A 50,876-nucleotide genomic window follows, 5' to 3' on the forward strand; every position below is an offset into this window, starting at 1 on the left:
CCGCCGCCGGCGGTTTCATCCTGCCCGGCGACCGCGTCGATGTCCTGCTGACCCGGGAGACGACGCTCGGCAATATGGGAGCCCAGGAGAGCGACCGGTCCAAATTCGCTTCCTCGACGGTGATGCAGAACATCAAGGTTCTGGCCATCGACCAGTCGACGCGGGCCGACGACGACGAGCAGGCTGTGGTGGGTGCAACCGCGACCCTTGAGGTGGGTCCCCGCGACGCCGAGGCGCTCGCCCTGGCCAAGTCGGAAGGCGAGCTGAGCCTGGTGCTTCGCTCCTACGCCGACACCGGCGGCCCATCAGGCCGAGCTGCGCCGGCCACGCGTCAGGCCTCTGCCATCCGCATCTATCGCGGCGGCGCCCCCGAAGTGGTGGTGGTCCAATGAGGCCCCTGATCGCTCTCGCTCTCGCAAGCCTGACCATCGCATCCGTCGCGCTGGCGGTGCCGACCGAGGCCCGGGCCCAGTCGCGCGCCGCCGTGCCCATGGGGCCCGGTGCCCAGCTGATCAATCTGCCGCGCGGCTCCTCGATGGCCGTCGACCTGCCGTCCGACGCCCGCGACGTTATCGTGCCGAACCCGCTGGTGGCCGAGGCCATGCTGCACTCGCCCCGGCGCATCACCATCATCGGACTTCAGCCGGGTGAAACTGACGCTGTGGTTCTGGACAGCTCGGGCCGCACCATCCTGTCGCTGCGGATCCGCGTCGATGCCGGTGTCTCTGCGCTGCAGGATACTCTGAGCCGGGTCATGCCGGGTTCCCAGGTCCGTGCCGAGGCGGTCAATGACAGTATCATCCTCACCGGCCCGGTGAGCAGCCCGGGCGAGGCCGACCGCGCGGCCCAGGTCGCCCGGGCCTTCGTTGAGGCCCCTGAAAAGGTCATCAACATGATGACCATCGCCGGGTCGGATCAGGTCATGGTCCGGGCCCGGGTAATCGAAGTTCAGAGAACGGCGATCAAACAGCTGGGGCTGGACGTCAACGGCGTGCTGAACAGCGTCGCTGACGGGATGTCCTTTACCCAGGGCGCAACCTTCGGCGTTTCGGGCAGCCAGCTGGGCGGCGGTGTCCTGAACTATGTCGACCGGGCCGGCAACGGCGACCGTCTCAGCTCCAGTATCCGTGCCTTTGAGCGCGCCGGTCTTGTCCGTATCCTGGCTGAACCGAATGTGACCTCGGTCAACGGCGAGAACGCCGAGTTCCTGGCCGGCGGCGAGTTTCCGGTCCCGGTCGGTCGCAGCGTCGATTCCACGACCGGCCAGGTCACGATCGGTGTCGAGTTCAAACCGTTTGGCGTGCGCCTGGCCTTCCGGCCGATCGTGCTTTCGGAAGGCCGCATCTCGCTGCAGCTCTCCACCGAGGTGTCCGAGCTGACGACCGCCGGTGCCTTCACTCTCGGTGGTACGGCCGATGACGCCCTTGTCATTCCGGCCCTGAACGTGCGGCGCGCTTCCTCCACTGTGGAACTCCCCTCGGGCGGGTCGATGATGATCGCCGGCCTGTTGCGCGAGGATACCCGCCAGAACATCGACCAACTGCCGGGCATCGGCACCCTGCCGGTCCTCGGGGCCCTGTTCCGCTCCCGGGACTATCTGTCCGGCGAGACCGAACTGGTGATCATCATTGAGGCCTATATCGTCTCGCCGACCTCGCCGGGCCGGCTGCAGACCCCGTCTGACGGCCTGATTATCGCCAATGACGCCCAGACCCTGTTGTTCGGTCAGCTGAACCAGCAGTTCGGTCGCCCCGGTGATCCGGCCGCTGCCGACAACGGATGGAGCGGCCCTGTGGGCTATGTCATCGAATGAGGATCCTCGTGAACCGCGCCCTCACTTCCGCTGCCCTCGCTTTCGCGGCGGGGCTTGCTGTTTCCGGCTGCGCCTCGGTCGCGGACGCTCCGGTGACGCCACTGTCGCGCTACGCCCTGCAGGTGGAACCCGGCCTCGATCGCATCGCCCTGGCCGTGCACGATCAGGGCCTGTCGACGAACCAGCGCAACGCCTTGAACGGCCTGGTGGCGCGCTACGGCACCTCCGGGGCCGGGCATGTCAGGATTGAATCGCCTGCCGGCGACGATCCGGTCGCGCTCCAGCAGGCCTACGCTGTCCGCACCTTCCTGCAGGACGCCGGGGTTCCGGGGGATCGTATCCAGATGGCCGCCTATGTCGCACCCGATCCGCGCGCGCCGGTGCTGGCCGGGTTCGAGACCATAAGGGCCTCCACGCCCGATTGTTCGGCAGAAGCCCGGAGCATGGGCGCGAGGTTCTCCAACCAGAGCTCCGGCGGCTTCGGCTGTGCCATCACGGCCAATATGGCGGCACAGATTGCAGATCCGCGCGACATTCTCGGTGCCCGGCCGATGACCCCGGCCGATTCCGGCCGCGCGGCTGTGGTCTTCGACAACTATCGAAAGGGTGAGGTCAGCTCGACTCCCCAGGAGCCCCTGGTAAGCGGCCGGATATCCGGGGCTGTGGAATAGCGTGACATGAGCAACGCCTTCGCACCCCGGCCGTTTGAAGAGTTTGACGACGAGTTTGAGCTCGACGCCGGTCCTGCCGCGCCGAATGCCTATATGCCGGATGGAGACGATGGCAGCCTCGATGCCTTCGAGGACGCCGTCGTCGATCACCACCAGGCCTCGCCATTCATGGGGCCGACGGGAGGGGTCCCGGCGATCGCGCCGCCGCCTGGACATCGGTCGAACACGGCGGGCACCCGGTCCGACGGGTTCAACCCGGTGGGCGATCTGCAGGCGAGCGCAACGACCGCCATGTCGCCCATGAGCATGAGCGGCAGCCAAACGGCCGAGGTATCGGTCCCCCGGATCGCCATCCACGTCTTTGCCGAGCGTCAGGACACCCTGGCTGCGGCTGAGCGCGCCGGTCAGGACCGTCGCCTGTCGCGGGCAACCACCCAGATCCGCGTCGGCGGCGTCGCCGCTGCGGTCGAGGCCTATCGTCACGAGCCGACCCCGCCCCTGATCGTGGTCGAATGCATGCAGGACCCACAGACGCTGCTGCAGGAAGTCGACCAACTGGCCGAGGTCTGCGATGCCGGGACCAAGGTCGTCGTGATCGGTGCCGCCAACGACATCCTGCTGTTCCGCGAACTGATGCGCCGCGGTGTCAGTGAATATCTGGTCGCGCCCCTGCAACCGCTGCAACTGATCTCGGCCATCGGGGGCCTGTTCGCCGATCCGGCCCAGCCCTTCGTCGGTCGCACGATTGCCTTCGTCGGTGCGCGCGGTGGCACCGGTGCCAGCTCCGTTGCCCACAACACCGCCTTTGCCATGAGCGAGCGGATCGGGGCCAACACCGTCATCGTCGACTACGATCTGCCGTTCGGCACCGCCGGGCTGGACTTCAACCAGGATCCGCTCAGCGGCGTCGCCGATGCCTTGAGCCAGCCTGACCGCCTCGATCCTGTTCTGCTCGACCGGATGATGGTCCGCTGCACCGACAAGCTCAGCCTGTTCGCCGCCCCGGCGACCCTTGACGTTGACTGGGACATTTCCCCGGAAGCCTTCGAGGAGGTGACCACACAGATCCGCTCGACGGCGCCCTTCGTTGTCCTGGACTTGCCGCACCTGTGGTCCGGCTGGATGCGTCGCACCCTGATCGCCGCTGATGAGGTGGTGATCGTGGCAACCCCGGATCTGGCCAGCCTGCGCAATGCCAAGAACATGATCGACCTGATCCGTCAGGGCCGTCCCAATGATGCGCCGCCCCGGCTGGTGCTGAACCAGGTTGGTGTCCCCGGGCGTCCCGAGATCCCGGCCAAGGACTTTGGGACCGCCCTCGGTGTGCACCCCAGTCTGATCATTCCGTTCGATCCCAAGGTCTTCGGAGTCGCAGCGAACAACGGTCAGATGATCCTCGACGCGGGCGGCAAGTCCAAGGTGGCCGATGCGTTCCAGACCCTGGCCCAGATCGTCTCGCGCCGTGAGCTTCCCGTGATCGCCGGGACCCGGGGCAAGCCCGGCAAGGGCGAGGGCAAATCCATCTTCTCCGGCCTGTTCAAGAAGAAGACCTGACCCGTGTTCGGCAAGCGCACAAGTCAGCCCGGTTCCGCGGCCGCCGCTCCCGGGCTGACCACCGAAGCCGCGCCGGTCGTGCAGCCTTCACCGGGGGTGGCGACCGAGGCCTTCGCCGTCGGCGGCGAAGCCGATGCACCCCAGTTGCAGGCCGCCGCGCGCAGGGCGGAATCCTATGCGAGCCGGCCTTCCTCGGCGGCCGCAGACCGGCTTGACGCCCTGGCCTCGCGGCCACGGCCCGACGCGGCGGCCGTGCCCGCCAAAGCGGTGCCCGGTCCCAAGGCCACGCCGGGCTTCGAACAGCTCAAGAAGGCCCAGGCGGTCGCGGAGATCGTCCGCGAGCAGTCCGACTATTATCACGCCACCAAGACGACGATCTTCAACGCCCTGATGAACACCATCGACCTGGCCCAGCTGGCCCAGCTCGATACCAAGGCGGCGTCCGAAGAAATCCGCGACATCGTCGCCGAACTGGTAGCGATCAAGAACGTCTCCATGTCGGTGGCGGAGCAGGAGCATCTGGTCCAGGACATCGTCAATGACGTCCTCGGCTATGGCCCGCTCGAGCCGTTGCTGGCTCGTGACGACATCGCCGACATCATGGTCAACGGGGCCGGCCGGGTCTTCATCGAGGTCGGTGGCAAGGTTCAGCTGACCAATGTCCGTTTCCGCGACAACACCCAGCTGATGAACATCTGTCAGCGGATCGTGTCGCAGGTCGGCCGCCGCGTCGATGAGAGCTCCCCGATCTGTGACGCCCGCCTGCCCGACGGCAGCCGTGTCAACGTCATCGCCCCGCCGCTGGCCATCGACGGCGCGACGCTGACCATCCGGAAGTTCAAGAAAGACAAGCTGACGATGAAAAATCTGGTGGAGTTCGCCTCCATCAGTCCCGAGGGCGCGCGCGTGCTCGGCGTTATCGGGGCCTCGCGCTGCAACCTCGTGATCTCGGGGGGCACGGGTTCCGGCAAGACGACCCTGCTCAACACCCTGACAGCCTTCATTGACCCGACGGAGCGGGTCATCACCTGCGAGGACGCGGCGGAACTGCAGCTCCAGCAGCCGCATGTCGTTCGCCTGGAGACAAGACCGCCCAACCTCGAGGGCCAGGGCATGATCACCATGCGGGACCTGGTCAAGAACTGTCTGCGCATGCGTCCGGAGCGGATCATCGTCGGCGAGGTCCGCGGCCCAGAGGCCTTCGACCTGCTGCAGGCCATGAACACCGGCCACGACGGCTCCATGGGCACGCTGCACGCCAACAGTCCGCGCGAGGCCATCAGCCGGATGGAGTCGATGATCACCATGGGCGGTTACGGCCTGCCCTCGAAGACCATACGTGAGATGATCGTCGGATCGGTCGACGTCATCATCCAGGCCGCCCGCCTGCGCGACGGTTCGCGCCGTATCACCCACATCACGGAGGTGGTCGGGCTGGAGGGCGACGTCATCGTCACCCAGGACCTGTTCGTCTACGAGATCACCGGCGAGGACGAGAACGGCAAGATCATCGGGCGCCACCGCTCGACCGGTATCGCCCGTCCCCGCTTCTGGGACCGCGCCCGATACTACGGGCTGGAGCGCGAACTGGCCGAAGCTCTCGACGCGGCGGAGTAGGGCAGATGCTTCCCGTCCTTGTGGCCGTCCTGGCTTTCATCACCATCGGCGGACTGGGCTGGGTGTTCGTCGGCAACGGTGACTCCCGCGGAACGGCGGTCAAGCGCGCCCGGGGCCTGGGCGGGCCCAAACAGACCAACTCGGCAGCCCGCAAGGCAGCGGCGGCCAACTCGCCGGAGGCGCGCCGCAAACAGATCATGCAGCAACTGCAGGAATCGGAGCGGGCCGAGCGCAAGGCAAGGATCAGTCTCGCCGCCCAGTTGCAACAGGCGGGTCTGAGCACAAAGGTCTCGACCTTCTGGATCATCAGCACCGTTCTGGGTGTCATCGCCTTCCTGATGCCGCTGCTGTTCGGCCTGAATATCCTGATCTGCATCGGGGTCGCCGTCGTCCTCGGCCTCGGCCTTCCCCGCTGGGTCGTCGGCTTCCTGGGCAATGGACGCCGCAAGAAGTTTTCCAGCCATTTTGCCGACGCCGTTGATGTGATCGTGCGCGGTATCAAGTCCGGCCTTCCCGTCCACGACTGCTTCAAGATCATCGCCCGGGAGAGCCCGGCACCCCTGGGCCCCGAGTTCCAGAAGCTGGTTGAGGGCGTCGCAGCAGGCCTGACCCTCGCCCAGGCCCTGGACAAGATGTACGAGCGGATGCCGACGCCGGAGCTGAAATTCTTTTCCATCGTCATCGCCATCCAGCAGAAGACCGGCGGCAATCTGGCCGAGGCGCTGAACAATCTTTCGGTCGTGCTGCGGGCCCGCAAGATGATGGGCGAGAAGATCAAGGCCCTGTCGTCGGAGGCCACCGCCTCCGCCGGGATCATCGGCTCCCTCCCGCCCGCGGTGATGATCCTCGTCAGCCTCACGACGCCCGCCTACATGGCCCGGCTGTTCACCGACCCGCGCGGCCAGTTCATGCTGCTGGTCGCCGTGGCGATGATGGCCCTCGGCGTGTTCGTGATGAAGAAGATGATCTCGTTCAAATTCTAGGAAATGCCCGGCTCAAATGGTCGAGTTCTTCACCAACGTTCAGAACCTTATGAGCCTCGGCGTGGGGCTGCTGGTGTTTGCCACGCTGGTCACCCTGCTGGGCTCGTTCGGCGGCGGCCCCAGGCTTGAGGGCCGGATGAAGGCCGTGGCGGCGCGGCGAGAGGAACTGAAGCGGCGCTCGCGTCAGGCCATTGCTGCCGAGAACTCCGGGTCCCAGAACCTCCGCCACTCGGACGATGGCTTCAAGAAGAGGGTCGTCGAGCAGCTGAACCTGACCAAGTTGCTGGAAGATCCCAAGGTCGCGGACAAGATGGCCCAGGCCGGCTATCGCGGGCCCAAGCCGCTGACGACCTTCTACTTCTTCCGCTTCTCCATGCCGTTTGTATTCCTGTTAGCCGCGGCAATTTATCTGTTCGTTTTCAACATCTTCGATCTACCCGTGATGACGCGCGTCACGGCCTGTATGGCCGCCGCGGTGTTCGGATTCTATGCGCCGAACCTCTACCTCTCGAACCGCATTGCGAAGCGGAGGACGTCGATCATGCAGGCGTTTCCCGATGCGCTCGACCTGCTGCTGATCTGCGTCGAGGCGGGGATGTCGATCGAGGCGGCGATCCAGAAAGTCAGCCAGGAGATCGGCGGGTCTTCCATCGACCTGGCCGAGGAACTGACCCTCTTGTCCGCAGAGCTCAGCTATCTGCCTGATCGCCGCATGGCCTATGAGGGTCTGGCGAGGCGTACCAACCATCCCGGTGTCAAATCCGTGGCCTTGGCCATGACCCAGGCCGAGACCTATGGCACCCCGCTGGGCACTGCGCTGCGGACCATGGCGAAGGAAAACCGGGAGATGCGCCTCGCGGCCGCCGAGAAGAAGGCCGCGGCCCTGCCGGCCAAATTGACCGTACCGATGATCCTGTTTTTCCTGCCGGTTCTGTTCATTGTCATCCTGACCCCGGCCATCCTCAACATCCAGGACACGATGGCCGCCGGTGCGGTTGGCGGCTGATTTCAGGCCTCGGCGGCGGCTTTCCAGGCCTCGGCGACTGCATCGACCGCATGCCGCAGGTGTTTGCGGTGCCGGTCGAAGAACATCTCCCCGCGCAGGCCCGAAAAGATGAAGCCATTGGCGACGATGCAGCTACCCGGCTGCTCCAGCGGCTCAATCTCGAAATAGCGCATCGAGCGGAACCACAGGCCGCGTTTTTCGGCCCAGACCAGTTGGGAATAGGGCTGCCACTCGCCAACCCGCATGGCCGCCCTGCGCTCGGGAAGGTCCCCGATCCGCTCGGTAAGGGCAATTTCGGCCCCGAAGGCGATCGCTCCTTCAAGCCTCGTCTCGACCGGATTCCATCGGTCCCAGCCGGGAAGGTCCGCGATCAGGTCCCAGATCTGGTCGGGCGTGGCGCGCACGCCGATGCGGCGCTCGATACGGGCGATGTCCATGGGCCCGATCTGCCACGGCTTTGGGCCCGGGAAAAGGCCCGGAGAGCCAGGGCGGCGATCAGCGGTTGCCTTCGGGTCCCGGCTGGGAGGCGGGCGGGGTCTCGGGCGAGGGCGTCTCGTCCCGGTCGGGGAGGTCCGGTGGACCGGCGCGCAGCCGCGGATCGATGAAGCAAAGGCCGGTCGCGGCGGCCAGCAGGATGGCATTGGCGATGAAAGGGGCCGGTTCGGCCAGCTCGTAAAGGGCGACCCCGATCACCGGCGGGGCAAGGAAGCTGAGCCCGGCCAGTGACATCATCAGACCGGCGATCGCCCCCTGTTCGTGCGGCTCGACCGACAATGAGGATCCGGCGATGAAGCCCGGCCGGGCGAAGCCGATCCCCATGGAAACAACGGCATAGCCGACGACGACCCCGTAAAGGCCCGGGGACGCGATGCTCATCAGGTTTCCGACCAGGGCCAGGGCCGCGCCCCAGCGCATGAGGTCCGCCGGCTGGAGCCTGAGCAGCGGGATCAAACCCCATTGGGCCATCAGGGTGGCGGCGGCTCCCGCCAGCATGGCGATGCCGATAAAGGGCTGGGCCTCGCGCGCGGCGATGCCGGCGACCGAAAGCTCATCAATGATGTGAAAGCCCAGCACCGAGATGTTGGCCGCCTGCGCCCCGGTGACGAACAGGCCGTAGAGCAGATAGCCGCGGATGCGCGGGTCCTTCCACAGCCCCTTGCCCGCGTCGCCGCGATGGCCGCTGGGCGAAGGGATCCGGACGACCTCGCCGCTGGGCAGTCTGCGCCAGACCACGACCAGCGCCAGCAGGCCGAACAGGGCGAAGGCGTACATCGGTCCTGCCAGGCCGACCCCGGGAATCACGAGCCCCGCGCCGCCCATGCCGACGCCGATCGCGGGCAGGACGAAGAAGGGAGCCAGCGCCGGGCCGATCACTGTGCCCAGCCCTTGTGCCGAAGCCAGTAGCGACATGGCCTGGGTGCGCTGCTCCGGCGTCGTTCGATCAGCGACATAGGCCTGGGATGCGATCGGCGCGGCCGAGCCGAAGACGCCGTAGACGGTGCGCGCCACCCCCATCATGATGAAGGCTAGGCCCGCGCCGAGCCACTGTTCCAGCCCCGAGGTGGCGGCCAGGCCGAAGCCGGACATGGAGACGACGAACCCCGCAAGGCCGATCATCATGACCCGCTTGCGTCCAAGGGTGTCGGACAGCCGTGCCCAGAAGGGCGAGGCGACCGTCCACATCAGGGCCGAGATGGCGAAGGCGCCGGCGACGAGGGTGTCGGACAGCCGGAACTCGCGGCCGATGGCCGGAAGGACGGACTGCAGCGCCATGTTGCCCGCCGCCGCAATCAGGCTGACGGCGAACAGGATGGCAAAGGCAGGGGAGCGCAGGTTCACCGGCGCAGCCTAGGCCTGCTGACGCGCGCCGTCACCCGGCTGACGTCATCTCCTTGCTTCAAGACTTGCGCCCGACCCCCTGCTCCGCGCACCTTGTCGGCTCCCGGATACTGGACACCGCCATGACCCTTCGCCGCCTCCTCGCCGTCTCCACCCTGTCGCTGGCCTTGTCTGCGGGCCTGGCCCAGGCACGGGAGAATGGCACCGCGCCGGTCGCCCTTGACCGGATCGAGGCGGCGGTGACCGCCGGGACGCCGCGCGTCATCGCCTGGCGGCGCGACCTGCACGCCAACCCCGAACTGGGTTTTGCCGAGACCCGCACCGCCGCCATGGTCGCCGCGCATCTGCGGGCTCTGGGGATGGAGGTCCGCACGGAAGTGGGCAAGACCGGTGTCGTCGGCGTGCTGCGCGGCGGACGGCCGGGCAGGGTGGTGGCCCTGAGGGCCGACATGGATGCCCTGCCGGTGCTTGAGGCGACGGGGCTGCCCTTCGCCTCGACCGCGACCGGAACCTATATGGGCAGCACGGTGCCGGTGGCCCATGCCTGTGGCCACGACGCCCATGTCGCCATGCTGATGGGTGCCGCCGAGGTGCTGGCCGGCATGCGCGAGGACATTCCCGGCACCATCGTCTTCATTTTCCAGCCTGCCGAGGAGGGTGCCCCTCCGGGCGAGCCGCTGGGCGGTGCCCGTCTGATGATCCAGGAGGGGGCGCTGTCAAACCCCCGCCCCGATGCCATCTTCGGCCTGCATGTCGTGCCGGGGCGGCCGGGAACGGTCTTCTATCGCCCGCGAGGATTCATGGCGGCCTCGGATCGGGTCGACATCACCCTGCATGGTCGTCAGACCCACGGCGCCTGGCCGTGGAAGGGCGTCGATGTCATCGCCACCTCGGCCCAGGTCGTCCAGACGATCAATACCCTGACGGCGCGGACCATCGACCCGACCACGACGCCGACCGTCTTCACCATCGCCACCCTCGACGCCGGCGTCCGCTACAACATCATTCCGGACCGCGCCGTCCTGTCCGGCACCCTGCGGACCTTTGACATTGCCCAGCGCGACGACCTCGTCGCCCGCACCCGCGTTGCCATCGACAATGTCGCCGAGACCTATGGCGCGACGGCCGAGTTCACGGTGCGCCAGAACGCGGCGCTGGTGTTCAACAATGAGGAACTGTCGGCCTGGCTGGCCCCGGTGCTGACCGAGGCGGCCGGGGCGGGCAACGTCAATCCGGCCACGCCGCCGACGACGGTGGCCGAGGATTTCAGCTATCTGTCGCAGGAAGTGCCGGGGGTCTTCTACCACCTCGGCGGTTCGAAGGACGGGGTTGATCCCTCGACCTCGCCGCCGAACCATTCGCCGGAGTTCGACGTCAATGAGGCCGTGCTGCCGCTCGGCGTCCGCACCCATGTTCTGAGCGCCATCCGGTTTCTGGAGCGCGATTGACCCGTGGCCGACGAACTGGAGCGGCTGAAGGCGCGCCGGGTGACGGCCCTCTATCGCCTCGACCTGATCGGCAAGGGGGCGCAGCTCTCCTATGATGACGGCACGCTGGTCGACATGAGGTCCGAACAGGCGCGGCTGGAGGAGATGGTGGCGGACCTCGACCGGCGGATCGCGCGACTGGAGGCGACGCTGCACTGATCTCCCGGAGCTGCCTTGTCATCCCGGACGCCGCGAAGCGGCGATCCGGGACGGCGCGAGCCTCATTTTGCTCACCCCCGGAAATCGCCTTCGATTGTCCGGGGGACGGGTGGCCATAGCGCCATGCCCCCACCCGTGTCCCGGATAGCTGCTTCGCATCTTCCGGGACGCGAGGTTCTGGCGACCGTGCGTCCCGGCTCTTCGCTTCGCTTCGGCCGGGATGACAAGGAGCGGTCAGGCTCGCGCGAAATACCTGCCGATCACCGCGCGATAGACCTCGGCCAGGGCCTCGATCTCCGCCACGGGCGCGCGCTCGTCGATCTGGTGCATGGTCTGGCCGACGAGACCCAGTTCCAGCACCGGACACATGGCGCGGATGAAACGGGCGTCCGAGGTGCCGCCGGTGGTCGAGGCCTCCGGACGGCGGCCGGTGGAAGCCTCCACAGCGTCCTGCACGGCGGTGACGAACGGCCCGGTCTGGGTCAGGAAGGCATCGCCCGAATGCAGGTGTTCGAGCTCGATGCGCAGTCCGCTTTCGGCCTGGGCCTTGCCCGCCTCGGCATTGAGCCAGGCCATCAGGCTCTCGCCGGTGTGGTTCGGGTTGAAGCGGATGTTCAGCCGCCCACGTGCCTCGGCCGGGATCAGATTGGTCGCCGTATTGCCGACGTCGAGCGTGGTCAGCTCCAGATTGGACGGCTGGAAGGCCTCATAGCCGTCGTCCAGACGGTGGTCGGCCAGCCGGGCGACCAGCCGGGCCAGCACCGGGACCGGATTGGCCGCACGGTCCGGATAGGCGACATGGCCCTGTTTGCCGTGCACCGTGATCCAGGTGTTCAGCGAGCCGCGCCGCCCGATCTTGATCATGTCGCCCAGGGCGTGTTGCGACGACGGCTCGCCGACCACGCAGGCGTCGATGACCTCGCCCTCGGCCATCAGGGCCTGGACCACCCGCTTGGTGCCGTGCAGGGCCGGGCCCTCCTCGTCGCCGGTGATCAGGAAGGACAGGCTGCCGGGGACCTCGCCCTCTGCCAGGACCTGTGAAACCGCCGCGACCCAGGCCGCGATGCCGCCCTTCATGTCTACGGCACCCCGGCCGTAGAGGATGCCGTCCTTCACCTCGGCTTCGAAGGGGGCAGAGGACCAGGCTTCGGTCGACCCGGTCGGCACGACATCGGTGTGGCCCGCGAAACAGAGATTCGGTGAGGCCGTCCCACGCCGGGCGTAGAGGTTCTCGATATCCTCGAACTTCATCCGGCGGCAGTGGAAACCGAGCCCCGTCAGGGCACGTTCCAGCACATCCATCGCCCCCTCGTCGGCGGGGGTCACGGAAGGCCTGCGGATCAGGTCGCGGGTGAGGGCGACAGGATCGATAACGTGAGTTGATGCGGTGCTCATAAGGCTGTGCTTTACGGGGTTCGGACGACTGCGAGAAGACGCCATCCCATGCCGAAGATCGACATAGACGCCGCACCCACGGGACACGGCACCGGCTATCCGGAGGAATTCGCCGGACCGTGCAAGCCACGCCGTCGCTGGCGGCTGGGCGATGCGGTCGGGCTGGACCAGTTCGGGGTCAATCTGCTGCGCCTGCCGGCCGGGGCCTGGTCCAGCCAGCGCCACTGGCACGAGGGCGAGGACGAGTTCGTCTGGGTCGTATCGGGCGAGGTCGTGCTGGTCGAGGATGAAGGCGAAACCGTCTTGCGCGCCGGCGACTGCGCGGGCTGGAAGGCGGGTGTGCCCAATGGCCATATGCTGCAGAACCGCTCGGGCGGCGAGGCCGTTCTGCTGGAGGTCGGCACGCGCACCCCGGGCGGGGACACCGGCCACTATCCGGACATCGACATGCAGTTCCGGCAGGGCGGCTTTTTCCACCGCGATGGGACCCCTTATCCGAAAGTCGACCGGCGCACGTGACCGGATCTGTCGAGACGCCCGGCCCGGCCCAGCCCGCGGAGCAACCCGAGGGCCCGGCCAGTCCGTGGGCCATCCGCGACTTCCGCCTGCTGTGGGTCGGGCGGGTGGCGGCGGTGCTGGGGATCCAGATCCAGTCCTCGGCCCTGCTGTGGCAGGTCTATGAGATCGCCCGACGCGACCATCCGATCGCCGAGGCCAGCCTGTATCTGGGCCTCGTCGGCCTGTGTCAGTTCCTGCCGTTGCTGGCCCTGACCCTGCCCGCCGGTGCCCTGGCAGACCGGCGCGACCGCAAGAACACCGTCACCCTGTCGGTCATGGTCGAGGGCGGCTGTGCGCTCGCCTTCCTGTTCATGGCGCTGCACGGATCGCCGCCGCTGTGGGGCCTGCTGGCCGTCGCCTCCGTGTTCGGGGCGGCGCGCGCCTTCCTCGCCCCGGCCAGCCAGGCCTTCCTGCCGATGGTGGTCGGGCGTCGCGCCCTGCCACCGGCCATCGCGGCCCAGTCCATCGCCTTCCAGACCGGGGCCATCGCCGGCCCGGCGCTGGGCGGGGTGATCGTCGGCTTCTCGGTGCCCGGGGCCTATGCCGTGGCGATGGTCATGTTCGCCATCGGCTTCATCAGCCTTGTCCTGATCCGCACCAGCGGCAAGCCGGCCCCGTCCCCGACCCATGTCTCGCCGGTCGATCAGGTCAAGGAGGGGCTGGCCTATGTCTGGAATACAAAGATCGTGCTCGGGGCCATTTCGCTGGATCTGATCGTCGTCCTGCTGGCCGGGGTCGCTCTGCTGACCCCGATCTTTGCGGCCGACATCCTGCACGTCGGGGCGGTCGGTTTCGGCCTGCTGCGGGCGTCGTTCGGAGCCGGGGCCCTGCTGGTGGCCCTGTATCTGAGCCGCTTCCCGATCGTGCAGCACGCGGGCCGCTGGATGTTCGCCTCGGTCGCGGTGTTCGGCGTCTGCACCCTGACCTTCGGCCTGTCGACCAGTGTCTGGCTGTCCGGCGCGGTCCTGTTCCTGGGCGGTGCGGCGGACATGATCAGCGTCAACATCCGCCAGACCCTGATCCAGCTGGCCACCCCCGATCACATGCGCGGCCGGGTCAGTTCGGTGTCCATGCTGTTCATCGGTGCCTCCAACGAACTGGGCGAGGCCTATTCCGGCGTGGCGGTGCGCTTCCTCGGCCCCATCGGGGCGGCGGTGTATGGCGGCATTGGAGCCCTGACGGCGACCGGGCTGTGGGCGCGGTGGTTCCCGGACCTGAGGAAGGCGGATCGGCTGGAGTGATGGGGAGTGGCTAGTGGTTAGTGGCTGGCCACCGCTTGCGGGGTCGCGCAGTCAGCGCCGCCCTTCCGCTGGCAGGGAAGGTGCAGTCGATGGCCACTAGCCACTAGCCACTAATCACTTCCCTCACCCCCACGGCCGGAAATGCTTCGACAGCTTCAGCCCCTGCCGCTGGTAGTGGCTGCCGCCCTCGCCGTAGAGGCGGGCGGGGCGTTCGATGAGGGGCTCATAGACCAGCCGGGCGACGATCTGGCCGTGCTCCAGCAGGAAGGGGGTGTCGTGGGTGCGGACCTCGAGCACGCCCTTGGAGCCTGCGCCGTGCGCCTCGTCGGTGCCGAAGCCGGGGTCGAAGAAGCCGGCGTAGTGGACGCGGAACTCGCCGACCGACGGGTCGATCGGGGTCATCTCGGCGGCCTGGTCGACGGGGATTTCGACGTCGTCGGATGAGGCGAGGATGTAGAACTCGCCCGGGTCCAGCAGCAGTTCGCCGCGGCGCAGGGTCAGGGGCTCCCAGAAGTCGCGCGGGTCATGGCCGGCGATGTTGTCGAGGTCGACGACGCCGGCGTGGCGGCGGCCCCGGAAGCCGACGATCGAGCCCTCGCCGCCCTGCAGTTCCACCCCGACGCTGCGGGTTTCCAGTTTGGGCGGTGCGCCGGCCTTGAGCCGCAGCTGGTTCAGCCGCGTGCCGGGACGGACCAGGATGGGGAAGGTCTGGGGCGAGATCTCCAGATACAGCGCCCCCTCATAACCTTCCGCCACATCGTCGAAACGCCCCCCGCGATCGGTCAGCAGGCGGACGAAGACGTCGACCCGGCCGGTCGAGCTCTTGGGATTGGCGCGGGCGATCAGGCCCTTCGGCAGGCTCAGCCGCTCCTGCAGCCGGACGATGTAGACGCAGCCGCGCTCCAGCACGACGCCGGGCGAAAGGTCGATGGTGTGCATCGAGACATCGGCGATCCGGTCCTCGACCGTGCGCTGGCCCGGCAGGAAGGAGGCCCGGACGCGCCAGGCCTGGTCGGACAGGCGCAGGTCCAGACTGGCCGGCTGCACCTGATCGGCGTCGAAAGGCGTTTCCGAGGTGATGGCACCGCCGGCGATCAGGGCCTCGATGGACTGGCAGGGCAGGATGCCGGGGGTGGGGAATTCGATGGACTGCATGGCTATGGCTTACACGATTCCGCCATCCGTCTCCCCTTCCCGGTGCCGTGCGCTTGACGCAGGCCCGCGTTGCACGACCATGGGCGGATGCACGACACGCCCGCGTATGAAGCCGAAACCGACGGCATCCTGATCCGTGTCCGCCCCAGCTATCTGGCGGGCCAGTCCGATCCGGAGGGGGGCCGCTGGGTCTGGGCCTACCAGATCGAGATCGTCAACCTGACCGGCGTTCCGGTGCAGCTGATGGCTCGCCACTGGTTGATCACCGATGCCCGCGGCCATGTTGAGGAGGTGCGCGGTCCCGGCGTCATCGGTGAACAGCCGACCATCCTGCCGGGTGAAAGCTATGCCTACGCCTCGGGCTGCCCGCTGGGCACGGCCTCGGGTTCGATGGTGGGCGGCTATTCCATGACCGACGCAACGGGCCGCATCTTCGAGGCGGCCATCCCCGCCTTCAGCCTCGATGTGCCGGGGGAGCGGCGGGTGCTGAACTGAGTGGTTGGTGCCCAGTGACGGATGGTTGGCCGGAACCCGTGTGAAGGCGCTGCCAGCGCCGCGCTTCCGCTAACGATGAGCGGCCTGCGCCAGCCACAGATCACGCTTGCCCGCGCAGCGGGCGGGTGAGGGGCTGCGTCAACCCGGAAAAGCGCAGCCCCGCCCCAGTCTCACGGTCCCGTGCGGGTGGGCCGTGAGGCGGACGGCGGCTCTCCAGGAGCCGTTCATGACAGCCGCAGGGGCTGAAAGGGGTCAGATGTAACGCCGCAGCGAACGGGCCAGATCCGTCGCGCCGCGCTTGACCTGCGGCTGGTAGGCGACGCGGGCGTGTTCAACGCAATAGACGCTTTCCGAAGCGCGGCGGCCGCAGAAGCTGAACTCGTTCGAGGACGGGTCGCCGATCGGCCATTTGCACATGTGGGCACCGAGGGTCATCACGGTCGCGGTGCCGGGCAGATCGGGCATGGTAGAGGCGACCGAAGGCACGGCCGCTGCGCGCGGCTGGACGGCCTCGATACGGCGCGGGGCCGACGGCGTCTGGGTCGGCTGCGCGGCAGGACGGGGGCGCGAGGGGCGAAAGGTGGCGCGGGCCGGCTGCGAGGGGGCGGCCCGACCGGACAGGCCGAGGCGGTGCACCTTGCCGATCACGGCGTTGCGGGTCACGCCGCCGCCCAGCTGTTTGGCGATCTGGCTGGCCGACTGGCCTTCCAGCCAGAGCTTCTTCAGCGCGCCGACGCGGTCTTCAGTCCAGCCTGCGGTCATAGCCAACCCTCCGGGTCTCAGATTCAACATATGGGGTCCAAGCTTCCCTCCCGGGGCCTCGACCTACCACTAATCGTAAACGAGCCCTTAACGGACGCAAGATGTGCGAATCGGTCCGTCCACAGGAACCAGATGTAGGGGGTGGTTAACGGGCGTGGGGTGTTGGGGGTGGGGTGGGGGGTTTGGGGTACCCGGGCCACAAGGTCGCTGCTTGATGTGCCGCCAGCCTTCATCCCCCACACCCCACACCCCACACCCCACACCCCATCCCCCTTGCGCCGCAGCGTCCGTCAGCGCATTTCCGCCCCCATGACCGAACAGAGCACCGCCTCCACTACCCCCCAGCCGCGCAGCTATCCCGGGATCAACTGGATCGGCGTCCAGACCCTGTACCTGCGCGAGGTGCGGCGGTTCTGGAAGGTGGGGGCCCAGACGGTGGCCGGCCCGGTGGTGACCACCCTGCTGTATATGCTGGTCTTTGTCGTGGCCCTGCAGGGGGCCCGCCCGCCGCTGCACGGCACACCCTTTCCGGAGTTCGTCGCGCCGGGCCTCGTCATGATGGCCATGCTCAACAACGCTTTCGCCAATGCCTCCTCCAGCCTGATCCAGGCCAAGGTGATGAATACGGCGACCGATTTCCTGACCCCGCCGCTCAGCCCGCTGGAGCTGACGATCGGCTTTTCGCTCGGTGCCGCCACGCGCGGTCTGGTGGTCGGGATCGTGACCGCGGTCTGCGTCCTGCCGTTTGCGCGGCTGGAGGTGGCCAACCCGGGCCTGATCCTGTGGTTCGGCCTGCTGGCCTGTCTGACGATGGGAATGCTGGGCGTGCTGGCCGGCCTGTGGGCGCAGAAATTCGACCAGCTGGCCGCTGTGCAGAATTTCGTCATCATGCCGATGACCTTCCTGAGCGGCACCTTCTACCTCGTCGAAAACCTGCCCGAGCCGTTCGCGACGATCAGCCATTTCAACCCCTTCTTCTATCTGATCGACGGCTTCCGGGCCGGCTTCATCGGGACCGGCAACGCCGAGGGAAACCTGATGATCGGCATGGTGCTGAGCGGTGTGCTGACGCTGGTCATGGCCGTGACCTGCTGGCTCGTGTTCCGCTCGGGCTGGCGGCTGAAGACCTGACGCAGTTGTAAGGTGCGCCGGGCACCGCGCCGCGCTAGCCATGGCGTCTTGTCTCAAGGGGGTTCCATGCTGTTCCGTTCGCTCGCCGCCGTCGCGGCCCTGCTCGTTGCCTCGACGCCCGTCGCGGCCCAGGAGCTTGACCTCCGCGCCCAGGTTGCCGCCTTCGTCCAGCCTTCCAATGAAGCGCGCACGGCGGTCGTGGTCGCCCAGCTGCGGGCCGCGGGGTTCGAACCGACCATCGAGACCTTCGCCGGCGGCAATGGCCGGACCGGTGAGATGGAGGGCCGCAATGTGGTCGTGACCCTCGGCGACGGCCCGCGCGAAATCCTGCTGACCGCCCACTATGACGCCGTGAAGCTGCGCGACGGGACGATGTCGCATGGCGTCGTCGACAATGCGGCCTCCGTGGTCGGGCTCATCGAGGCCGCGAAGATCCTGCGTGGCAAGGCGCTGAACCACCGCATCCGCATCATCCTGTTTGACCAGGAGGAGCTGGGCCTGATCGGCGCACGCAAATGGATCGAGGCGCACGGCCTGGCCAATGTCGCCGCCGTGGTGAACTCGGACGTCGCCGGCTATGGCGACACGATGATGTACGGCCAGAACAATGGCCCCCAGTCCGCCTTCGTCACGCGCGCGGTGCAGGAACTGTGCGCCGAGCGGGCGATGCAGTGCGTCGGCTTTCCGGTCTATCCGCCGTCCGATGACCGCGCCTTCTCCGCCGCCGGCGCCCCGGTGGTGTCGCTGGGCTTCCAGGACGAGATCGGTGCCCATCAGATGTGGCTGGCCTTCAACGGCGGCGAGGCCAACGGCCTGGCCGAGGGCTTCATCCCCCAGGTCTTCCGTCTGATCCACTCGAACGAGGATACGATGGACAAGGTCGATCCGGCGACGGTGGCCCTCGCCGGCGCGACCTATGCGGCGTTGGTCGAGCGGCTGGACGCACAGCTCGACGGTGTTGACTAACACCGTCCTCCGGCCGACAAGGCCTGACCCTTGTTCCAGCGGTCCCGGCGCTCTTCAGCGGCGGGGCCGTCTCGCTTTTGGAGGCTTGTCCCGTGTCCAACGAACATCTGATGGGTGTCTACAACCGCGCGCCGCTGGCGGTGGATCGCGGTCAGGGCGCACGTCTGTGGAGCACCGACGGGACCGAATACCTCGACTGCGTCATGGGCATTTCGACCAATGCCCTCGGCCACGCCCATCCGGCCCTCGTCCAGGCGGTCAAGGACCAGGCTGAAAAGCTGTGGCACGTCTCCAACATCTTCAAGATTCCGGGGCAGGAAGCCCTCGCTGACGCCCTGTGCGAAAAGTCGTTCGCCGATGTGGTCTTCTTCACCAACTCGGGCACCGAGGCGGTCGAATGCGCGCTGAAGACGGCGCGGAAATTTCATGCGGCCAACGGCCAGCCCGAGCGGATCGACATCTACGGCTTCGACGGCTCGTTCCACGGCCGCACCTACGGTGCCATCAATGCGGCGGCCAACCCCAGCTATACCGACGGCTTCGGCCCGCCGATGCAGGGTTTCCACCAGCTGGTGTTCGGCGACCATGAGGCCCTCAAGGCTGCGATCGCCAACCCGAACACCGCCGCCATCATCGTTGAGCCGGTGCAGGGCGAGGGCGGCTGCCGGGCCATTCCCGAGGTCTGCCTGCGCGGTCTGCGCGAGCTGTGCGATGAACACGGCGTCCTGATCATCTTCGACGAGGTCCAGTGCGGCATGGGCCGGACCGGCAAGCTCTGGGCCCATGAATGGGGCGGGATGACCCCGGACATCATGGCCATCGCCAAGGCGCTGGGCGGCGGTTTCCCGGTCGGGGCCTGCCTGGCCACGGCCGAGGCCGCCAGGGGAATGACCGTGGGGGCCCATGGCTCGACCTTTGGCGGCAATCCGCTGGCCATGGCCGTCGGCGGCGCAGCCTTCGCCGAGATCTCGAAGCCCGAGACCCTGGCCCACGTCAATGAGATCGCCGGCTATCTGAAGCAGCAGCTGCACGGGCTGAAGGAGCGCTTCCCCGATGTGATCGTGGACGTGCGCGGCAAGGGCCTGTTGCTCGGCGTCAAACTGGTGCCCAACAACCGCGAATTCATGGGCTGGGCGCGGGACGAGAACCACCTTCTGATCGCCGGGGGTGGTGACAACTGCTGCCGTATCCTGCCGCCGCTGAACCTGACCCTGGATGAGGCGCGCGAGGCGATCGAACGGTTCGAACGGACGTGTGAATTCGCGCGCAGCAAGATGGCGGCGGCCTGACCGGAGCGCTGACGATGGTCCGCCACTTCCTCGACATCCACCGGCTTGAAGCCGCCGACCTGCGCGCCATCCTCGATGACGCCCATGCCCGCAAGGCGGCCCGCAAGGGCTGGCCGAAGGGCCGCCCCGACGCCGACGCTCCGGCGAAGGACCGCGTGCTGGCCATGATCTTCGAAAAGAATTCGACGCGTACCCGGTTCAGCTTCGACGCCGCGATCCGCCAGCTGGGCGGGGCCTCGATCATCGCCAATGCCGGCGACATGCAGCTGGGTCGCGGCGAGCCGGTCGAGGATACGGCCCGGGTCCTGTCGCGCATGGTCGACGCCGTGATGATCCGCGCCAATGATCACGAGGACGTCGAACGCTTCGCCCGCGTCGCAACCGTGCCGGTGATCAACGGCCTGACCGATCGCTCGCATCCGTGCCAGATCCTGGCCGACATCATGACCATCGAGGCGCATCGCGGGCCGATCGCGGGCAAGACGATCGCCTGGGTCGGGGACGGCAACAATGTCTGCCACAGCTTCATGCATGCGGCCCCGAAGCTGGGTTTCCACCTGAATGTGGCCTGTCCGGCGGACTATCATCCCGACCTGCACGACCTCGCCAGAGGCGGCAATCACGTCACCCTGACCAGCGATCCGCGCGAGGCTGTCGTCGGTGCCGATGTGGTGGTCACCGACACCTGGGTGTCGATGGGGGACGGCGACTATGAGGCGCGGCTCGAAGCCTTCGAAGGCTATGGTGTCGACGACGCCCTGATGAATCTGGCCGCAAGCGACGCCGTCTTCCTCCACTGCCTGCCCGCCCACCGTGGCGAGGAGGTGACGGATGCGGTCATCGACGGTCCGCAGTCGCTGGTCTGGGACGAGGCGGAGAACCGCATCCATGCCCAGAAGGCCGTGCTGGCCTGGTGTTTCGCGGAGACATCCGGGGGCTAGGTTCCCGGGACCGGTCAGTAAGGCCGCTGCGGAACGCCCAGCAGGGCACCGAGATGGACGGCGAGGACGAGGATCACCGCGCCCGACAGCAGCATGATGAACCGCCAGGGGATCATGCGCACACCCCGCGTCAGGTCCCAGGGTCGCGATCCCCGCCAGCCGGCGAAGACGGCCAGGGCCAGGGTGGCGAAGAGCAGGACGATCGTCAGGGTCAGACTCATCCGCGCGAGGTGGTCCGTCGGGACCCCGAACGCAAGGGCGAAAGCCTTGCCGGAAGGTTAATCCTCATGCCTCGTTAACCATGTCCGCGCGAGATATTCATCGGGGCACGACGCTTTCCACAGGAACATCGGGCACCGCTACATCTTGGGGTTAACGACACGTTTACACGCTTCATCTTGGCGTCTAGCGTTTGTGAACAGGTCGGGAGTCGAATCAGTGAGGGCAGCCGCGGCACCCTGGAGCGTGAAGGGCATAGAGCCCAAGGCGCGAGAGATCGCCAAGGACCTTGCGCGTCGTTCGGGCATGACTCTGGGTGAGTGGCTGAACACCATCATCCTGGAAGACAGTGACGATGACGAGGGCGGGTTCACGCCGCTGTCGCGTCGCTCGCATGCTGCCGACAGCATCGACCGTCGCGGCCGCAGCCGCCGCATGGACGATGCCTACGGTTCGGGCGTGAGCGAAGACCAGTTGCATCGGCTCGGTGCCTCGATCGATGCCATCGCCGCCCGGCTCGAGGCGGCCGAGCGCCGTTCCACCGTCGCCATCCAGGGAGTCGACCAGGCTGTCACCGGCCTTGTGCGCCGGCTGGAGGGGCAGGACGAGACCGGCAGGGCCAGCAGTCGCCGCATCGACGATATCGCCGAGGAGCTGCGCGAGGGGCATCGGCGTCTGCGCCGTTTCGAGCAGGAGGTGGGACCGCAAACCGCCGAAACCTTCGGTAAGGTAGAGACCACCCTGGGGGTCCTCGCCAGTCGTCTCTACGACATCGAGGAGCGCCAGCGTTCGAGCGTGAACGAGCTGCGCCAACGGATGGACGGGGTCGAGAAGGTGGCCGGGCCCGGTATCGGGCCGGAGTTGCTGGCCCAGGTCGGCCAGCGGCTGGATCAGGCCCAGGGGCGCACGTCCGAGGCCCTGCGCAATCTGCAGGCCTCATTCGCCGGGCTGGACCAGCGCCTGCGCGCTGCCGAGTCCCGCGCCGAGCCGGAGAGCTTCCGCGAGGCGGCCCGGTTTGAAAAACTGGCCGAGACGCTGAGCCGTCAGGTCGAGGGAAACCGCGTCGAGATGATGCGGCGGCTCGACACGGCCGAGTCCGAAGGTCGGATGGACCGCATCGAACGCGCCGTCCTGGCCATCGGCGACCAGGTCAAGGCGTCCGAGGAGCGGTCGGCCAAGGCGGTCGAGGCCATGGGCCACGAGGTTCTGCGCATCGCCCAGAACCTGAACGGCCGGGTCGGGTCGATCGAGGCCGAGGCCCCGGTCCGTTTCGAGCAGCTGAGCCGCAAGGTCGAGCTCGACATGGGCCGGCTTGCCCAGGGCTTCGAGCAGCGACTGACCGCTACCGACGACCGTCACGCCCTCGCGCTGGAGAAGCTGGGCGGTGAGATTACCCGTATTTCAGACCGGCTGAGCGAGCGGATTGCCCAGTCCGAGCGGCGCTCCCAACAGGCACTGGACGACATCGGTCGCCGACTGGCGGACAGTTCTGCCCGCATCGAACAGAGCTATGACCGGGCCTCCGGCGAGCTGGCCGAGCGCATGCGGATGTCGGAGGAGCGCACCGCGGCCCTGATCGCCGAGGCGCGGAACAATATCGAGCGCCGGGCCGAGCCGGTGGTCCCTGTCCCTGACACTGCAACGGATTCCGACTGGCGGGCTGCGGCCTTCCCGGATGCGGCCTTCCCGGGCGCGCCCTTCACTGACGCGGTCTTTGACGACCCGATCTACGCCGAGCAGCAGGCCTGGTCCGCCGGGCTCGCCCCTCCTGAGCCGGACCCTGTGCCCGCCGGCTATCGGGCCCCGGTCGACCAGGTGCTCAGCGCCGAGGCCAGCCTTGACGCTGTCTTGCGCGGCCCGCGCGTGGAGGATGCGTCGCTGGTCGGATCGCCCCCGTTCGGCAGCCGGCCCGCCACGACATCGCTGCATGAAGAGTTCGGGTCCGCACCCGAGGCGCCTCTGGCATCGGAGAGCGTCGGCCATGGGTTCGGCGGTGCCGACGTCGCGGACGCCCTCGAAGCGACGGCCCCGGCCGGTCTTGCCCCCGCCTTTGACGGGGAAGATGTCGGGTTCGGCGGTGAGACGGATTTCGTCGACCGTCACGCCTTGCGTGCCGCAGCGGCACAGGGGCGCGCCTCATCGACCCGCCAGACCATCGACGCGGCTCGCGCCGCCATGGCGACTCCTGTTGTCGAGGCACCGGTCCGTTCGGGTTTCGGCATCAAGCGTGGCGGCAAGTCCCGCCTGCAGGAGCGGCTGGACAAACAGGCTTCCAAAGGTGGCGGCACGGTCCGCAAAGCGCTGGGGGCTTCGGCCGTCGCGATCTTTCTGACCGCCGGCGTCACCTATGCGACGGGCCAGTTGACCGGCACCGGTGTGGCCATCTCCGGCTTGCCGGGGGTGGATCCGGCGAAACCGCTCGCGGCGCTAGCCGTCGTGCCGGCGGTGGCGTCACCCGCTGATCTGGCCCGCGGCGAGGACCTCTACGGCCAGGCGACGGCCCTGCTCGATGCCGACGAGGCCGGTGGGATCGATCTGCTCAAGCAGGCTGCCGCCACGGGCTATACGCCGGCCCAGCTGCATCTGGCCGGCCTCTATCAGGACGGCGTCAAGGGCTTGCCGCTCAATCTGGCGGAAGCCCGGGCCTGGGCGCGCCGGGCGGCGGATGGTGGCGACGCAAGAGGGATGCATGCCTATGGCATGTATCTGTTCGATGGTGCCGGCGGCGACCAGAACCGGGCCGAGGCGCTGGACTGGCTCAAGCGGGCAGCGGTGCTGGGTCTGGTCGACAGCCAGTTCAATGTCGCCAAACTCTATGAGACCGGCGACCAGGGCATCGAGGCCGACCTGACCGAAGCCTACAAGTGGTATCTGATCGCGGCGCGCGCGGGCGACACCGACGCCCGGGCGGCGGTCGAGCGCCTGCGCGCCTCGCTGCCGGCCGCGGACCAGGCCAAGGCCCGGACAGAGGCCGAGAGTTTCTCGATCGAGCCACTCGCCTGACGCGGGAGGGGCGAGCTTTTCTGGCGCATCGGGTGGCGGGAGCCGCCCGGTGGGTCTAGGACACCAGCAGTTCCGTCGTCGCCTTTCCGGCGCCTAGCCTCAGTTCCAGCCGAAGGCGCGTCCTTTGGATATCTATCTGCCGATCGCCGAGGTTTCGGTGAACTGGCCGCTCCTGGTTCTGCTGGGCGCGACGGTCGGATTCGTGTCCGGTCTGTTCGGCGTCGGCGGCGGCTTCCTGATGGCCCCGATCCTGATCTTTCTGGGCATTCCCCCGTCGGTAGCGGTGGCCAGCCAGGCCAGCCATGTGGTGGCCTCCTCGACCTCGGGCGTGATCGCCTACACCAGCCAGAAGGCGGTCGACTATCGCATCGGCGGAGTCATGGCGCTGGGCGGGGTCCTCGGGGCGTTGGCGGGCGTCGAGCTGTTCCGCTATCTGCGTCTGCTGGGTCAGGCGGACATGGTGGTGGCCCTGTCCTACCTGCTCTTCCTCGGCACCATCGGCACCCTGATGCTCTACGAGAGCCTCGGCCAGATCCTGCGCCGGGTGCGCGGCGAGGTCCTGCCGCATCGGGAGCGCCGCCGGCCGCTGTGGCTGTATGGCCTGCCGCTGAAGATGCGCTTCCCCCGCTCGGGTCTCTATATCAGCGCCATTCCACCCTTGGTGCTCGGCGGCTTCGCGGGCATCCTGTCGGCCATCATGGGCGTCGGCGGCGGCTTCATCCTCGTACCGGCCATGCTCTATGTGCTGCGCATGAAGGCCGGGGTGGTGGTGGGCACCAGCCTGTTTCAGATCATCATCGTCACCGCCGTGACCACCATCCTCCAGGCAGGACGCAACCAGACCGTCGACATTGTCCTGTCGACCCTCTTGCTGGTCGGCGGCGTGGTCGGGGCCCAGTACGGGGCGCGGCTGTCGGGACGGTTCCGGCCGGATGTGCTGCGGGCGCTGCTGGCCCTGATCGTCCTGCTGGTCGGCATCCAGATCGGGTTGGACCTGTTCGTGCGGCCGTCGGACCTGTTCGCCTTTGCGCCCGGAGTTCCCGAATGAAGGTGCCCGGGTGATACAGGTCCTTCCACCCCCGCCGCCGGCGATCGTCGCCCCTGCGCCGGAACGCTCGACCGGCACGATCGGCCAGGTCCGGGTCGCTGCCGCGATGACCGACGCGCGGGTCATGATCGACTCCCGGTTCAGCGGAGCCTCGATCGTCCTCTACGGGGCTGTCTTCAATCCGACGGACCGACCGGCCGATGTGGTGGTCGTGGTCCGCGGCCCGGACGGTCCCGTGCGTCTGGTCAAGAAGACCCGCAACATGGGCTTCTGGCTCAACAGCCGTCCGGTGCTGTTCGAGGGTGCGCCCGGCTTCTACATGACCGCCTCGACCCGGCCCCTGTCCGACATCGCCGACTTCGGCCAGTTGCGCCGTCTGGGCGTCGGCGTCGACCATCTGAGAATCGCCGCCCCGCAGGAAAGCCGCACCGTCACCCGCTATGGCGTGCGCGATGTGGTCGTCAGCCGGCTGGGTGAGGACTATCTCGACTATCGTCGCGCCGTGATCCGGCTGCGCGAGGCGGCGGCGCTCTACAATACCGATCCGGACGGGGTGGAGTTCGTCGATACCGGCCTGTTCCGGGCGGAGCTGGACCTGCCCGCCGTGGCCCCCACCGGCCAGTATTTCGCCGAGGTCTGGCTGTTCCAGGACGGCGAGCCGGTCTCCGTCTCCAACCTGACCATGACCGTCGAAAAGGTCGGCATAGAGCGCGACATCTATGAGTTCGCCCATCGGCGGCCTTGGAGCTACGGCGTGCTGACCGTGCTGCTGGCGGCCCTTATGGGATGGGCGGCGAGCCGGGTGTTCAGGCGGACGTGAGCGCATCCCCGGCGGGTATTGGTTTGCGCGCTTGACGCGAGCGGCGGGCCGGGGAAGGTTGCAGACCGACAGCGGATCAGCGTTCGCCGACCGAACCTTGGGGAAGTTTGATGAAATATCGCGTGGGTGTTCTTGGACTCGTGGGCTGCGCACTGGCCGCTTGCGGCTCTGATCCGGAGGCCCAGGCCGCAAGACGCGAGCACCAGCGCGCCGCGGTTGCTGAGGCGGGTGCCGGCGACGAGGTGCTGGCGGTCTGCGGTCCCTTTCTTCCCCGCGTGGGAACCAGCTCGGCGATCGCCTTGCCCGCGGGGGGAAAATTCATCGCTTTCATCGAGCGTGCAGACGAGACGCTGGTTGTCCGCGAGCCGTTCGCGATACCGTCCAATCCGCCAATCACCCAGGATCCGACCCTTGTCGCGGTCGATGCAGAAGGGCGTCCGATAACCGCCGGACCGACGGCCAGAAACGCCATCCTTCGTCGACGGACCATCACGCCGTGGAGTTCCAGCTTCAACGCCGGCCTCTGGCGCGCCGATGCCCAGGGCGGGCCTTCGGGCAATGATAGCGAGACCTACAACGTCTCGAAATCGTGGTCCGGCCACAAGGCGGAGGCTGTGGTCTCCATCAACGGCCAGGCCTCCGAGTTCACCGCTGACTGCAGCTAGGGACCCGAGCCGGCTCGCTTCCTCGCCGACATCCTGACGGCGGCGCCGGACAGTTGTGGTTGCTCGCGGGCTAACCACCTTGCCCAGGAACCGGACCGTCACCGCTACGCTAATGGTCAAGCATGGAGGGCTTTCACAATGCGCAGACTGTTCAGCACCGCCGCCCTGACCGCCGGCCTCTTCCTGGCCGCCGCCTCGTCCGCCCAGACGCCGTCGCCGGATCAGCGCAACGACTTCTGTTATCTGGAGTGCCAGTACCGCTGCTACATCATCTATCCCGGCGGCGGGCCGGCCTGGACGCGGTGCTACCTGCAATGCGCCGCCGAGCGATGCGGCTACGTCGGTTGACTACGCCTGGGCCGCGAACTCGCTGAGCGCGTCGATCACCGCCCGGTTCTGGTCTTCCGTGCCCACCGTGATCCGCAGGCAGTCGGGCAGGCCGTAGCCGCCGACGGGACGGACGATGATGCCCCTGGAGTTCAGATAGTCATTGGCCGCCGCGGCGTTGCGGGTCGCATCGGGGAAGCGGACGAGGACGAAGTTTCCGGCCGAGGGGAAGACGTCGAAGCCGAAGCCCTTGATGGCCTGGGTCAGGCGCGGCCGCCAGGCGTGGACGAGGTCGCGCGACGCCTTCTGGTGCGCCGCGTCGCCGAGGGCGGCGACGGCCGCCTCAATGCCGGGGACCGAGACGTTGAACGGCAGGCGGATGCGGTCGACCGCCTCGCAGACCGGCAGCGGCGCATAGCCGAAGCCGATCCGAAGGCCGCCGAGGCCGTGGATCTTGGAGAAGGTGCGGGTGACGATGATGTTGTCGCTGTTGCGGGCCAGCGGGAAGCTGGTCTCCCAGTCGGGCTCGGCGACGAATTCGGCATAGGCCTCGTCGATGACCAGCAGGATGTGCGGCGGCAGGGCCGCGTGCAGCCGGCGGATTTCCTCGGCCGTATTGTAGCTGCCGGTCGGGTTGGACGGGCTGGAGACATAGACGATCCGGGTGCGGTCATCGACCTCGGCCAGGATGGCCTCGGGCGTCAGCCGGAAGTCGGGCTCGGGGGCCAGTTTGACCGAGGCCTGGTTGGCCAAGGCGCTGATACGATAGGCCAGAAAGCCGTATTTGCCGCTGACGATATTGTCGCCGGCGGTCAGATAGGTCTGGTTCAGCAGGGCGAAGACCTCGTCCGAGCCATTGCCGAAGATCAGCCGCCCGGGCTCCAGTCCATGGTGTTCCGCCACGGCGTCGCGCAGCTTCATCGCCCGGCCGTCGGGGTACATGTGGATATTGCCGATGGCGGCGGCATAGGCCTCGCGCGCCTTCTGGCCCGCACCCAGGGCATTCTCGTTGGACGACAGCTTCATCGGCTCGGCCACGCCCTCGATGCGCGACTTGCCGCCGACATAGGGGGCGATGTCGAGGATGCCGGGCTTGGCCACGGGAGCGTTTTGCGGGGCGTCGGTCATGGGCGCTTTCAGAACTGGGGGGCGGCGCCGATGACGCCGGAGAGGCTGCCGGGCGCGGATGCAAGCCGTCCGTCCTCAGCCTGCACATAGCCCGCGAGCACGAACAGCTTCAAGCCGCCCGCCGCGATCAAGGGGCTGGCGACCAGGCCGGCGGCGCCCAGGGTCTCGACGATCCGGGCATCGGGAGCCTGGCTGTCGGTAGCCCAGAAGGTCCGGTCGTCGCCGGTCGGGCCGGGTTCGGCTCGTTGGATCATCAGGGCGCGGGGCAGGCCGTGGCGGTCATCGGGCAGGGCGGCGACGACGCGCAGCGCGGGCTCGGCCAGCAGCCGTCCCCACCAGGCCCTGCCCGGCGTCAGGTCCAGCAGGGCGCGTGAGCCATCGCGCACGGCGCCCAGGGCCTGCTCCGGCTCGGCGGCCATCCGGGCGGTCAGGCCGAAGCGATCGGCGGCGAGGGTCTGGCTGGTGGCTCCCCAGACAACCAGCGGCGCGCCGATCGCCGAATCGATACGCCCGAGAACCGCACGCACCCCGGCAGTCGCCGCGGGCGGCAGATCCTTCAGCAGGTCTCGCAGGGCGATGGCGTCGGCGTCCTGCGAGGGACGGGGGCCGGCGGTGATCCGCAGACGCACCGCCTCCGCCACTGCCCGATCGAGCGCCAGCCGTTCGGTGTCGGCCTGTGGTTCTTCCAGGGGTTTGGCGGGCATCAGAACAGCCGCGGCGCCGGGGCCAGAGGGAAGGGCCCCAGCCAGGTGCGGCCGTCGCGGAACTGGATCACCAGATCGACGGGCCGCTCGCCCGCCGCAGCTGTGGCGGCTACGGCACCTGCCGCGCCAAGGCGGTTGACCGCACCGGATTGCGCGCGGGCCAGGCCGGCGATGACGGCCACCGGTTTCTCGGCGGTCAAGGCGAGCGACCCTTGCAGCCGCCCGTCGGCCCGGGCCGAGAGGGTTTCGCTGGAAATCAGGGCGGTGCTGTCCCCGGCCTTCAACCGGCCCCGCACGGCGGTGAACCGTCCGCCCGCCGCGGTCCAGGCGGCGAAGACGCCCGCTGAATCCATGCCCTGCAGGCGGCTGGCCCCGACGATCGTGCCCTCGACATCGGCGCTGAGCCGGCCTTGTCCGGTCGCACTCTCGACCGGCCCGCCGGGCCGGCCGCGTGCGTCGACCAGGCGGAACAGCACATCCAGTTCGTCGGTCGAGGCGACGCCGTCGGTCAGATGCGGTCGGGTCTCCAGCTGGATCCGTTCGGCCGAGGCGATGGGAAAGGGCTCGGCCCCCTCAAGCGCGGTGAAGGTCGGGCGGATCATCTCGGTCCTGAGGTCGGGGAAGCGGTCGCGCAGATGGCTGATGCTGAAGCGCAGACCGTCGCCGGCGATCGCGATCCGGCCCTTGCTCACCCGGGTCAGGGTCAGGCCGTCGGGAGCGACGACGACCCAGTGGTCGGGGTTCCAGCTGCTGGCCTCGGCCACCAGTTCGGGGGCCGACACGCCGTGGCCGGAGGGGGCAAGGATATCGGCCTGCGGCATCGACACCCGGGTTCGGAAGGGCCAGCCGGTGATGCGCACGGGGGCATGGGTGATGGTCCAGCCGTCCTGTTTCAGGGTCTCGACCTGGGCCGTCAGCCGGGTCTCGACCTGTGCGGTCAGCCAGAACCACCAGCCGGTCCAGCCGGCCAGCAGCAGTCCGACGATCACGAAGGGCACGGCGAGGCCGCGGCGGGAGTGGCGGGGGGCGGTGTCGGTCATCGGGGCACCGTCTAGTCCGGCTTGAGGAAACCGCCAACCAGTTCCACCGCTTCGGCCAGCCCCATGCGCTGGACCTCGGTGCCGGGCGGCAGGCCGGCGAACAGCCGGGTCGGGGCGGCGGCATCGAGCATGACGAAGACGCCCTTGTCGTCGGCACGGCGGATCAGCCGGCCGAAGGCCTGGGCCATCTTCGCCCGGGCCAGGGCATCGTCGAAATTGCGCCCTCCGGAGCCTTCGCCGCCGAAACGCAGGCGGCGCGCCTTGTGCAACAGGTCCGGGCGCGGCCAGGGCACGCGGTCGAAGGCGAGGATGCGCAGGGATCGTCCCGGGACATCAACGCCGTCCCGCACCGCATCGGTGCCCAGCAGGCAGGAATCCTGTTCGGCCCGGAAGACATCGACCAGGGCACCGACTTCCAGTGGATCGATGTGCTGTGCGTAGAGGGGAAGACCTGCCCTGGCCAGGTCCGGACCAAGCCGCTCATAGACCGCCTTCAGCCGGCGGATGGCCGTGAACAGGCCGAGGCCCCCGCCGCCGGCGGCGAGGAACAGCTCGCGCATGGCCGCCGCAGTCTGGCGGGTGTCGTCCTTGACCAGATCGTTGACGACGATGACCCGGGCGTTGGCGGCATAGTCGAACGGGCTTTCGACCTTGAGGGTCCGGGCCGGCTCGATCAGCCGCGCCGAGCCGGTGCGCAGCCGGGCCATGTCGAAGGGATCGCCCCCGTTGTTTGGCGCATTCGGATCAGACAGGGTGGCGCTGGTGACCAGTACGCCATGGGCCGGCATGATCACCGCCGCCTCCAGCGGCACGGTCGGATCGATCCAGTGGCGGCGCAGGGCCACATCCATGATCCGGCCGAAGGCGGCCTCGGCTGACAGCCAGTCGAGGAAGTCGGGATCCGGCTCGTCCGAAGACACCTCCAGCGCCGCCAGCATGGAGCGCCAGCCGGGCAGGGTCATGCGGGCGCGGCGGTCGAGACCGCGCAGGGCCCCCTCGATCCGGGCACGTGACGCCCCGTCCAGATCGGCGGCCTCGTCGTCGAGGATGTCCTCCAGATGGCGGGACAGGGCCAGCAGCGGCGCCTCGACGGCGGCCAGGGCCTGGGCGGCCTCGCGGGCGGCCTCCAGCACCGGCTCGGTGACCGGGCGCAGGGCGCATTCCATGCCGAATTCGACACCGCTGCCCGACGCATTCTCCGACGTCCGGGCCCGGAGCTGCTCCAGCGCGGCGAGCAGGAAGCGTTCGATCGGCCCGACCGGATTGACCTCGCCCGAGGCCGGGGCGATGCGGCCGGACACGCCCTCGCCGGGCAGCTGGGCGGCGGCGCGAACGGCGTCCTGCAGCGCCTTGGTCGCCGCCGCGTTGTCGGCGCAGAGGTCGCCGAGCCGCTGTTCCAGCCCGCGCCCACGCCGGCCGCGACCCTCGGGCCCGCGTAGCCAGCGCCGCAGCTCGGCGGCCTCCTGACCGGACAGGCAGGCCGAGAAGGCGCTGTCTGCGGCGTCGAACAGATGGTGGCCCTCGTCGAAGACGATCCGCTTCAGGGCCGCTGTCTCGCCGTCCTGTTTCAGGCCGCGCGCCGACCGGGCCCCGTCGAAGGCGGCCTGGGTCATGACGAGGGCGTGGTTGGCGACGACGAGGTCCGCGCGGCGGCTGGCGCGGATGGTCTTTTCGACGAAACAGGTGCGGTAGTGGGGGCAGGCGGCGTGGACGCATTCGCCGCGCCGGTCGACGAGGTTGGCCGCGCTGGCCTGATGGCTCGGCCCCGTGGCGAACAGGCCCGGCAACCAGCCTGGATAGTCGCCGCCGGTCATGTCGCCGTCGCGGCTGTGCATGGCCCAGCGGCTGACGAGGGCCATGCCGATCAGATCGCCGTTCCCCAGCTGGGCGGCCTGGACCATGTCCTGCAGGTTCAGCAGGCAGAGGTAGTTTTCGCGGCCCTTGCGGACCACGGTCTTCTTCCTGCGCTCGACGGGGTCGGGCCAGAGGGCGGCGCTCTCGCGGTCGATCTGGCGCTGCAGGGCGCGGGTGTAGGTCGAGACCCAGGCCGCCCCCTGATTGCGCTCGGCCCACAGGCTGGCGGGGGCGAGGTAGCCCAGGGTCTTGCCGGTGCCGGTGCCGGCCTCGGCCAGCAGGACGCGCGGGCGGCCCTCCTCGTTGCGCGGCGAGAAGGCATAGGCGGCCTCGGCGGCATAGTCGGACTGGGTCGGCCGGGTCTCGTCGAGCCCGGACGCCTGAAGCAGTTTCTCCAGCCGGATGCGGGCGCTCTCGCTGTCGACCGGGGCCGAGCCCGCCTCGCCACGCGGGGCCTCGTCCTCCCACTCTGGCAGGCGCGACCAGACGTCGAGGCCGCTGCCGCGATGGTTGCGGTCGCGAACGGGTTGATGCTGCAGGGCCCCCGTGACCCGCCAGGCCCATGCCCAGCCGGCCCGCCCGAGGGTTTCGGCCAGGGTGAAGGCGGCCTCGCGGTCGGGATAGGCCGGGTCGGCCAGTTCGCGCAGCAGGCCGTCGGCGGCGCGGCGCAGGGCCTCCGCCTGGGCCTCTGCCCCCCGGGGCTCGCTCATCCCCATGGCCAGGGCCAGACCGCTGGGTGAGGGTGCGCAGAAGCGGGCGGGCCGAACGAAGGCGAACAGCTCCAGTACATCCAGCAGCTCGGCCGAGCGCGGCGGCGGGACGATGCCGAGGCGGCGCGCGGTCAGGCTGGCGTGGGCGACCATGACCGGGGCGGTGGTGAAGGCCCCCTCCGCCGCGCCGCGTCCGATCCTGCGCGCACCTTCGCCATCGCAGATCGCCCCCGCGCCCGGCGGAATGGCGAGCGCCGGCGGCAGGGCCAGCCATGGCTCGGCGCCGGTGAGGGCGGAGACGGAGGTGAGGGAGTCGGTGGACACCCCGAAACATAGCAACTAGCCATGTGAAACGGAACGGGAACATTTCCTTGACGCGAGCGTGAACGCAAGATATGGCTATATACTATAGCCATATAGGAGATCGTCGTGGTTTGGAGTGTCGCCAAAGCCAAGGACAACCTCTCAGAGGTCATCCGCCGGTCGCGGACGGAAGGGCCGCAGGAAATCTCCTTGCATGGCGAAGCGGCGGCCGTGGTGCTGTCCGCCGAAGACTTTCGACGGCTGAAGGATCCCCGCGCCTCGCGGGACTTTAAAGACTGGCTGCTGAACGGCCCGTCACTCGAAGGCGTGGATCTGGAACGTGACCGCCGTCCCGCTCGTGAGATCGACCCGTTCTGATGTTCTTGCTGGACACCAACGCCATCAGCGAGCCGAAGCGCGCGCGACCGGACCCAGGGATGATCGGCTGGCTGAATGAACAGCTGCTGTCGGACCTGCACATCAGCGTCATCACGGTCGGTGAACTTCGACGCGGTATCGTCCGACTCGAGCCGGGACGACGACGCGACGATCTCGATTTCTGGCTCGCCGATCTGATCCTTCGGTATGGCGAGCGAATCCTGTCGGTCGATCTGGAGGTCACGGAACGCTGGGCTTCCCTGGCGGAGATCAACCGGGCGGCGGGCCGCGTCTCCGAAATGACTGATGAGTTGATCGCGGCTACCGCCCACGTTCACGGGCTTGCCGTCGTTACCCGCAATGTCCGGCATTTCGAGCACAGCGGGTGTCGGGTGCTGTCGCCGTGGGGCGAGCCGTGAAGCGGCGTCCCGCTCACCGGGCGATTGGCTTGGGCGTCGCACTGATCCTGGGCGCTGTCTTCGTCTGGTGGTACTTCTTCAGCGAGTTCATGGCCATCGACCGCTGTCTCGACGCTGGCGGTCGCTGGGCCGACGGCGGATATTGCGAAGGCGCGCGGGTCGGCGAGTGACGCAGCTGCCCCCCTTGTTCGCCGACTGGTTCGCGCGGCGCGGCTGGTCGCCGCGACGGCATCAGCTGGAGATGATCGCGGCGGCCCAGACCGGGTCGCACGCCCTGCTGGTCGCCCCGACCGGGGGCGGCAAGACGCTGGCGGGCTTCCTGCCGTCGCTGGTGGAGCTGGCCGAGCGCGGGCCGCGGCCGGCGTTCGGGCCGGGGTCGGGGGTGCACACCCTGTACCTGTCGCCGCTGAAGGCCCTGACCACCGACGTCGAGCGCAATCTGATGACACCGATCCGCGAGATCGGGCTGAACATCCATGTCGAGAGCCGGACCGGCGACACCAAACAGTCCAAGAAGCAGCGGCAGCGCGAGTTTCCGCCGGACATCCTGCTGACCACGCCGGAGCAGTTGGCCCTGTTCTGCGCCTGGGACGGTGCGCGCGACTATTTCGCGGACCTGAAACGCGTCGTGCTGGATGAGGTGCATGCGATCTGGAGCGGCAAGCGGGGCGACCTCCTGTCGCTCGGCCTGGGGCGGCTGCAACAGTTCGCGCCGGACATGCGGCGGGTGGCGCTGAGCGCGACGGTGGACGATCCGGAGATGATCGCGGACTGGCTGAGGCCCGGCGTGGAGGCCCCCGTCACCATCGTCCGTGGAGACCCCGGCGCGCCGCCGGTGGTCGATGTCCTGGTCTCCGAAGGCAAGGTGCCGTGGGCCGGCCATACCGGCCAGCACGCCATCCCGGAGGTCTATGAGGCGCTGAAGCGCTCGGGCATGACCCTGATCTTCGTCAACACGCGCTGGCAGGCGGAGTTCGTCTTCCAGTCGCTGTGGGCGATCAATGAGGACGACCTGCCGATCGCCCTGCACCACGGCTCGCTGGCGGCCGAGCAGCGGCGCAAGGTCGAGGCGGCGATGGCGCGGGGGGAGCTGCGGGCGGTGGTCTGCACCTCGACGCTCGACCTCGGCATCGACTGGGGCGACGTCGATCTGGTGATCCAGCTCGCGGCTCCCAAAGGGGCGAGCCGGCTGGTGCAGCGGATCGGCCGCGCCAACCACAGGCTGGACGAGCCGTCGCGGGCCCTGATGGTGCCCGCCAGCCGGTTCGAAATGCTGGAATGCCAGGCCGCGCGCGAGGCCGTGGCCGAAAACGCCTTTGACTGGGAGCCGGTGCATACCGGCACGCTCGACACCCTCGCCCAGCACGTCATGGGCTGCGCCTGTTCCGAACCGTTCGCGCTGGATGCTCTGTACACGGAGGTAACCGGCTGCGGGCCCTATCGCGGCCTGACGTATGAGCAGTTCGAGGAGGTGGTCGATCTTGTCGCCACCGGCGGCTATGCCCTGCGCACCTATGAGCGGTTTGCGCGGATCGTCCGGACGCAGGACGGTAAATGGAAGGTCCGCAACGCCCAGACGGCCCAGCGCCACCGGATGAATGTCGGGACCATCGTGGCGGCCGCGACCCTGAATGTGCGCATCGCCTCGCGGCGTGGCGGCGCCTCGAAACAGCTGATCGGCGGCCGCAAGGTCGGGGAGGCGGAAGAGAACTATTTCGAACAGATGTCGCCCGGCGACACCTTCGTCTTCGCCGGTCAGGTCTGGGCCTTCCAGGGCATCAGCGGCATGGACGCGCTCGTCACCCATGCGCAGGACAAGGACCCCAAGATCCCGTCGTGGGGCGGCAACAAATTCCCGATGTCGACGTCGCTCGCCAGCCGGGTGCGGGCCATGATCCAGGACCGCGATCACTGGCGCATCCTGCCGCCCGACGTGCAGGAATGGCTGGAGCTGCAGGAGGCGCGGTCGATGATCCCGGATGCGGAGACCCTGCTGGTCGAGACCTTCCCGCGCGGCTCGCGCCATTTCCTCGTCGCCTATCCGTTCGAGGGCGGCCTGGCGCATGCGACACTGTGCATGCTGCTGACGCGCCGGCTGGACCGGCTCGGCGTCGGGCCGCTGGGCTTCGTCTGCACCGACTATTCCCTGGCCATCTGGTCGATCAAGCCGATGGATGGCCTCGATCTCGGCGCCCTGTTCGAGCCCGACATGCTGGGCGACGATCTGGAAAGCTGGCTGGCCGAGAGCTTCATGATGAAGCGCACCTTCCGGAATTGCGCCCTGATCTCGGGGCTGATCGAGAGACGCCAGCCGGGCAATGAGAAGACCGGGCGGCAGGTGACCTTTTCGACGGACCTGATCTACGACGTGTTGCGCCGCCACCAGCCCGACCACCTGCTGCTCAAGACCGCCCGCGCGGATGCCGCCGCGGGCCTGCTGGACGTGGCGCGGCTGGGCCAGTTGCTTGAGCGGATCCGGGGTCAGATCCGGCATGTGCCGCTGGAGCGACCGTCGCCGTTCTGCGTGCCGGTTCTGGTCCAGATCGGGCGCGAACGGGTCGGCGGCGTGCAGGCCGCGGAGATGATCCTCGACGCCTCGGCCTATGGGTTCGACGAGGAGACCCTGATCGCCGAGGTGATGGCGTGAAGGCCCGTCCACAGCCCCCTCTCCCGCTGGGAGAGGGCTTGAGCCTCCGGGAGCGATGCGATCGGCAAGGCGAAAGGGTGAGGGCCGGGTCCAAGGGTCGGCGCAAGCCGCACCCCGAACCCTGCGACGGCTTACGCCGACGGACGCAGCCGACCCTCATCCGACCGCTTCGCGGCCACCTTCTCCCAATGGGAGAAGGACGATGAATGCGGCCCTGAAGAACCTCCTCTCTCCCGCCCGTTGCCCCAGCGGCGGCCTGCGCGTGCATATCGAGGGCGAGCCCTGTGTGCTGCGTTGCTCGGGCGCCCTGTGGGTGCTGAACCACCGCACCCTGATCGCCGCCGACCTGCATCTGGAGAAGGGCTCGGCCTTCGCCGCCCGCGGTCAGATGCTGCCGCCCTATGACAGCCGGGCGACGCTGGACCGGCTGGAGGCCGAAATCGACGCTCTGCAGCCCGCGGCGGTGGTCCTGCTGGGCGACAGTTTCCACGATGCGAAGTCGGTGGGCCGGATGGCGGCGGACGATAAGGCCCGGCTGGACCGGCTGGCGGCGGGCCGCGACTGGATCTGGCTGGAGGGCAACCACGACATCGCGGCCCTGGCCGGGGCCATGGACGATCTGGTCGGGGAGGTGGTGGAGACGATGGCGCTCGGCTCCCTGCGCCTGATCCACGAGCCCCAGCCTGGCGAGCAGCCGGGCGAGATCGCCGGCCACCTGCACCCGGCGGCGCGGGTTGCGGCGCATGGGCGGGGCGTGCGGCGGCCGTGTTTCGTGACGGACGGACGGAGGGCGGTGCTGCCGGCCTTCGGGGCCTTCACGGGCGGGCTGGATGTCAGGGATCCGGCGATCGCGGGGCTGTTCGGAGAGCCGCCTATGGCTGCGGCGCTGGGGCGGGATCGGGTGCATGCATTGGCGTGGGAGGCGCTGCGCTAGACCTCCGCGGATTTTTGCCCGCGCGATCCCAAGGTCAGCCCAAAGGCCAAGGCCAAACCGACACTCCAGATCAAGCCGAGCCACAGCGACAACGCCCGCGCGGCGTCAACGCTGTTCTGCGTCTGACATATGTGAGGGTAGGTGCAGAGGGCGAGGTTAATCAGCGGCGGGGTGAAGGCCAAAACCAGCAACAGGCCTGCACCAGTGGCAGACAGTGCCACGGTGGCCCCGACGCGCAGACGCCACGTGACGATGCAACCCGCTCCACTGATGAAAAAATAGCCCAAGCTGATTTGATAGGGCGTCATGGCACCCACCAACAACGCGAGCGCGATGAGGACCGCCAACGTCCCTTGAGCAGAACGCCACATCAGCAGTTTCACTGAGTCAGCAGCGCGTTCGACGCGCCCTCAAGCCGCTCCTCCAGCGTCGCCATGAACGCGTCCCGCTTCAGCCCCGCCGGGATCGACGGCAGGAACTCATAGACGATCGTCCCCGGATACCGGCGGAAGCCGTGGGCGGGCCAGTGGACGCCCGAGTTGGTCGCCATCGGGGTGCAGGGGCAGTCGAGGTCGCGGTACAGTGCCGCGATGCCTGGCTTGTAGTCGGGCGCAGCACCGACGGGCGCGCGGGTGCCCTCCGGGAAGATCAGCATCTGCCGCCCCTCAGCGAACCGGGCCCGCGCCTGCCGGACCATGTCCTTCAGCGCCTTGGAATGGGCCGAGCGGTCGACCGCGATCATCTTCGTCTTGACCGCAAACCAGCCGAAGAAGGGCAGAGGCGCCAGTTCCTTCTTCATGATGAAACAGTTGTCGGGCAGGACCGCGAAGGGGGCGATGACGTCGAGCATCGACTGGTGCTTGCCGGCGATCAGGCAGGCGCCGACCGGCATATGCTCCACGCCCCGGAACTCCACCCTGACCCCGCCGATCCAGCGCAGGCCGAACAGGGTGAATTTCGACCAGTTGCGGATGACCCACATGGCCTGGCGGTAGGGCATCAGCAGGGCCGGCGACAGACCGACGGCGAACAGGACCATAGACAGATAGAGCCAGGCCACAAAGGCCAGCGACCGGAGCCATGTCACGTCAGGCGGCCTTCTCTGCCACGGGTTCGTCCGTAGTCGGACGATCAATGCCGCCGACCATGGCGCGGGCCAGGGCGGCGAGGTATTTCATGTATTCCAGGGTCATCCGCCGGGCTGTGACGGCGGCCTTCCACCAGCGGGAATTGTCCAGCGAGGGCGTCTCGACGGCATAGGGGGTCAGTTCGATCCCCGGGGCCGCCGCGCGGATCTCGGTCAGGGCGCGCGGCATGTGATAGTCCGAGGTCACCACGATCAGGCTGTCATAGTTCTTGGCCTCGGCCCAGGCGGCGATCTCCTGGGCGTTGCCGATGGTGTCCTCGGCCTCGAACCCCAGGTCGACGCAGCAGTTGAACAGGCGGTTGGAGCCGGGGGTCAGGGCGCGCAGCTCCTGGCGGCGGACCTCGCGGTTCACGCCCGAGATCAGCACCCGCTTGCCCTTGCCCTGCTCGAGCAGGCGGATGGAGGCATTGACCCGCTCGGCCGAGGGGCCGGTCAGGGCCACGATGGCGTCGGCGCGGGCCGGCTCGGGTGCGGGGGTGAATCCCCGCACGCGATCGGCGAAGGCGAACAGGCCGATCGTCCAGATCAGCACCAGAGTGGCGATGAAGGTCAGAAACTTCATGTCCTGGACCTAGTGACCCCGCTTGAGCCGCGCCAGAGCGGTGGCTCGCGCGACGACAACCGCCACCGTAGCCGCGAGCAGCGGACATGGCGAGAGGATCAGGAGGTCGCTCCAGGCCAGCGGCAGGGCAGGGGTCACACCTTCCGCCCCGCCGAGAAAGCGCAGGGCCGCTAACAGCCCCATGGCGACGACGGCACCGACCGCCCCCGCCCCGGCGGCCAGCAGGCCATAGCGGGCCTGGAACAGACCGGCGATGGCGGCATCCGAGGCGCCGTTCAGGCTCAGGGTGTCCACTACGGTCGACTGCGCGGCCATGCCAGCCCGGGTGGCGTAGGCGACAGCGGCTCCGGCCGCCCCGGCGGTCAGCAGGAAGGCCGCGGCGGCCAGAAGGGTGATCAATCCCGCTGAACGCTCGACCTCGCTGCGCCAAAGGCTGTGGTCGTCGACCGTAGCGTCGAGCCCGGCCTCGGCCATGGCCCGGCCCAGGGTGACGGCACTGGCGGGCGCGGCCGGATCCAGCCGGACGGTGACCAGATAGGGGATGGGCAGGTCGGGCAGGACGGCGTCTCCGACCCAGGGCCGTAGCAGGGCCTCGGCGGTCTGGCGGTCCATGGCCTCCGCTTCATCGACGCCCTCAACCCCGGCCAGGGTCTGGGCGGCCCGGGCGGCGGCCTCGGCACCGGTCTCGCCGACGCGCGGCCGTACCTGCACGGTCGCCTCGGACCTCAGCGCGCGGGCCCAGCCCTGGGCGGCCCGGTCCGCCGAAACGGCCCCGACGGCAGCCAGACAGGCCAGAAAGCACAGGACGGCGATGAGCCCCGCCAGCCAGGCCTCGCCCCCTGCGTCGCGCGGGAGCAGAGGCGCGCGCATGTTGAACAGGCGGCGGATCATGACCCGCCACCCGTCAGCTGCCCACCTTCGAGTCTCAGGACGTTCGCGCCGGATCGTCGGGCCAGGGCCTCGTCATGGCTGGCGATCAGCACCGTAGTCCCGAGCCGGTTCAGGGACTGGAACAGTTTCAGCAGCCGTTCGGCCATCACCGCATCGACGCTGCCGGTCGGCTCATCGGCAAGGATCAGGTCGGGTTTGGTGATCACGGCGCGGGCGATGGCCAGCCGCTGCTTCTCGCCGCCCGAGAACGACGGCGGCCGGTCGTCCATCCGGTCGCCCAGCCCGACCCAGTCGAGCATTTCCTCGACGTCGCCGGCATGGTCGGCCTGTTTCCCGCCCGCCAGTCTGAGAGGCAGGGCGACATTGTCGAAGGCCGACAGGTGGTCCAGCAGGCGGAAGTCCTGGAAAACCACCCCCATCCGTCGACGGAAGGCGGGCAGGGCGCGGCGCGGAACCATGGTGGCGTCCTCGCCGAACAGATGCAGGGTTCCGGTCAGCGGGTGCTCGGCGAGGGTCAGCAGCTTCAGCAGGGTCGACTTGCCCGCCCCGGACGGCCCGGTAAGGAAGTGGAAAGAGCCGGCAGGCAAGATGAGGTTAACGTCCTGCAACGTGCGGTGCGTCGCCGCATAGCCAAAGCCCACGCCAGACAGGCGGACGGTGGCGGTCGCGGAGTCGGATTGATAGGCGCGGCGGGGCTGGACGGACATGAATTTCGGATCAGGACGCGGCCAGGCCGCGACGGGAGGGGGCGAAGAGCCTCTCAGTCGGCGCACATGATACTGACCTGCCCGTCCTGCGCCACCAGCTATTTCACCCCGGATGAGGCAATCGGGGCCAGCGGCCGGACCGTGCGCTGCAAATCGTGCCGCCACACCTGGCGGGCCATGCTCGATGAACCGCTGGAACTGTCCCACGCCCCGGTACCCGGCGAGACCGTCAGTTTCAGCCAGCACGACGAGTCCGAGCCCGAATCACTGGCCGAGACGCCGGCTCCCGAACTGCCCAAGGCCTTCCGCGCCCGGGCCGAACAGCAGCGCCGCCTGCGTCGCGCGGCGACCCATGGCGTGGTCTGGGCCGGCATCGCTTCCGGATTCGCCGCCCTGCTCGGCTCCGCCTGGCTGTTCCGCGTCGAGGTGGTCGAGATGGCCCCCCGCGCGGCTGCCGCCTATGCCGCCATCGGCCTGACCGTGAACCCGACCGGACTGGATTTCGAAGCGGTCAGCGCCAGACCTGTGCCGTCCGACCCGGGCAAGGTGCTGGTCTCGGGTGCCCTCCGGAATGTCCGTGACAATGAGCGGATCGCGCCGCCGGTCCGCGTCGCCCTGCTGGACTCCCACGGTGCCGAGATCGGCCACGCCATCGTCCGCATCGATGCCGCCCCGGTGCTGCCCGGCAAGGTCCAGGGTTTCGCCGTGGTGATTCCCGATCCCGGCGCGCGCGGTCAGGGCGTCGGTGTTGCCTTTGTTCTGGACGAAGACCGGGACAAGGCGGCCCCGCATCCGGCCCCTGTCCATGCCGACACCCGCCGTCCCCCGGCGGCTCCGGCTCATGCTGCCGCCCATGAAGCCAAGGCACCCGCGCCCTCGCCGGCGTCAGCCGACGGTGCCGACGGTGGGTTGCGCCCCGCCCTGACTCCGGCCCCGCCGCCGGAGATGCATCCCATCGACGCCGTGCCGGTGGTGGACACCCACCGGTAAGGAGCGGTATCCGCCTCGCATGGCTGATACCCCCCCAAAGCCCACCGTCCTGCTGCCCGAAGCCGAGGTCCAGCGCATCGTCGCCGATCTGGCCGCGCAGATCGCTCCGGTGATCGACGATGAGACCGTGGCGGCCGTGCTTCTGACCGGCGGCCTGTGGTTCGCGGCCGACCTGACCCGCGCCCTGTCGCGGATCGGACGCAATGTCCGTTTCGACGCCCTGTGGCTGGCGTCCTATGGCGACGGGACCGAAAGCCGGGGCCGGATCGATGTCTATGCCGATTTCCAGCGCTCGATCGAGGGCCGGCGGGTCCTGATCGTCGATGATGTCTTCGACACCGGCCTTTCACTGGCCGAGGCCGTGCGGATCGCCCGGGAAAAGGGTGCTGCGGAAGTCCTCACCGTCGTCTTCGCCAAGAAGCCCTGGCCCCTGCCGCGCGCGCCCGAGCCCGACTTCGTCGGCTGGGAGGCACCGAACCGGTTCCTGGTGGGCTATGGACTGGATCACGCGGGCACGCTGCGCGGACTGCCGGATGTGTGCGCGCTGGACTGAGGGGTTCGGGGGTTGGTAGCAGGCTGCCAGTCGGCGCGATTTGCGCCGCCACCGGCTCCCGCTTCCGCACCTCATCCCGTGACGGACGCACCCTGACCACCGCCCCGGCATGCGGCCCCTGCGGCGCGCCTGGGACTGAAGCGCGCCGTCGATCCGGTCGAATGGGTGCGAGGAAACCCTAGCCGGGGTTGGCGCCCGACCCGCCGTAGGGGCTCGAGCTGGGGCCGCCGTCGATCGGCATCTGGCTGGGCGGGCGGTTGACCGTGGCAGGCTCGGGCAGGTTGGGGGCCCGCCCGTCGCGCATGCCGCGCTCGGTCTGTTTGGCCGGCGGGGCCTCGAGGTCGGCGATACGCCCGCAGCCGGCGGCGGAGACGGCGATCAGGGCCACGACGCCCGCAAATACGATCTTCTTCATCCCAAACCCCTTACGCGAGACGCGTCTTCCACTCGACGATGCGCGCGCGGACCTGTTCCGGCGCCGTGCCACCAAAGCTCTGGCGACTGGCACAGGAAGCCTCAGGGGTGAGCACCTTGTAAACCGCTTCCGTCACGCCCGCCTCAAGCGATTGCAGTTCGGCCAGCGGCAGTTGCGACAAATCCACGCCCAGGGCCTCGGCCCGTTTGACTGCCGCGCCCGTGACATGGTGCGCCTTGCGGAACGGCAGGTTGAGCTCGCGCACCAGCCAGTCAGCCAGGTCAGTGGCGGTGGAGAAGCCCGAGCCTGCCGCTTGCCGCATCCGCTCCGTGTTCGGCTGCAGGGCCGAGACCATGGCCGTCATGGCCCCCAGCGCCAGGGTCAGGGCGTCAAACGCCTCGAACACCGGCGGCTTGTCCTCCTGCATGTCCTTGGAATAGGCCAGCGGCAGGCCTTTCATCACCGTCGACAGGGCGACCAGCGAGCCCATGATCCGACCGGTCTTGGCCCGCACCAGTTCGGCGGCGTCGGGGTTGCGCTTCTGCGGCATGATCGAACTGCCGGTGGTCAGGTCGTCGGGCAGGGTCACAAAGCCGAACTGCGGCGTCATCCAGATGACGATCTCCTCGGCCAGACGCGACAGGTGCCCGGCGCAGATCGAGGCGGCGGCCAGGCTTTCCAGTGCAAAGTCGCGGTCCGAGACGGCGTCCAGCGAATTGCCCATCGGCCGGTCGAAGCCCAGTTCCGCGGCCGTCATGTGCCGGTCGATGGGGAAGGGCGAACCGGCCAGGGCGGCGGCGCCCAGCGGATTCTCGTTCATCCGCGCGCGGGCGTCGGCGAAGCGGGCCGCGTCTCGGCCGAACATCTCGACATAGGCCATCAGATGGTGGCCGAAGGTCACCGGCTGGGCCGGCTGCAGATGGGTGAAGCCCGGCATCAGGTCGCCGGCGTGCTGTTCCGCCCGGACCAGCAGGGCGGCTTGCAGACCCTTCAGTTGTTCGACGGCGGCGTCGCAGGCGCCCCGGACCCAGAGGCGGAAATCGGTGGCTACCTGGTCATTGCGGCTGCGCGCCGTGTGCAGCCGACCCGAGGGCTCGCCGATCAGTTCGGCCAGCCGCGCCTCCACATTCATGTGGATGTCTTCGAACTGGTCGCGGAACGGGAAGGACCCGTCGCGGATCTCGGCCTCGATGGCGTCCAGCCCGCCCAGGATGGCCTCGGCGTCGGCTCCGGTGATGATCTTCTGTGCCGCCAGCATGCGGCAATGCGCCCGCGAGCCGGCCAGGTCCTGGGCCCACAGACGCCGGTCCACGCCGATGGAGACGTTGATCGCCTGCATGATGTCGGCCGGTCGCGCCGAGAAACGTCCGCCCCACATGTCTTGACCTTCCGCGTTCGGAGAAGGCTTAACTGACGCTGGCGACGGGGAAGGCTTTGTCATGAAGGGCTCGAAGGCAGCGGGGATTGCAATTGCGGGCGGACTCTTGGCCGGCGCTCTGATCGGCGGTGGGCTGGTATACGTCAATCGCGACGCCTTCTTCAAAGCCGCAACGCCGGAACCGGCGGCCAAAAGCGAACTGGCGCGTTTCGCCACGGGGTCGCTGACCCGGCTGGAGACGCTCGAGGCCACCCCGATGGCCCCGGACTATGTGTTCAAGACCCGGGACGGTGCGGATGCGAGGTTCGCGGATTTCCGCGGTAAGGTTGTGGTGGTCAACCTCTGGGCCATGTGGTGTGCGCCTTGCCGCACGGAGATGCCGACTCTCGCCCGGCTGGACGAGGCCTATCCCGACAGCGAGCTGATGGTCCTGCCGATCAATGTCGACGCCACGCCCGACGGTCTGACCGACGCGCGTAGTTTTATCGACGTGCACGAACCCCTGCCGCTCTACAGCGACATGAAATTCCAGCTGCCGTTCGAACTGCCGGGCGAGGGCAAGATGCCCCAGACGGTGCTGCTGGACCGCAAAGGCCGCATCCGCGCCTCCTTCTCCGGCGAGGCAGACTGGGCCAGCCCCGAAGCCCGCGCCCTCGTGGATGCGCTGCTGGCGGAACCGGCGTAACGCCCGGACACGCCGCACATCAGCTTCCTGTAACTTTACGTTATGTAGCCTTGCTTGCGGCTACCTGCCAAAAAGTCCAGGACGCCGAAAGAATTTGTAGAAGGGTACAGTGATACGACGAACGGCGTTCGGCCTCTTTTGGTGAGGCGAAAATTTCTCACCAAACGTGTGTAGGAGGCTGCGACGAATCTGCCTCAACGAGGCATACTGGCAATTCAGGTGCGCGAATGCGGGAATTCTGTGTCCTCGCGGCAAGGGGGGTACGTTGGCAGACCGATCATTCCGCAGTCTCGAGAATCTTGAGCGGACGGCGTCGACAGCGCGGGTCCTGAACCTCCTGAAAGTCTCCCGGGAGCATGAGGGCGATTGGGACTGGAAAGAAAAGCCGCTTTTCCAGACGCCCGAGCTGAACCGATGTTTGCTGATCAAGCACAGGCTAAGGAGCAACGAATACGATCGTTTCCCGGACGATCGTCAGGTTGCGCTCAAAATTGTCATACCGATCGATCGCCGTGACCTTAAAACTGGTGGTCGATACATATTTGTCGGACAGGTAAACTACGAGAAGGCCATTCTCGAAGCTTTTGGCATTGGCCTCGAACATCCAGACTGCATGATTCTGGATGTCATGGATCGGACGCCGTCGCTGGATCCGTTTTTGCTGAGAGAACAACTCTCCCGCGTGGGCGTTGAACCTGCTGACTGTTACTTCTCGCTCAGTGAATCTGATTTCAAAAGCATGCTGGAATTCGTGCGGGCCGAAATCACGCCGCTGGTAAAGATGAGTATGAGCACAGGTGCCACGGGCGTTCGCTCGATCGAGCGAATGGCATCAAAAATCCTGTCCAACGTGCCCGGCGAGGACACAAATATTCTTGGAACAACGCTTCGTATGAGTGCCAGTGAATATCACGAAGGCGTTTTTTGCTGGAAGGGGTTCCTGTATTATAAGTGGTCCCTCGGTGTTCTGATGAAGGATGTCGTCGCAGTATCGGCAAAGCTTGATTCAATAAAACCGAAGGGTGCTGTCGACACAATTTCCAAAACGTACATTAATAGAAGTCGCAAAACTGTGCGTGACAGAATTGTGCGAACCTGCAAGGAAGTAAAAGGTACGCTTCAAATATATGATACGGCCTATTCTGCCCTGACCCAAGAAGGCAAGCCGATGGCCTTCCGTGAATTTTTGCTCAAGGCGCCATCGCTGTTTACACGACTCGGCGAGCAGGTCGGCGCACTTCAGCATATTGTCAGCTTCACGAATTACCGATTTGGCCCCCGGCGAGGCTATATTGGAAGCGAGGAGCTGATGGATATCCTGATCGATTTTGAGCTCAGTCTTCGCGACCGTGTCGACGTTGACTGAGCCGGGCGTCCTGTTCGCCGGCCCCGGCCGAGCCTCTACCGGGCCCGGAGATGGCGCCGCGCGCTGCCAGAGCGGCGTGAGGGCCGGCCCCGAAGTGCGGGCCCTCGGGAACATCCTGCCCGCTGAACCAGCCTGACCGGCTAGTTGCCCTTTTCCTCGGCCTCGCCTTCGGCATTCATGGCCGCCGCATCGGCCGCCAGCTCGTCTGTGGCCTGATCGACGTCGCGAACGGCCTGGCCGGCGACGGCCGTAATCGCCGAACCGACCTGGGCGGCCTCTTCCCTGAGGGCCGCCTTGACCTCGCCCGCTGCCTCCTCAGCCTCGGTCTGGGCCTCTGCGACCTCTGTTTCAGCGTCTTCTGCCGCCGGGCTGCAGGCGACGGTGCCCAGGCCCAGGGTGGCCAGGGCGGCGAGGGTCAGGAAACGCTTGATCATCGGAGGCCTCTCGAAAAACGCCAGTGTGACCCGGGATGACGCTTTGCAGAAGGGGGGTGCGACGATGGTGGCTGGAGGCGGGCTCGAACCGCCGACCTGTGGGTTATGAATCCACCGCTCTAACCAGCTGAGCTACCCAGCCCCGTTTGACGATCGTGTCGCTCGAGTCCCGGCGGGAACTGGTCTGTCCGCCGGAAGAGCGGTGCCTATATAGGCGGGTGCCGGTGGTTTCAAGCCGCCTTCACGCCGTCGCGGGGCCGGGACCTTGCGTCGCATAAGGGTGACGTGGCGGGGCGGGAACGGCTAGGCTGGCGCGACTGTTCGCTTCGCATCCGATTCAAGGGGTTTCCCATGCGCCTGCTCGCCCTCGCCGTCACTGTCTCCGCCGTGACCCTGGCCGCCGCCTGTGGTGCCAACGGGCAGGACGCGGTCCGGCCCGGGGATCCGGTCGAGACCCGCGCGGCCAATGCGCCGGACCAGCAGCCCGCCTTTGCCGGCCAGACCCGCGCGCCCGGTGTTCGCACCGGGGTAACCATGGCGCACTCGGTGGTGGCCTCGGGGCTGGAGGAGCCGTGGGGCCTGGCGCTGCTGCCCGACGGCCGCTGGCTGGTGACCGAGCGGCCCGGCCGCCTGCGGATCATCACCGCCGCCGGCGCGGTCAGCGAGCCGGTCGCCGGCCTGCCGGCTGTCGATGCCCAGGGGCAGGGCGGCCTGCTGGACGTCGTGACCGGCCCGACCTTCGCCGACGACCGAATGATCTACTGGAGCTATGCCGAGCCCCGCGAGGGCGGCAACGGCACCGCCGTGGCGCGCGGCCGCCTGTCGGACGACGGGTCGCGGGTCGAGGGCGTACAGGTCATCTTCCGCGCCATGCCGACCTATGCGGGCCGGCTGCACTATGGCTCGTCCCTGGCCTTTGCGCGTGACGGCAAGCTGTTCATCACCCTCGGCGAGCGGTCCGATGCGCCGATGCGTCCCCAGGCCCAGGACCTGGCCTCGCACATGGGCAAGACCATCCGCATCAATGCCGACGGCACGGTCCCGTCCGACAACCCCTTCGTCGGCCGCGCCGGGGCCCTGCCCGAGATCTGGTCGCTGGGTCACCGCAATGCGCAGGGGATCGCCATCGCGGCGAACGGCGATGTCTGGACCGTCGAGCACGGCACGCGCGGCGGCGATGAGGTCAATCTGGACCGGGCCGGCCTGAACTACGGCTGGCCGGAGGTGACCTACGGGATCGAGTATCGCGGTGTCCCGATCAATGAAGGGATCACGGCCCGTGAAGGCACCGAACAGCCCGCCTACTACTGGGACCCCTCGATCGCCCCCGGCGGCATGACCGTCTATGACGGGGCCATGTTCCCCGGCTGGCGCGGCAATCTGCTGGTCGCCGTGCTCAAGGACAAACACATCGCCCGGCTGGTGGTCGAGGGCGGCCGCATCATCGGCGAGGAGCGGCTGATGACCGACCTCGGCGAACGGATTCGCGACGTGGCCGTGGCGGCCGACGGTGCAGTGTGGGTGGTAACCGACGAGACCAACGGCAAGCTGGTGCGGCTGGCGGCGGCGAACTGATCAGTCCCGCAGCAGCTCGTTCACACCCGTCTTCGCCCGCGTCTGGGCATCCACCCGTTTGACGATGACGGCGCAGTAGAGCGACGGCCCGCCGTTCGGGTCGGGCAGGCTGCCCGGCACGACCACGGAATACGCCGGCACCTCGCCGCGGAAGACTTCGCCGGTGGCGCGGTCGATGATCTTGGTCGAGGCCGACAGATAGACGCCCATGGCCAGGACAGCGCCCTCGCGGACGATGACGCCCTCGGCCACCTCGGCGCGGGCCCCGATGAAACAGCCGTCCTCGATAATGGTCGGATTGGCCTGCAACGGCTCCAGCACCCCGCCGATGCCGGCGCCGCCCGACAGGTGGACGTTCTTGCCGATCTGGGCGCAGGAACCGACCGTGGCCCAGGCGTCGACCATGGAGCCTTCATCGACGAAGGCCCCGATGTTCACGAAACTGGGCATCAGCACGACGTTGCGGCCGATGAAGGCCCCGCGCCGCACGATCGAACCCGGCACGGAGCGGAAACCCGCCTCCTGATAGTGGGCCGCGGTCCAGTCGCCGAATTTGTTGGGCACCTTGTCCCACCAGGGGCCGACGCCGGGGGCGTGGCTGGCTGGGCCGCGGTCGCCGCCGCGCAGGATCTCATTGTCATTGAGCCGGAAGGACAGCAGCACCGCCTTCTTCAGCCATTGATGGGTGGTCCAGACCCCGTCGGCCCCGCGCGAGGCGACCCGCGCCTGGCCCGAGTCCAGCAGGGCCACGGCCTGGTCGACGGCCTTGCGGACCTCGCCGTGGGTGGCGGCCGAGACGTGGGCGCGGTCTTCCCACGCCGTCTCGATGACGGATTCCAGATGCGCGAGGTCGGTCATGCGGCGGCGTCCTTGAAGGTCAGGTCGGTCAGGAAATCCAGAAGATCGGGGGCGATATGGTCGATGTGGTCGCCCAGCGGCTTGCCGTGGCCGTCGCCAATCAGGACGGTGGTCATGCCCAGCGCCTTGGCCGGCTCCAGATTGCGCGGCGTGTCCTCGAAGAAGGCGGCCCGGTGCGGGTCGAAGCCGTAGCGTTCGATGAAATGCCGGAAGGTCGAGGGCGCGGGCTTGGGCGTCAGGTCAGCGTCCTCGATGGTGAAGACGCCGTCGAAACAGGCCGTGACCCCGAGGCGGTCCAGCACCCGGTCCGCATAGTCGCGCGCGCCGTTGGTGAAGACGAAGCGGCGGCCGGGCAGGCGCATCAGCTGTTCGACGAGGCGGGGGGCGGGCTCCAGCGAATCCATCGGCACGTCGTGGACATCATGCAGGAAATGCGCGGGATCGATCGTGTAGTTGGCCATCAGGCCGGCCAGGGTCGTGCCGTGTTCGTCGAGGAACTGGCGCTGGAGCAAGCGGGCGGCGACGGGATCCAGCCCCACCGCCTCGACGACATAGGCATTGATCCGTGCCTGGACCAGCTGCATCAGCCCCTGCTCTCGCGGGTACAGGGTGTCGTCCATGTCGAACACCCAGGTGGAGACGTGCGACAGGTCGATCAAGACGCCTTCACCAGGGTGCCGGCCCCATGTTCAGTGAACAGCTCGACCAGCATGGCATGGGGGCGGCGGCCATCGAGAATGACCACGGCCTCCACCCCGTCGCGCACGGCGGCGATGGCGGTCTGCAGCTTGGGGATCATGCCGCCGGTGGCGATACCGTCCTCGATCAGTTTCGCGGCCTCACTGACGGTCATCTGACGAATGATCTCACCGTCTGCGCCCTTGACGCCTGGTACGTCGGTCAAGAGCAGCATGCGTTTGGCGTCCAGCGCCCCGGCGATGGCACCGGCGACCGTGTCGGCATTCACATTGTAGGTCTGGCCTTCCTCGGTCACGCCGATCGGCGCGATGACCGGCACCCAGTCGGCGTCGGATTCCAGCAGGCGTCGGATCAATTTGGGATCGACCCGGGTCGGCTCGCCGACAAAGCCGAGATCGACCTCATGCTCGATCATGCTGTCGGGATCGCGCTTGGTCCGTTTGGTTTTTTCCACGGTCAGGAGCCCGGCGTCCTTGCCTGACAGGCCGACGCCGCGCACGTCGGCTTCCTTGCCCGCCATGGTAATCCAGTGGGCGATCTCCTTGTTGACCGCGCCCGACAGGACCATTTCGGCGACCTGCATGGTGTCGGCGTCGGTGACCCTCAGACCGTCGACAAAGGCCGACCTGACCCCGGCCTTGTCCAGCATGGCACTGATCTGCGGCCCGCCGCCGTGGACGACGACCGGATTGACGCCCATCAACTTCAGCAGCACCACATCGGCGGCAAACTGACGCGCCACGGCGCTCTCGCCCATGGCGTGGCCGCCGTATTTGATGACCACCGTCTTGCGGTCATAGATCTGGATATAGGGCAGGGCCTCGGCGAGTGTCTTCGCCGTGTCCCAGCCACGATCCCCGGATTGGCGCTCGGTCTCGTCCATGATGAGCAGGCTCCTAAAGCGAGGCCCGGCCCCTGTCACCCTGAAACCGGCCGCGGAGGCCCCGGCATTCCGCGAGACGATTCCTCCGGATCTGAGGCGCTGGCCCGCCTGCGGGGCGCAAAATCGGACCGGAATTCCCGCCCTGCGACAACTAAAGGGCCGGTCTGTAGCGCAGCAGCCACGCTTGCGAACCTTCGCGCCCCACCATCTCGACCTCGGACCGTCAGGCTGTTATGTGACCTCAGCGGCGGCCTCTACGCCGTCACAAATTTCATTTGGGCTGCGGAGGGCATCCACCCATGCGCGTTAAAACTTTCATTCTGGCCACCAGCGCAGCGGGGGCTCTCGCCCTGTCAGCCGGCGTTGCCAACGCCGAGCCGAACGGCTGGTACGGCGCGATTGATGCGGGCTACCACACGATCGGCACCATCGAGGCTGACGGCCAGCGTGGCCCGCAGTTCGATATCGAATC

Annotated in this window: 52 protein-coding genes and 1 tRNA gene (1 of these 53 cut by a window edge); 31 read left to right on the forward strand and 22 right to left on the reverse strand. The window is 68.0% G+C overall.

All coding sequences use genetic code 11. The features are described from left to right. The 7 genes in view from cpaB to Q0053_RS04830 are tightly spaced (at most 16 nt apart) and all read left to right on the forward strand, a layout consistent with a single transcriptional unit that may run on beyond the window. Nucleotides 1-392: the 3' portion of a Flp pilus assembly protein CpaB gene (gene cpaB, locus Q0053_RS04800; RefSeq protein ID WP_298096757.1), read on the forward strand. Its footprint begins 520 nt before the window's first position; the window shows 392 of its 912 coding nt (coding positions 521-912); its start codon lies beyond the left edge, outside the window; it ends in the stop codon at nt 390-392. Continuing rightward, nucleotides 389-1,813, forward strand: a complete 1,425-nt coding sequence (locus Q0053_RS04805) for a type II and III secretion system protein family protein (protein WP_298096760.1) — start codon at nt 389-391, stop codon at nt 1,811-1,813. The genes cpaB and Q0053_RS04805 overlap by 4 nt, the downstream gene beginning before the upstream one ends. A gap of 8 nt (nt 1,814-1,821) precedes the next feature. Next, nucleotides 1,822-2,484 (forward strand): CpaD family pilus assembly protein, encoded by a 663-nt coding sequence (locus Q0053_RS04810; RefSeq protein ID WP_298096763.1) that lies wholly within the window; start codon nt 1,822-1,824, stop codon nt 2,482-2,484. A 6-nt stretch (nt 2,485-2,490) separates the two neighbouring features. Next, the gene (locus Q0053_RS04815; RefSeq protein ID WP_298096766.1) at nt 2,491-4,038 is read left to right on the forward strand and encodes a CpaE family protein; all 1,548 of its coding nucleotides are present in this window, start codon (nt 2,491-2,493) and stop codon (nt 4,036-4,038) included. A gap of 3 nt (nt 4,039-4,041) precedes the next feature. Continuing rightward, nucleotides 4,042-5,655, forward strand: a complete 1,614-nt coding sequence (locus Q0053_RS04820; protein WP_298096769.1) for a CpaF family protein — start codon at nt 4,042-4,044, stop codon at nt 5,653-5,655. 5 nt (nt 5,656-5,660) lie between these two features. Continuing rightward, a complete protein-coding gene (locus Q0053_RS04825; RefSeq protein WP_298096771.1) occupies nt 5,661-6,638 on the forward strand; it encodes a type II secretion system F family protein in 978 nt (325 codons plus the stop codon). 16 nt (nt 6,639-6,654) lie between these two features. Beyond that, entirely contained in the window at nt 6,655-7,644 is a 990-nt protein-coding gene (locus Q0053_RS04830) for a type II secretion system F family protein (protein ID WP_298096774.1), read from the forward strand. 2 nt (nt 7,645-7,646) lie between these two features. Here the strand turns inward: Q0053_RS04830 and Q0053_RS04835 are convergent, their stop codons facing one another. Continuing rightward, entirely contained in the window at nt 7,647-8,081 is a 435-nt protein-coding gene (locus tag Q0053_RS04835) for an SRPBCC domain-containing protein (RefSeq protein WP_298096777.1), read from the reverse strand. 58 nt (nt 8,082-8,139) lie between these two features. After that, on the reverse strand, nt 8,140-9,483 hold the full coding sequence (locus Q0053_RS04840; RefSeq protein WP_298096780.1) for an MFS transporter: 1,344 nt from the start codon (nt 9,481-9,483) through the stop codon (nt 8,140-8,142). Nucleotides 9,484-9,605: 122 nt separating this feature from the next. On the opposite strand from Q0053_RS04840, the gene Q0053_RS04845 reads away from it, so the two are divergent. Beyond that, nucleotides 9,606-10,931: an amidohydrolase gene (locus Q0053_RS04845; RefSeq protein ID WP_298096783.1), complete on the forward strand. Its 1,326-nt coding sequence runs from the start codon at nt 9,606-9,608 to the stop codon at nt 10,929-10,931. Between the two features lie 3 nt (nt 10,932-10,934). Continuing rightward, a complete protein-coding gene (locus Q0053_RS04850; protein ID WP_298096786.1) occupies nt 10,935-11,129 on the forward strand; it encodes a hypothetical protein in 195 nt (64 codons plus the stop codon). A gap of 234 nt (nt 11,130-11,363) precedes the next feature. Here Q0053_RS04850 and dapE read toward each other — a convergent pair whose 3' ends face one another. Beyond that, nucleotides 11,364-12,524: a succinyl-diaminopimelate desuccinylase gene (gene dapE / locus Q0053_RS04855; protein ID WP_298096789.1), complete on the reverse strand. Its 1,161-nt coding sequence runs from the start codon at nt 12,522-12,524 to the stop codon at nt 11,364-11,366. 48 nt (nt 12,525-12,572) lie between these two features. Here dapE and Q0053_RS04860 point away from each other — a divergent pair, with 48 nt between their 5' ends. Together Q0053_RS04860 and Q0053_RS04865 are read left to right on the forward strand one after the other, a co-directional pair. Continuing rightward, entirely contained in the window at nt 12,573-13,043 is a 471-nt protein-coding gene (locus tag Q0053_RS04860) for a cupin domain-containing protein (protein ID WP_298096791.1), read from the forward strand. Beyond that, nucleotides 13,040-14,323, forward strand: coding sequence for an MFS transporter (locus tag Q0053_RS04865; protein WP_298096794.1), 1,284 nt, complete (start codon nt 13,040-13,042; stop codon nt 14,321-14,323). The genes Q0053_RS04860 and Q0053_RS04865 overlap by 4 nt, the downstream gene beginning before the upstream one ends. Before the next feature lie 123 nt (nt 14,324-14,446). On the opposite strand, the gene Q0053_RS04870 is transcribed toward Q0053_RS04865, so the two are convergent. After that, nucleotides 14,447-15,478 (reverse strand): 2'-deoxycytidine 5'-triphosphate deaminase, encoded by a 1,032-nt coding sequence (locus Q0053_RS04870; protein ID WP_298096798.1) that lies wholly within the window; start codon nt 15,476-15,478, stop codon nt 14,447-14,449. Between the two features lie 87 nt (nt 15,479-15,565). Here Q0053_RS04870 and apaG point away from each other — a divergent pair, with 87 nt between their 5' ends. Next, complete coding sequence (gene apaG / locus Q0053_RS04875; protein WP_298096801.1) at nt 15,566-15,973, forward strand: Co2+/Mg2+ efflux protein ApaG; 408 nt, start codon at nt 15,566-15,568, stop codon at nt 15,971-15,973. Between the two features lie 252 nt (nt 15,974-16,225). On the opposite strand, the gene Q0053_RS04880 is transcribed toward apaG, so the two are convergent. Next, nucleotides 16,226-16,735, reverse strand: a complete 510-nt coding sequence (locus tag Q0053_RS04880) for a GcrA family cell cycle regulator (protein WP_298096804.1) — start codon at nt 16,733-16,735, stop codon at nt 16,226-16,228. Nucleotides 16,736-17,044: 309 nt separating this feature from the next. On the opposite strand from Q0053_RS04880, the gene Q0053_RS04885 reads away from it, so the two are divergent. From Q0053_RS04885 to argF, 4 genes are all read left to right on the forward strand, one after another. Then, nucleotides 17,045-17,866: an ABC transporter permease gene (locus Q0053_RS04885; RefSeq protein WP_298096806.1), complete on the forward strand. Its 822-nt coding sequence runs from the start codon at nt 17,045-17,047 to the stop codon at nt 17,864-17,866. A 66-nt stretch (nt 17,867-17,932) separates the two neighbouring features. After that, nucleotides 17,933-18,832, forward strand: coding sequence for a M20/M25/M40 family metallo-hydrolase (locus tag Q0053_RS04890; protein ID WP_298096809.1), 900 nt, complete (start codon nt 17,933-17,935; stop codon nt 18,830-18,832). A 110-nt stretch (nt 18,833-18,942) separates the two neighbouring features. Beyond that, nucleotides 18,943-20,121, forward strand: coding sequence for an aspartate aminotransferase family protein (locus Q0053_RS04895; RefSeq protein ID WP_298096920.1), 1,179 nt, complete (start codon nt 18,943-18,945; stop codon nt 20,119-20,121). 8 nt (nt 20,122-20,129) lie between these two features. Then, on the forward strand, nt 20,130-21,062 hold the full coding sequence (argF, locus tag Q0053_RS04900) for an ornithine carbamoyltransferase (protein WP_298096923.1): 933 nt from the start codon (nt 20,130-20,132) through the stop codon (nt 21,060-21,062). A 14-nt stretch (nt 21,063-21,076) separates the two neighbouring features. Here argF and Q0053_RS04905 read toward each other — a convergent pair whose 3' ends face one another. Continuing rightward, entirely contained in the window at nt 21,077-21,283 is a 207-nt protein-coding gene (locus Q0053_RS04905; protein WP_298096812.1) for a hypothetical protein, read from the reverse strand. A gap of 217 nt (nt 21,284-21,500) precedes the next feature. Between Q0053_RS04905 and Q0053_RS04910 the strand changes: the two genes are divergently transcribed. The 5 genes from Q0053_RS04910 (at nt 21,501) to Q0053_RS04930 (ending at nt 27,165) form a co-directional block, all read left to right on the forward strand. Next, the gene (locus tag Q0053_RS04910) at nt 21,501-24,284 is read left to right on the forward strand and encodes a hypothetical protein (RefSeq protein WP_298096815.1); all 2,784 of its coding nucleotides are present in this window, start codon (nt 21,501-21,503) and stop codon (nt 24,282-24,284) included. Between the two features lie 124 nt (nt 24,285-24,408). Next, entirely contained in the window at nt 24,409-25,332 is a 924-nt protein-coding gene (locus tag Q0053_RS04915; RefSeq protein ID WP_298096818.1) for a sulfite exporter TauE/SafE family protein, read from the forward strand. Nucleotides 25,333-25,342: 10 nt separating this feature from the next. After that, nucleotides 25,343-26,152 carry a TIGR02186 family protein gene (locus tag Q0053_RS04920; protein ID WP_298096821.1) on the forward strand — a complete coding sequence of 270 codons (810 nt, stop codon included), beginning with the start codon at nt 25,343-25,345 and terminating at the stop codon, nt 26,150-26,152. Between the two features lie 110 nt (nt 26,153-26,262). Then, nucleotides 26,263-26,817 (forward strand): hypothetical protein, encoded by a 555-nt coding sequence (locus tag Q0053_RS04925; RefSeq protein ID WP_298096824.1) that lies wholly within the window; start codon nt 26,263-26,265, stop codon nt 26,815-26,817. Nucleotides 26,818-26,955: 138 nt separating this feature from the next. Further along, entirely contained in the window at nt 26,956-27,165 is a 210-nt protein-coding gene (locus Q0053_RS04930) for a hypothetical protein (protein ID WP_298096827.1), read from the forward strand. Here the strand turns inward: Q0053_RS04930 and hisC are convergent, their stop codons facing one another. The 4 genes from hisC to Q0053_RS04950 are packed head-to-tail and all read right to left on the reverse strand — an operon-like array spanning nt 27,166 to nt 32,904. Continuing rightward, nucleotides 27,166-28,272, reverse strand: coding sequence for a histidinol-phosphate transaminase (hisC, locus tag Q0053_RS04935; RefSeq protein WP_298096830.1), 1,107 nt, complete (start codon nt 28,270-28,272; stop codon nt 27,166-27,168). An 8-nt stretch (nt 28,273-28,280) separates the two neighbouring features. Further along, nucleotides 28,281-28,976 (reverse strand): hypothetical protein, encoded by a 696-nt coding sequence (locus tag Q0053_RS04940; RefSeq protein ID WP_298096833.1) that lies wholly within the window; start codon nt 28,974-28,976, stop codon nt 28,281-28,283. After that, nucleotides 28,976-30,016, reverse strand: a complete 1,041-nt coding sequence (locus tag Q0053_RS04945; protein WP_298096836.1) for a DUF2125 domain-containing protein — start codon at nt 30,014-30,016, stop codon at nt 28,976-28,978. Before Q0053_RS04945 ends, Q0053_RS04940 begins: the two co-directional genes overlap by 1 nt. Nucleotides 30,017-30,027: 11 nt before the next feature. Beyond that, on the reverse strand, nt 30,028-32,904 hold the full coding sequence (locus Q0053_RS04950; RefSeq protein ID WP_298096839.1) for an ATP-dependent DNA helicase: 2,877 nt from the start codon (nt 32,902-32,904) through the stop codon (nt 30,028-30,030). 105 nt (nt 32,905-33,009) lie between these two features. Between Q0053_RS04950 and Q0053_RS04955 the strand changes: the two genes are divergently transcribed. From Q0053_RS04955 to pdeM, 5 genes are all read left to right on the forward strand, one after another. Then, nucleotides 33,010-33,261, forward strand: coding sequence for a type II toxin-antitoxin system Phd/YefM family antitoxin (locus Q0053_RS04955; RefSeq protein ID WP_298096841.1), 252 nt, complete (start codon nt 33,010-33,012; stop codon nt 33,259-33,261). Next, entirely contained in the window at nt 33,261-33,680 is a 420-nt protein-coding gene (locus Q0053_RS04960; RefSeq protein ID WP_298096844.1) for a type II toxin-antitoxin system VapC family toxin, read from the forward strand. Before Q0053_RS04955 ends, Q0053_RS04960 begins: the two co-directional genes overlap by 1 nt. A gap of 29 nt (nt 33,681-33,709) precedes the next feature. Continuing rightward, nucleotides 33,710-33,850 carry a hypothetical protein gene (locus Q0053_RS04965; protein WP_298096847.1) on the forward strand — a complete coding sequence of 47 codons (141 nt, stop codon included), beginning with the start codon at nt 33,710-33,712 and terminating at the stop codon, nt 33,848-33,850. Further along, nucleotides 33,847-36,327 carry a ligase-associated DNA damage response DEXH box helicase gene (locus tag Q0053_RS04970; protein ID WP_298096850.1) on the forward strand — a complete coding sequence of 827 codons (2,481 nt, stop codon included), beginning with the start codon at nt 33,847-33,849 and terminating at the stop codon, nt 36,325-36,327. The genes Q0053_RS04965 and Q0053_RS04970 overlap by 4 nt, the downstream gene beginning before the upstream one ends. A 202-nt stretch (nt 36,328-36,529) precedes the next feature. After that, the gene (gene pdeM / locus Q0053_RS04975; RefSeq protein ID WP_298096853.1) at nt 36,530-37,261 is read left to right on the forward strand and encodes a ligase-associated DNA damage response endonuclease PdeM; all 732 of its coding nucleotides are present in this window, start codon (nt 36,530-36,532) and stop codon (nt 37,259-37,261) included. On the opposite strand, the gene Q0053_RS04980 is transcribed toward pdeM, so the two are convergent. Genes Q0053_RS04980 through Q0053_RS05000 form a run of 5 tightly spaced genes read right to left on the reverse strand, consistent with a single transcriptional unit; the run spans nt 37,258 to nt 40,568 of the window. Then, the gene (locus Q0053_RS04980) at nt 37,258-37,644 is read right to left on the reverse strand and encodes a hypothetical protein (protein ID WP_298096856.1); all 387 of its coding nucleotides are present in this window, start codon (nt 37,642-37,644) and stop codon (nt 37,258-37,260) included. The genes pdeM and Q0053_RS04980 overlap by 4 nt on opposite strands. Beyond that, on the reverse strand, nt 37,641-38,348 hold the full coding sequence (locus Q0053_RS04985; protein ID WP_298096859.1) for a 1-acyl-sn-glycerol-3-phosphate acyltransferase: 708 nt from the start codon (nt 38,346-38,348) through the stop codon (nt 37,641-37,643). Before Q0053_RS04985 ends, Q0053_RS04980 begins: the two co-directional genes overlap by 4 nt. A gap of 1 nt (nt 38,349) precedes the next feature. Continuing rightward, entirely contained in the window at nt 38,350-38,970 is a 621-nt protein-coding gene (locus tag Q0053_RS04990) for a YdcF family protein (protein ID WP_298096862.1), read from the reverse strand. A 9-nt stretch (nt 38,971-38,979) separates the two neighbouring features. Further along, a complete protein-coding gene (locus Q0053_RS04995) occupies nt 38,980-39,861 on the reverse strand; it encodes an ABC transporter permease (protein WP_298096865.1) in 882 nt (293 codons plus the stop codon). Next, nucleotides 39,858-40,568, reverse strand: a complete 711-nt coding sequence (locus tag Q0053_RS05000; protein ID WP_298096868.1) for a cell division ATP-binding protein FtsE — start codon at nt 40,566-40,568, stop codon at nt 39,858-39,860. Before Q0053_RS05000 ends, Q0053_RS04995 begins: the two co-directional genes overlap by 4 nt. Nucleotides 40,569-40,634: 66 nt before the next feature. Between Q0053_RS05000 and Q0053_RS05005 the strand changes: the two genes are divergently transcribed. After that, the gene (locus Q0053_RS05005) at nt 40,635-41,558 is read left to right on the forward strand and encodes an MJ0042-type zinc finger domain-containing protein (RefSeq protein WP_298096871.1); all 924 of its coding nucleotides are present in this window, start codon (nt 40,635-40,637) and stop codon (nt 41,556-41,558) included. Nucleotides 41,559-41,577: 19 nt separating this feature from the next. Beyond that, nucleotides 41,578-42,111: a phosphoribosyltransferase gene (locus Q0053_RS05010; RefSeq protein ID WP_298096874.1), complete on the forward strand. Its 534-nt coding sequence runs from the start codon at nt 41,578-41,580 to the stop codon at nt 42,109-42,111. A gap of 178 nt (nt 42,112-42,289) precedes the next feature. On the opposite strand, the gene Q0053_RS05015 is transcribed toward Q0053_RS05010, so the two are convergent. Both Q0053_RS05015 and argH read right to left on the reverse strand, forming a co-directional pair. Next, entirely contained in the window at nt 42,290-42,526 is a 237-nt protein-coding gene (locus tag Q0053_RS05015; protein ID WP_298096877.1) for a hypothetical protein, read from the reverse strand. Nucleotides 42,527-42,536: 10 nt separating this feature from the next. Next, nucleotides 42,537-43,904: an argininosuccinate lyase gene (gene argH / locus Q0053_RS05020; protein WP_298096878.1), complete on the reverse strand. Its 1,368-nt coding sequence runs from the start codon at nt 43,902-43,904 to the stop codon at nt 42,537-42,539. A 61-nt stretch (nt 43,905-43,965) separates the two neighbouring features. Between argH and Q0053_RS05025 the strand changes: the two genes are divergently transcribed. Continuing rightward, nucleotides 43,966-44,589: a TlpA disulfide reductase family protein gene (locus tag Q0053_RS05025; protein WP_298096881.1), complete on the forward strand. Its 624-nt coding sequence runs from the start codon at nt 43,966-43,968 to the stop codon at nt 44,587-44,589. A 265-nt stretch (nt 44,590-44,854) separates the two neighbouring features. Continuing rightward, on the forward strand, nt 44,855-45,955 hold the full coding sequence (locus Q0053_RS05030; protein WP_298096884.1) for a hypothetical protein: 1,101 nt from the start codon (nt 44,855-44,857) through the stop codon (nt 45,953-45,955). 140 nt (nt 45,956-46,095) lie between these two features. Here Q0053_RS05030 and Q0053_RS05035 read toward each other — a convergent pair whose 3' ends face one another. Both Q0053_RS05035 and Q0053_RS05040 read right to left on the reverse strand, forming a co-directional pair. Next, nucleotides 46,096-46,389: a hypothetical protein gene (locus Q0053_RS05035; protein WP_298096886.1), complete on the reverse strand. Its 294-nt coding sequence runs from the start codon at nt 46,387-46,389 to the stop codon at nt 46,096-46,098. A gap of 65 nt (nt 46,390-46,454) precedes the next feature. Next, nucleotides 46,455-46,531 (reverse strand) — tRNA-Met (locus Q0053_RS05040). Between the two features lie 209 nt (nt 46,532-46,740). Here Q0053_RS05040 and Q0053_RS05045 point away from each other — a divergent pair. Continuing rightward, on the forward strand, nt 46,741-47,964 hold the full coding sequence (locus tag Q0053_RS05045; protein ID WP_298096888.1) for a PQQ-dependent sugar dehydrogenase: 1,224 nt from the start codon (nt 46,741-46,743) through the stop codon (nt 47,962-47,964). Here Q0053_RS05045 and dapD read toward each other — a convergent pair whose 3' ends face one another. From dapD to argB, 3 genes are read right to left on the reverse strand one after another with little or no spacing between them, the layout of a single operon-like run. Next, complete coding sequence (dapD, locus tag Q0053_RS05050) at nt 47,965-48,822, reverse strand: 2,3,4,5-tetrahydropyridine-2,6-dicarboxylate N-succinyltransferase (RefSeq protein ID WP_298096891.1); 858 nt, start codon at nt 48,820-48,822, stop codon at nt 47,965-47,967. It lies immediately after the preceding gene. Then, complete coding sequence (locus tag Q0053_RS05055) at nt 48,819-49,481, reverse strand: pyrimidine 5'-nucleotidase (RefSeq protein ID WP_298096894.1); 663 nt, start codon at nt 49,479-49,481, stop codon at nt 48,819-48,821. The genes dapD and Q0053_RS05055 overlap by 4 nt, the downstream gene beginning before the upstream one ends. Then, entirely contained in the window at nt 49,478-50,404 is a 927-nt protein-coding gene (gene argB, locus Q0053_RS05060; RefSeq protein WP_298096897.1) for an acetylglutamate kinase, read from the reverse strand. Before argB ends, Q0053_RS05055 begins: the two co-directional genes overlap by 4 nt. Nucleotides 50,405-50,876: the final 472 nt, after the last annotated feature.

The sequence above is a fragment of the Brevundimonas sp. genome (genome assembly GCF_027487935.1).
GTDB lineage: Bacteria > Pseudomonadota > Alphaproteobacteria > Caulobacterales > Caulobacteraceae > Brevundimonas.

What these genes read in the sequence shown, in the direction of transcription:
- Q0053_RS04870 (WP_298096798.1), bottom strand. Translation starts at nt 15,478, where the DNA reads ATGCAGTCCATCGAATTCCCCACCCCCGGCATCCTGCCCTGCCAGTCC.
- Q0053_RS04960 (WP_298096844.1), top strand. Translation starts at nt 33,261, where the DNA reads ATGTTCTTGCTGGACACCAACGCCATCAGCGAGCCGAAGCGCGCGCGA.
- Q0053_RS04825 (WP_298096771.1), top strand. Translation starts at nt 5,661, where the DNA reads ATGCTTCCCGTCCTTGTGGCCGTCCTGGCTTTCATCACCATCGGCGGA.
- Q0053_RS04835 (WP_298096777.1), bottom strand. Translation starts at nt 8,081, where the DNA reads ATGGACATCGCCCGTATCGAGCGCCGCATCGGCGTGCGCGCCACGCCC.
- Q0053_RS05025 (WP_298096881.1), top strand. Translation starts at nt 43,966, where the DNA reads ATGAAGGGCTCGAAGGCAGCGGGGATTGCAATTGCGGGCGGACTCTTG.
- Q0053_RS04895 (WP_298096920.1), top strand. Translation starts at nt 18,943, where the DNA reads ATGGGTGTCTACAACCGCGCGCCGCTGGCGGTGGATCGCGGTCAGGGC.
- Q0053_RS04990 (WP_298096862.1), bottom strand. Translation starts at nt 38,970, where the DNA reads ATGAAGTTTCTGACCTTCATCGCCACTCTGGTGCTGATCTGGACGATC.
- Q0053_RS04945 (WP_298096836.1), bottom strand. Translation starts at nt 30,016, where the DNA reads ATGACCGACACCGCCCCCCGCCACTCCCGCCGCGGCCTCGCCGTGCCC.
- dapD (WP_298096891.1), bottom strand. Translation starts at nt 48,822, where the DNA reads ATGACCGACCTCGCGCATCTGGAATCCGTCATCGAGACGGCGTGGGAA.
- dapE (WP_298096789.1), bottom strand. Translation starts at nt 12,524, where the DNA reads ATGAGCACCGCATCAACTCACGTTATCGATCCTGTCGCCCTCACCCGC.
- Q0053_RS05015 (WP_298096877.1), bottom strand. Translation starts at nt 42,526, where the DNA reads ATGAAGAAGATCGTATTTGCGGGCGTCGTGGCCCTGATCGCCGTCTCC.
- Q0053_RS05000 (WP_298096868.1), bottom strand. Translation starts at nt 40,568, where the DNA reads ATGTCCGTCCAGCCCCGCCGCGCCTATCAATCCGACTCCGCGACCGCC.
- Q0053_RS04925 (WP_298096824.1), top strand. Translation starts at nt 26,263, where the DNA reads ATGAAATATCGCGTGGGTGTTCTTGGACTCGTGGGCTGCGCACTGGCC.
- Q0053_RS04995 (WP_298096865.1), bottom strand. Translation starts at nt 39,861, where the DNA reads ATGATCCGCCGCCTGTTCAACATGCGCGCGCCTCTGCTCCCGCGCGAC.
- Q0053_RS05045 (WP_298096888.1), top strand. Translation starts at nt 46,741, where the DNA reads ATGCGCCTGCTCGCCCTCGCCGTCACTGTCTCCGCCGTGACCCTGGCC.
- Q0053_RS04905 (WP_298096812.1), bottom strand. Translation starts at nt 21,283, where the DNA reads ATGAGTCTGACCCTGACGATCGTCCTGCTCTTCGCCACCCTGGCCCTG.
- Q0053_RS05035 (WP_298096886.1), bottom strand. Translation starts at nt 46,389, where the DNA reads ATGATCAAGCGTTTCCTGACCCTCGCCGCCCTGGCCACCCTGGGCCTG.
- Q0053_RS04845 (WP_298096783.1), top strand. Translation starts at nt 9,606, where the DNA reads ATGACCCTTCGCCGCCTCCTCGCCGTCTCCACCCTGTCGCTGGCCTTG.
- Q0053_RS04890 (WP_298096809.1), top strand. Translation starts at nt 17,933, where the DNA reads ATGCTGTTCCGTTCGCTCGCCGCCGTCGCGGCCCTGCTCGTTGCCTCG.
- hisC (WP_298096830.1), bottom strand. Translation starts at nt 28,272, where the DNA reads ATGACCGACGCCCCGCAAAACGCTCCCGTGGCCAAGCCCGGCATCCTC.
- apaG (WP_298096801.1), top strand. Translation starts at nt 15,566, where the DNA reads ATGCACGACACGCCCGCGTATGAAGCCGAAACCGACGGCATCCTGATC.
- Q0053_RS04880 (WP_298096804.1), bottom strand. Translation starts at nt 16,735, where the DNA reads ATGACCGCAGGCTGGACTGAAGACCGCGTCGGCGCGCTGAAGAAGCTC.
- argH (WP_298096878.1), bottom strand. Translation starts at nt 43,904, where the DNA reads ATGTGGGGCGGACGTTTCTCGGCGCGACCGGCCGACATCATGCAGGCG.
- Q0053_RS04885 (WP_298096806.1), top strand. Translation starts at nt 17,045, where the DNA reads ATGACCGAACAGAGCACCGCCTCCACTACCCCCCAGCCGCGCAGCTAT.
- Q0053_RS04860 (WP_298096791.1), top strand. Translation starts at nt 12,573, where the DNA reads ATGCCGAAGATCGACATAGACGCCGCACCCACGGGACACGGCACCGGC.
- pdeM (WP_298096853.1), top strand. Translation starts at nt 36,530, where the DNA reads ATGAATGCGGCCCTGAAGAACCTCCTCTCTCCCGCCCGTTGCCCCAGC.
- Q0053_RS04805 (WP_298096760.1), top strand. Translation starts at nt 389, where the DNA reads ATGAGGCCCCTGATCGCTCTCGCTCTCGCAAGCCTGACCATCGCATCC.
- Q0053_RS05005 (WP_298096871.1), top strand. Translation starts at nt 40,635, where the DNA reads ATGATACTGACCTGCCCGTCCTGCGCCACCAGCTATTTCACCCCGGAT.
- Q0053_RS04815 (WP_298096766.1), top strand. Translation starts at nt 2,491, where the DNA reads ATGAGCAACGCCTTCGCACCCCGGCCGTTTGAAGAGTTTGACGACGAG.
- argB (WP_298096897.1), bottom strand. Translation starts at nt 50,404, where the DNA reads ATGGACGAGACCGAGCGCCAATCCGGGGATCGTGGCTGGGACACGGCG.
- Q0053_RS04830 (WP_298096774.1), top strand. Translation starts at nt 6,655, where the DNA reads ATGGTCGAGTTCTTCACCAACGTTCAGAACCTTATGAGCCTCGGCGTG.
- Q0053_RS04930 (WP_298096827.1), top strand. Translation starts at nt 26,956, where the DNA reads ATGCGCAGACTGTTCAGCACCGCCGCCCTGACCGCCGGCCTCTTCCTG.
- Q0053_RS05010 (WP_298096874.1), top strand. Translation starts at nt 41,578, where the DNA reads ATGGCTGATACCCCCCCAAAGCCCACCGTCCTGCTGCCCGAAGCCGAG.
- Q0053_RS04940 (WP_298096833.1), bottom strand. Translation starts at nt 28,976, where the DNA reads ATGCCCGCCAAACCCCTGGAAGAACCACAGGCCGACACCGAACGGCTG.